Source organism: Pseudomonas sp. YL2, from assembly GCF_023063025.1.
Classification (GTDB): Bacteria; Pseudomonadota; Gammaproteobacteria; order Pseudomonadales; family Pseudomonadaceae; genus Aquipseudomonas; species Aquipseudomonas putida_A.
In genome coordinates this window covers 207,905-265,575 of sequence record NZ_JAJSLU010000003.1, presented here as the reverse complement: position 1 = coordinate 265,575, position 57,671 = coordinate 207,905, and the positions used below count along the sequence as shown (strand labels likewise).

General features: G+C 60.7%; 41 protein-coding genes and 1 pseudogene. 20 read left to right on the top strand and 22 right to left on the bottom strand.

Going from position 1 to position 57,671, the window contains the following annotated elements; all coding sequences use genetic code 11:
* Positions 1-99: 99 nt before the first annotated feature.
* From LVD08_RS06490 to speB, 3 genes are read right to left on the bottom strand one after another with little or no spacing between them, the layout of a single operon-like run.
* Positions 100-1,602 carry a purine-cytosine permease family protein gene (locus tag LVD08_RS06490; RefSeq protein WP_247267752.1) on the bottom strand — a complete coding sequence of 501 codons (1,503 nt, stop codon included), beginning with the start codon at positions 1,600-1,602 and terminating at the stop codon, positions 100-102.
* Between the two features lie 56 nt (positions 1,603-1,658).
* Entirely contained in the window at positions 1,659-2,081 is a 423-nt protein-coding gene (locus tag LVD08_RS06485) for a YybH family protein (protein WP_247267751.1), read from the bottom strand.
* Positions 2,082-2,091: 10 nt separating this feature from the next.
* Positions 2,092-3,042, bottom strand: a complete 951-nt coding sequence (gene speB / locus LVD08_RS06480; RefSeq protein ID WP_003222717.1) for an agmatinase — start codon at positions 3,040-3,042, stop codon at positions 2,092-2,094.
* 340 nt (positions 3,043-3,382) lie between these two features.
* Here speB and LVD08_RS06475 point away from each other — a divergent pair, with 340 nt between their 5' ends.
* Together LVD08_RS06475 and LVD08_RS06470 are read left to right on the top strand one after the other, a co-directional pair.
* Positions 3,383-4,276 carry a LysR family transcriptional regulator gene (locus tag LVD08_RS06475; protein WP_007956593.1) on the top strand — a complete coding sequence of 298 codons (894 nt, stop codon included), beginning with the start codon at positions 3,383-3,385 and terminating at the stop codon, positions 4,274-4,276.
* 5 nt (positions 4,277-4,281) lie between these two features.
* A complete protein-coding gene (locus LVD08_RS06470) occupies positions 4,282-4,878 on the top strand; it encodes a tRNA-uridine aminocarboxypropyltransferase (RefSeq protein WP_247267750.1) in 597 nt (198 codons plus the stop codon).
* Positions 4,879-4,998: 120 nt separating this feature from the next.
* On the opposite strand, the gene LVD08_RS06465 is transcribed toward LVD08_RS06470, so the two are convergent.
* The 3 genes from LVD08_RS06465 to LVD08_RS06455 all read right to left on the bottom strand — a co-directional run bounded on the left by LVD08_RS06465 (position 4,999) and on the right by LVD08_RS06455 (position 10,209).
* Entirely contained in the window at positions 4,999-6,357 is a 1,359-nt protein-coding gene (locus LVD08_RS06465; RefSeq protein ID WP_139056004.1) for an HlyD family type I secretion periplasmic adaptor subunit, read from the bottom strand.
* A gap of 173 nt (positions 6,358-6,530) precedes the next feature.
* Entirely contained in the window at positions 6,531-8,693 is a 2,163-nt protein-coding gene (locus LVD08_RS06460) for a type I secretion system permease/ATPase (protein ID WP_247267749.1), read from the bottom strand.
* A gap of 157 nt (positions 8,694-8,850) precedes the next feature.
* On the bottom strand, positions 8,851-10,209 hold the full coding sequence (locus LVD08_RS06455) for a TolC family outer membrane protein (protein WP_027614579.1): 1,359 nt from the start codon (positions 10,207-10,209) through the stop codon (positions 8,851-8,853).
* Between the two features lie 531 nt (positions 10,210-10,740).
* Here LVD08_RS06455 and LVD08_RS06450 point away from each other — a divergent pair.
* The 3 genes from LVD08_RS06450 to LVD08_RS06440 all read left to right on the top strand — a co-directional run bounded on the left by LVD08_RS06450 (position 10,741) and on the right by LVD08_RS06440 (position 21,682).
* Positions 10,741-19,347, top strand: coding sequence for a retention module-containing protein (locus LVD08_RS06450; RefSeq protein ID WP_247267748.1), 8,607 nt, complete (start codon positions 10,741-10,743; stop codon positions 19,345-19,347).
* A gap of 1,462 nt (positions 19,348-20,809) precedes the next feature.
* A complete protein-coding gene (locus LVD08_RS06445) occupies positions 20,810-21,181 on the top strand; it encodes a DUF6124 family protein (RefSeq protein WP_247267747.1) in 372 nt (123 codons plus the stop codon).
* 141 nt (positions 21,182-21,322) lie between these two features.
* Positions 21,323-21,682, top strand: a complete 360-nt coding sequence (locus LVD08_RS06440; protein ID WP_247267746.1) for a DUF6124 family protein — start codon at positions 21,323-21,325, stop codon at positions 21,680-21,682.
* A 184-nt stretch (positions 21,683-21,866) separates the two neighbouring features.
* Here LVD08_RS06440 and LVD08_RS06435 read toward each other — a convergent pair whose 3' ends face one another.
* Complete coding sequence (locus LVD08_RS06435) at positions 21,867-25,007, bottom strand: hypothetical protein (RefSeq protein WP_247267745.1); 3,141 nt, start codon at positions 25,005-25,007, stop codon at positions 21,867-21,869.
* Positions 25,008-25,596: 589 nt separating this feature from the next.
* Here LVD08_RS06435 and LVD08_RS06430 point away from each other — a divergent pair.
* From LVD08_RS06430 to LVD08_RS06415, 4 genes are all read left to right on the top strand, one after another.
* On the top strand, positions 25,597-27,546 hold the full coding sequence (locus LVD08_RS06430; RefSeq protein ID WP_247267744.1) for a hypothetical protein: 1,950 nt from the start codon (positions 25,597-25,599) through the stop codon (positions 27,544-27,546).
* Positions 27,547-27,703: 157 nt separating this feature from the next.
* A complete protein-coding gene (locus tag LVD08_RS06425) occupies positions 27,704-28,405 on the top strand; it encodes a hypothetical protein (RefSeq protein WP_247267743.1) in 702 nt (233 codons plus the stop codon).
* A 108-nt stretch (positions 28,406-28,513) separates the two neighbouring features.
* Positions 28,514-29,656: a hypothetical protein gene (locus tag LVD08_RS06420; RefSeq protein ID WP_247267742.1), complete on the top strand. Its 1,143-nt coding sequence runs from the start codon at positions 28,514-28,516 to the stop codon at positions 29,654-29,656.
* Between the two features lie 285 nt (positions 29,657-29,941).
* Positions 29,942-32,188, top strand: coding sequence for an autotransporter outer membrane beta-barrel domain-containing protein (locus LVD08_RS06415; protein WP_247267741.1), 2,247 nt, complete (start codon positions 29,942-29,944; stop codon positions 32,186-32,188).
* Positions 32,189-32,303: 115 nt separating this feature from the next.
* Here LVD08_RS06415 and LVD08_RS06410 read toward each other — a convergent pair whose 3' ends face one another.
* From LVD08_RS06410 to LVD08_RS06400, 3 genes are all read right to left on the bottom strand, one after another.
* Positions 32,304-33,797 (bottom strand): hypothetical protein, encoded by a 1,494-nt coding sequence (locus tag LVD08_RS06410; protein ID WP_247267740.1) that lies wholly within the window; start codon positions 33,795-33,797, stop codon positions 32,304-32,306.
* Between the two features lie 223 nt (positions 33,798-34,020).
* A complete protein-coding gene (locus LVD08_RS06405) occupies positions 34,021-34,416 on the bottom strand; it encodes a YbaN family protein (RefSeq protein WP_098967773.1) in 396 nt (131 codons plus the stop codon).
* 10 nt (positions 34,417-34,426) lie between these two features.
* Positions 34,427-35,014: a UPF0149 family protein gene (locus LVD08_RS06400; protein ID WP_007962155.1), complete on the bottom strand. Its 588-nt coding sequence runs from the start codon at positions 35,012-35,014 to the stop codon at positions 34,427-34,429.
* Between the two features lie 395 nt (positions 35,015-35,409).
* Here LVD08_RS06400 and recQ point away from each other — a divergent pair, with 395 nt between their 5' ends.
* The 3 genes from recQ (at position 35,410) to LVD08_RS06385 (ending at position 40,005) form a co-directional block, all read left to right on the top strand.
* Positions 35,410-37,539 carry a DNA helicase RecQ gene (gene recQ, locus LVD08_RS06395; RefSeq protein WP_247267739.1) on the top strand — a complete coding sequence of 710 codons (2,130 nt, stop codon included), beginning with the start codon at positions 35,410-35,412 and terminating at the stop codon, positions 37,537-37,539.
* Positions 37,540-37,672: 133 nt separating this feature from the next.
* A complete protein-coding gene (locus tag LVD08_RS06390; RefSeq protein ID WP_027613988.1) occupies positions 37,673-38,107 on the top strand; it encodes a MarR family transcriptional regulator in 435 nt (144 codons plus the stop codon).
* Between the two features lie 128 nt (positions 38,108-38,235).
* Positions 38,236-40,005 (top strand): FimV/HubP family polar landmark protein, encoded by a 1,770-nt coding sequence (locus tag LVD08_RS06385; RefSeq protein ID WP_247267738.1) that lies wholly within the window; start codon positions 38,236-38,238, stop codon positions 40,003-40,005.
* A 73-nt stretch (positions 40,006-40,078) separates the two neighbouring features.
* Here LVD08_RS06385 and LVD08_RS06380 read toward each other — a convergent pair.
* A pseudogene (locus LVD08_RS06380) lies at positions 40,079-42,118 on the bottom strand (patatin-like phospholipase family protein); the annotation flags it as partial.
* A 71-nt stretch (positions 42,119-42,189) separates the two neighbouring features.
* Between LVD08_RS06380 and LVD08_RS06375 the strand changes: the two are divergent.
* On the top strand, positions 42,190-42,477 hold the full coding sequence (locus tag LVD08_RS06375; RefSeq protein WP_027613985.1) for a SelT/SelW/SelH family protein: 288 nt from the start codon (positions 42,190-42,192) through the stop codon (positions 42,475-42,477).
* Here the strand turns inward: LVD08_RS06375 and LVD08_RS06370 are convergent.
* Positions 42,471-43,364 carry a DMT family transporter gene (locus LVD08_RS06370; protein WP_183781791.1) on the bottom strand — a complete coding sequence of 298 codons (894 nt, stop codon included), beginning with the start codon at positions 43,362-43,364 and terminating at the stop codon, positions 42,471-42,473. The two genes, LVD08_RS06375 and LVD08_RS06370, sit on opposite strands and share 7 nt — an antisense overlap.
* Before the next feature lie 74 nt (positions 43,365-43,438).
* Positions 43,439-44,203, bottom strand: a complete 765-nt coding sequence (locus tag LVD08_RS06365; RefSeq protein WP_027613983.1) for an AraC family transcriptional regulator — start codon at positions 44,201-44,203, stop codon at positions 43,439-43,441.
* A gap of 136 nt (positions 44,204-44,339) precedes the next feature.
* On the opposite strand from LVD08_RS06365, the gene LVD08_RS06360 reads away from it, so the two are divergent.
* The gene (locus LVD08_RS06360) at positions 44,340-45,155 is read left to right on the top strand and encodes a UDP-2,3-diacylglucosamine diphosphatase (protein ID WP_007966031.1); all 816 of its coding nucleotides are present in this window, start codon (positions 44,340-44,342) and stop codon (positions 45,153-45,155) included.
* 120 nt (positions 45,156-45,275) lie between these two features.
* Here the strand turns inward: LVD08_RS06360 and LVD08_RS06355 are convergent, their stop codons facing one another.
* Positions 45,276-45,866 (bottom strand): HD domain-containing protein, encoded by a 591-nt coding sequence (locus LVD08_RS06355; RefSeq protein ID WP_097090176.1) that lies wholly within the window; start codon positions 45,864-45,866, stop codon positions 45,276-45,278.
* 26 nt (positions 45,867-45,892) lie between these two features.
* Complete coding sequence (locus LVD08_RS06350) at positions 45,893-46,204, bottom strand: DUF962 domain-containing protein (RefSeq protein ID WP_003222750.1); 312 nt, start codon at positions 46,202-46,204, stop codon at positions 45,893-45,895.
* A 164-nt stretch (positions 46,205-46,368) separates the two neighbouring features.
* Between LVD08_RS06350 and LVD08_RS06345 the strand changes: the two genes are divergently transcribed.
* A complete protein-coding gene (locus tag LVD08_RS06345) occupies positions 46,369-47,424 on the top strand; it encodes an AraC family transcriptional regulator (protein WP_247267737.1) in 1,056 nt (351 codons plus the stop codon).
* Here the strand turns inward: LVD08_RS06345 and LVD08_RS06340 are convergent.
* Positions 47,381-48,835, bottom strand: coding sequence for a TrkH family potassium uptake protein (locus tag LVD08_RS06340; protein WP_135295191.1), 1,455 nt, complete (start codon positions 48,833-48,835; stop codon positions 47,381-47,383). The genes LVD08_RS06345 and LVD08_RS06340 overlap by 44 nt on opposite strands.
* A 121-nt stretch (positions 48,836-48,956) precedes the next feature.
* On the opposite strand from LVD08_RS06340, the gene LVD08_RS06335 reads away from it, so the two are divergent.
* Positions 48,957-49,523 carry a nitroreductase family protein gene (locus tag LVD08_RS06335; RefSeq protein ID WP_247267736.1) on the top strand — a complete coding sequence of 189 codons (567 nt, stop codon included), beginning with the start codon at positions 48,957-48,959 and terminating at the stop codon, positions 49,521-49,523.
* A gap of 110 nt (positions 49,524-49,633) precedes the next feature.
* On the opposite strand, the gene LVD08_RS06330 is transcribed toward LVD08_RS06335, so the two are convergent.
* From LVD08_RS06330 to LVD08_RS06305, 6 genes are all read right to left on the bottom strand, one after another.
* On the bottom strand, positions 49,634-50,974 hold the full coding sequence (locus tag LVD08_RS06330) for a sensor histidine kinase (RefSeq protein ID WP_247267735.1): 1,341 nt from the start codon (positions 50,972-50,974) through the stop codon (positions 49,634-49,636).
* 181 nt (positions 50,975-51,155) lie between these two features.
* Positions 51,156-51,605, bottom strand: coding sequence for a Spy/CpxP family protein refolding chaperone (locus tag LVD08_RS06325; protein WP_027613977.1), 450 nt, complete (start codon positions 51,603-51,605; stop codon positions 51,156-51,158).
* 263 nt (positions 51,606-51,868) lie between these two features.
* Complete coding sequence (locus tag LVD08_RS06320) at positions 51,869-52,546, bottom strand: response regulator transcription factor (RefSeq protein ID WP_097090171.1); 678 nt, start codon at positions 52,544-52,546, stop codon at positions 51,869-51,871.
* A 7-nt stretch (positions 52,547-52,553) separates the two neighbouring features.
* Positions 52,554-52,964 (bottom strand): translation initiation factor 2, encoded by a 411-nt coding sequence (locus LVD08_RS06315; protein WP_247267734.1) that lies wholly within the window; start codon positions 52,962-52,964, stop codon positions 52,554-52,556.
* A 297-nt stretch (positions 52,965-53,261) separates the two neighbouring features.
* Entirely contained in the window at positions 53,262-53,561 is a 300-nt protein-coding gene (locus tag LVD08_RS06310; RefSeq protein ID WP_247267733.1) for a YciI family protein, read from the bottom strand.
* A gap of 1 nt (position 53,562) precedes the next feature.
* Complete coding sequence (locus tag LVD08_RS06305) at positions 53,563-54,159, bottom strand: septation protein A (RefSeq protein ID WP_027613975.1); 597 nt, start codon at positions 54,157-54,159, stop codon at positions 53,563-53,565.
* 87 nt (positions 54,160-54,246) lie between these two features.
* Between LVD08_RS06305 and LVD08_RS06300 the strand changes: the two genes are divergently transcribed.
* The 4 genes from LVD08_RS06300 to scpB all read left to right on the top strand — a co-directional run bounded on the left by LVD08_RS06300 (position 54,247) and on the right by scpB (position 57,564).
* Positions 54,247-55,110, top strand: a complete 864-nt coding sequence (locus tag LVD08_RS06300; RefSeq protein ID WP_027613974.1) for a PHP domain-containing protein — start codon at positions 54,247-54,249, stop codon at positions 55,108-55,110.
* Between the two features lie 13 nt (positions 55,111-55,123).
* The gene (locus LVD08_RS06295; RefSeq protein WP_007966016.1) at positions 55,124-55,753 is read left to right on the top strand and encodes an L-threonylcarbamoyladenylate synthase; all 630 of its coding nucleotides are present in this window, start codon (positions 55,124-55,126) and stop codon (positions 55,751-55,753) included.
* Positions 55,754-55,876: 123 nt separating this feature from the next.
* A complete protein-coding gene (locus LVD08_RS06290) occupies positions 55,877-56,575 on the top strand; it encodes a segregation and condensation protein A (RefSeq protein ID WP_171061841.1) in 699 nt (232 codons plus the stop codon).
* Between the two features lie 11 nt (positions 56,576-56,586).
* A complete protein-coding gene (gene scpB / locus LVD08_RS06285) occupies positions 56,587-57,564 on the top strand; it encodes an SMC-Scp complex subunit ScpB (RefSeq protein ID WP_150367967.1) in 978 nt (325 codons plus the stop codon).
* Positions 57,565-57,671 lie beyond the last annotated feature (107 nt).

The following is a 57,671-nucleotide window of genomic DNA, read 5'->3' as shown; positions in this document are numbered from 1 at the left end:
GGGGGAGCGGGCTTGCCGGCGAATGCTTGGGGCCAGTCCCATTTGTGTGGGTTGTGCCGCCGTCTCCGCGAGCAAGCCCGCTCCCACAGGGGATTTGCGTCAGACGGCCTGGCGCAGTTCAGGTGTTTCTGCGGCTTTGCGGCGTGCATCCGTGGGCCCGAACACCTCCCGCGGTTCCGGGAACAGGCTCAGCAGCGTCAGGTACACCACCGAGGCCAGGCCCAGAGTCACCGGCAGGCTGATGTCGATGCCGCCGGCCAGCTCACCCAGCGGGCCGACGAATTGTCCCGGCAGGTTGACGAAGCACAGGCCGACCGCCGCGCTCGGGATCCATGCGCCCAGACCACGCCAGTTCCAGCCGTGATTGAACCAGTAGCGTCCGCCTTGCTCACCGCGAGTGAACACTTGCAGGTCGTCCGGGCAGTAGAAGCCGCGACGCACCAGCAGGCCGATGATCATGATCACCATCCAAGGGGTGGTGCAGGTGATGATCAGCACGGCGAAGGTCGACACGCTTTGCACCAGGTTCGCCGCGAAGCGCCCGATGAAGATGAAGGCAATCGACAGCACGCCGATCAGCAACGTTGCCTTGACCCGCGACAGCACCCGTGGGAACACGCTGGACATGTCCAGCCCGGTGCCATACAGCGAGGTGGTGCCGGTGGACATGCCGCCTATCACCGCAATCAGGCACACCGGCAGGAAGAACCAGCTCGGCGATACCGCCAGCAGGCCGCCCACATAGTTGTTCGCCGCGATGTAGTCCGGCGCCTTGATCGCGACGATGGTCGCGGTGCTCAGGCCGAACAGGAACGGGATGAACGTGGCGATCTGCGACAGCACCACAGCGGCCATGATCCGCTGCTTGGAGGTGTCACGCGGGATGTAGCGCGACCAGTCGCCGAGGAACGCACCGAAGGAAATCGGGTTGCTCATGGCTACCAGCGCGGCGCCGATGAACGCGGCCCAGAAGCCCGGCTGACCGAGGCTCACCGTACCGGCGTAGTTGACGTCGAAAGGACCGGCGAAGGCGAAGATGCCCAGCAGGAACAACAGGCTGGCGCTCCATACCGCGATCTTGTTCACCCACAGCAGAAAGCGGAAGCCGTAGATGCACACGGTCAGCACCAGAATCGCGAACAAGCCGTAGGCCAGGCCCAGGGTCAAGTCGGTTTCCGGCAGACCGATCAGGCGTTTCGCCCCACCGATCAACGCATCCCCCGAACTCCACACCGAGAGCGAGAAAAACGCGATGGCGGTCAACAGCGACAGGAACGAACCGACGATCCGCCCGTGCACGCCGAAGTGCGCACCTGACGACACGGCGTTGTTGGTGCCATTGATCGGGCCGAACAGGCCCATGGGCGCAAGGATTAGCGAACCCAGCAGCACGCCCAGCACAATCGCCCAGACACCGGCCTGAAACGACAGACCGAACAGCACCGGGAAACTGCCGAGCACGGCGGTGGCAAAGGTATTGGAACCACCGAAGATCATCCGGAACAAGTCCGTCGGGCCTGCGGTGCGTTCGTGATCCGGGATCTGTTCGACCCCGTGGGTTTCAATTTGCGTAAGGCTTTGGTCGTTGTTGTTGTTATTCATGATCTGCTCCGATCATAAAGGCGCGCCTCATCGTGTGTGAGGCGTCACCTGTTTGGCTAAGGGGATGGCAGCCCTTCCGGCATTGCGGACAAATGTTCGTGGCAGGCCAGCCAATGGCCTTGTTGTTCTAGGCTCGACGCTTGTTTCTTGAAAACAATCGTCTCGCGCTCCTGGCTGAAATGTTGCTCCCCTTGCATGCGCAGCTCGGTGGCCACGTCATGGATAAACACCGCCACGTCACCTTGCAGGCTGACGAAGGCGTTGCTCGAAGTGCACGACAGCACTTCAAAGCCATCCTCGGCGCGCCAGCTGTCCCACAAGGCCTGGTAGGCATCGCGCGACAGCAGCGGCTGTTCGAGGGTGTAAAACACGAAACTTGCATCGGCGCTGAACGCGCCGAAATAAGCCTCGCGATCGTTACGAGCGAAGGCGGACACCAGATCGGCAGCCGCTTGCGACACCTGATCACGTTCGTTCATGGCCGAACCCTCAGCGGTGGACCACGCCTGGCAGTACGCAGAGCATTTCGTACAGCAGGTTGGCGGCCAGCAGCGAGGTGTTGCCGGTGGTGTCGTAGGCCGGCGAGACTTCTACCAGATCGCAGCCGATCAGGTCGAGGCCCTGGCAGCCGCGAACGATTTCAATCGCCTGAATGGTCGTCAGACCACCGATTTCCGGGGTGCCGGTGCCTGGCGCCCAGGCCGGATCGATGCCGTCGATGTCGAAGCTCAGGTACACCGGGCCGCCACCGACTTTCTCGCGCACTTCGGCCATCAGCGGGGCCAGTGACTTGTGCCAGCACTCTTCGGCCTGCACCACGCGGAAACCCTGATCGCGGCTCCAGTTGAAATCGTCAGCGGTATAGCCCTGCGCGCGCAGACCAATTTGCACGACGCGGTCGCAGTCCAGCAGACCTTCTTCGACAGCACGACGGAAGGTCGTGCCGTGGGCGATCTTCTCGCCGAACATGTGATCGTTGACGTCAGCGTGGGCGTCGATGTGCACCAGACCGACCTTGCCGTGCTTCTTGTGAATCGCCCGCAGGATCGGCAGGGTGATGGTGTGGTCGCCACCCAGGGTCATCGGGATCACGTTGTGCTCGAGGATGTTGTCGTAGGCTTCTTCGATGATGCGCACGGCGTCGAGCAGGTTGAAGGTGTTGATCGCCACGTCACCGATGTCGGCAACCGACAGCGAGTCGAACGGCGCGGCGCCGGTGGCCATGTTGTACGGGCGGATCATCACCGATTCGGTGCGGATGTCGCGCGGCCCGAAGCGGGTGCCGGGGCGCAACGAAGTACCGATGTCCAGTGGCACGCCAACGAAGGCAGCGTCCAGGCCGGCAGCGGTCGGTACATGGGGGAGTCGGAGCATGGTGGCGATGCCGCCGAAGCGCGGCATTTCGTTGCCGCCCAGTGGTTGGTGAAGAATCTTGTCCACGGGTAGGGCCTCATCGTCTTTGTTTTATTTATGTCGGCGCACCGTTGAGCACAGGTTCGGACGCCGCTGTGGGGCCGATTCTGCGAAATGTAGTGGCGGGGAAGAATCGCTACGGGCAAAAACTTAGTTCAGATTTTTCTAAACTAATGTTGAGGCTGGAGATAGACTCGTCGCTGTTCGCCGGGGTGAACATGACGCCTGTGTGGGAGCGGGCTTGCTCGCGGATGCGGTGGGGTCGGAACATGGATGCCAACTGATACGACGCCTTCGCGAGCAAGCCCGCTCCCACAGGAACTGTGTTTCTTCGGACGCACCGAATGCTTGTTGTGATGGAGTAGACATGGCCAACGCTTTACCCGACCTGAAACTATTGCGCATCTTCGTCAGCGTGGTCCGGCATCAGGGCTTTGCCAATGCGCAGCAGGAACTCAACCTGTCGACCTCGGCGATCAGCACTTACATGAGCCAGCTCGAAGCGGCGCTCGGTCTGGTGCTGTGCCATCGCGGGCGCGGTGGGTTCAGCCTGACCAGCAAGGGCGAGCTGTTCCATCAGGAAACCCTGCGCCTGCTCGCCGAACTCGAAGGTTTCGAGCAATACGCCGCGGCGCTCAAGGGCGAACTGCGCGGCACGCTCAACCTCGGGGTGATCGACTCCACCGTCAGCGACAAGGCCTTGCCGTTCGCCGAGGCCATTGGCGCCTACAGTCAGGAACACCCGGCGGTGCATTTGCATCTGTCGGTGATGAGCCCGTACGAACTGCAACTCGGCGTGCAGGACAATCGACTCGATCTGGCCATCGGTGCGTTTTCCACGCGCATGAGCGGTCTGGTGTACATGCCGCTGTACCGCGAGCAGCACTGGTTGTATTGCAGCAGCCGCCATCCGTTATTCAACGAACGGCGGATTCCTGAGCAGGTCATCACCCAGCAGCGCATGGTCGGCCGTGGTTACTGGAGCCAGGCAGAGCTGGCCCGCCACGGTTTCAAACACAGCGCGGCGACTGTGGAAAGTATGGAGGCGCAGCTGATTCTGGTGCTCTCCGGCGCCTACATCGGTTACTTGCCAGAACACTACGCCCAGGCCTGGGCCGACAAGGGCGATTTGCGCGTGTTGCTGCCGGCGACCTTCGGTTATCAGGCGCCATTCTCGATGATCATGCGCCGTGGCCGCAGCCGCGAGCCGCTGATCCAGACCTTCCGTGATTTGCTCAAAGCACAGCTCAATCAGGCATAAGAACCATGTCCAGACCCCAATGCCCGCGCTGCCTGCGCCCACAAACCCACTGCCTGTGCCCGCTGATCCCGAGCCTCGACAGCCGCACCCGGGTGTTGCTGTTGCAGCATCCGAGCGAGGTCAATCACGCGCTCAACACCGCGCGACTGGCAGCTCTGGGTTTGACCAATGCCGAGTTGATTGTCGGTGAGGTGTTCGAGGATTTACCCGCGCTGCTCAACCGGCCGGGGTATCAGGCGCGGTTGTTGTTTCCCGCTGACGATGCGCAGCCGATGCAGGCTTACCGCGAATCCGATCAACCGTTGTTGCTGGTGGTGCCGGACGGCACCTGGCGCAAGGCGCGCAAAATGCTTCATCTCAATCCGTTGTTGGCGGCGTTGCCGCGGGTGACGCTGGCGCAGGACGGGGTGTCGCGCTACCGGTTGCGCAAGCCACCAGGGCCGGGGGCGTTGTCGACCATTGAGGCGATTGTGCATGCGCTGGAAACTCTGGAAGCGCCGACGACGTTTGCGCCGTTGCTCAAGCCGTTCGAGGCGCTGATCGAGGGGCAGATTGCGGCGATGGGGGAGGAGGTTTTTCAGCGTAATCATGGCGACAGATAGTCGTCGTCTAAGCTGGCCTCTTCGTGAGCAAGCCCGCTCCCACAGGGGAATGCATTCCAAATGTGGGAGCGGGCTTGCTCGCGAAGGCGCCGGATCAATCACCGCAAATCTCAACAATACCTACCGCTCGCGCATCGCCTCGGTCCGGGCTTTGAGCACTGGTTTAAGCAGATAATCCAGCACACTTTTCTCCCCGGTAATAATGTCCACCGTCGCCACCATCCCCGGGATGATCAGCAGCGGTTTCACATCCCCGCCCAAATGGTTTTTATCGGTGCGTACCTGAATCAGGTAGAAGCTGTTGCCCTTGTCATCGGTGATGGTGTCGGCGCCGATCAGTTCCAGTTTTGCGCTCAGCCCGCCGTAGATCGTGTAGTCATAGGCACTGAACTTGACCATGGCTTTCTGGCCCGGATGGAGGAACGCGACGTCTTGCGGACGGACCTTGGCTTCGATCAGCAGGTTGTCCTCCAGCGGCACGATTTCCACCATGTCGCTGCCCGGCTGCACCACGCCGCCGATGGTGTTGACCTTGAGTTGCTTGATCACTCCGTGCACCGGCGAAGTCACGGTGGTACGGCTGACCCGGTCGTCGATGGCGATGCTCGACGCGGTGATTTTCGACAGGTCGGTTCGCTTCTGATTGAGGTCCTTGGCGGCGTCGGAGCGGAAGGTCTGTTCCGATTCGTCGATCTTGCTCTTGATCTCGTTGATTGCCGATTCCGCCCTTGGGATGGCGAGGGTCGTCGCGTTCAGCGAGCCGCGAATTTCCACCGCGCTGCGCTTGAGTCGCAGGATCTCCACCGGTGACACCGCACCGGTGCCGACCAGTGGCGCCGACATGTTCATCTCTTGCTGCAGCAGCGCCAGGCTGGAGCTGTACTGGCCTTGCTTGGAGCGGAATTCCGCCAGCTCCTGAGTCTTCTGCCGCAGCTGTTCGGTGAGGGTGCGTTGTTCGCTGGCCAGACGCCGTTGGCGCTGGTCGTACAGCGCGCGCTCGTCTTCGGCGACCTGTGGCGCCTTGGCGATCACCTCGTCAGACAGTTTGAACGGACGGCCCTCGGCTTCGGCGGAAAGGCGTTCGACTTGCGCGGTCAGGGCGTATCGATCGGCCTCGCTCTCACCCTTGTTCGAGAGGAAGCGTGTGTCATCCAGTCGCAGCAGCTTGTCGCCCTTGTTCACCATTTGTCCTTCACGGACAAAGATCTCGGTGACGATCCCGCCTTCCAGGTTCTGGATGACCTGGACCTTGCTCGAAGGAATCGCCTTGCCTTCGCCCATGGTCACTTCTTCCAGCACGGCGAACTTGGCCCAGACCAGCGCACTGATCAACAGCGCTGCCGCCAGCCACACGGTGATCCGCGACCAGCGCGGCGAATCCTGCAACGAAGCGCCGGCGGTTTCCGGCATGAACTCGGCCTCGGCGCTTTTGCCGAAACTGTCGAAGTAGCCGCGCTCTTTCGAAGATGAAGCTGACATGCGGCGATACCCCTCACTCAAGAGAAACAGGTCAAAACATTCCTTGTGGCGAGGGAGCTTGCTCCCGCTTGGGTGCGCAGCGCCCACAAGATCTTTGGGGCTGCTTCGCAACCCAGCGGGAGCAAGCTCCCTCGCCACAGACAGCAGGTGACCACAGGTTTGTGTTGCATCGACTAAACCGCCGCCGAGCCGACGCGGCCCTTGCGCAGTGCATCGATGACCGCTTCTTTCGGGCCGTCGGCGACAACCCGGCCGTTGTCCAGTACCAGCAACCGGTCCACCAGACTCAGCATCGAGGTGCGGTGGGTGACCAGCAGCAGGGTCTTGCCTTGCACCCAACCGTGGAGCTTCTGGCGCAGCAGGTCTTCGCTGCTGTTGTCCATGGCGCTGGTGGGTTCGTCGAGCAGCATGATCGGCGGGTCGAGCAGCAACGCCCGGGCCAGCAATACGGCCTGGCGTTGACCACCGGAAAGCAGTTGCCCGCGTTCGCCCACTGGCCGGTCGAACCCTTGCGGATGCTGGCGGGCCAGTTCAGTGACGCCGGTCAGCTCGGCAACTTCGAGCATGCGTGAATCGCTGATGTAGCGGGCGCCGAGGGTCAGGTTGTCGCGCAGGCTGCCGGCCAGCAGCGGCAGGTCGTGCGCGACATAACCGATCTGCTGGCGCAGGTCGGCGACATCCAGTTGCCGCAGGTCGAGACCGTCGAGCAGCAACTGGCCTTCCTCAGGTTCATAGAAGCCCATCACCAGTCGCGCCAGGGTGCTCTTGCCCGAGCCGCTACGGCCGATGATGCCGATCCGCTCGCCGGGTTTCATGCTGAAGCTGACGTTGCTCAGCGCCGGCGCGTTCTGGCCGTTGTAGTGAAAGGTCACGCCGCTGACGTCCAGCGCACCTTGCAGCTGCGTGCGTTCCAGGGGCCGCTGCTTGCCGTCGCGCTCCTGCGGCAGGCCCATCAGCGCATCGGTGCTTTTCATGGTCAGTTGCGCTTGCTGGTAGCGGGTGATCAGCCCGGCGATCTGCCCCAGCGGCGCGAGTACGCGGCTGCCGAGCATGTAGCTGGCCACCAGCGCACCGACGCTGAGGTTGCCGGCGATGATGCTGTAGACCCCGGCGACAATCGTCGCCATCCCCGAGAACTGCTGGATGAACAGTGTGCCGTTGGTCGCCAGCGCCGAAAGATTGCGCGCATGGCTGTCGAGGCGGGTGAGGGCGCCGTGGGTGCTTTCCCATTTGTGCTGGCGCTCGCTTTCGGCGCTGCAGGCCTTGAGAGTTTCCAGGCCGCCGAGGGTTTCGATCAGCAGCGCCTGTCGTTCGGCACCGAGGCTCAGGCTTTTCTGCACGGTGTCACGCAGGCGCACTTGGATCGCCAGGGCAAACATGATCGTGATTGGAAACGCCAGCAGCGGAATCACCACCAGCCAGCCGCCAAGCAGGCCGATCACCACCAGCATCAACACCACAAAGGGCAGGTCGATCAGGCTGGTCAGGGTCACGGCGGTGAGGAATTCGCGCAGGCCCTGAAAGTCATGAATGCTCTGGGCGAAACCGCCGATGGTTGCCGGCCGCGCCTTCATCGCCATACCGGTGATGCGCTCAAATAAAGTCGCGGAAAGGATCACATCGGTTTTCTTCCCGGCGGTGTCCAGCAGGTGCGCGCGCACCACCCGCAGCACCAGTTCGAAACCGGTGCCGATCAGCAGGCCGATCGCCAACACCCACAGGGTCGACGTGGCCTGATTCGGCACCACGCGGTCGTAGGTCTGCATGACGAACAGCGGCACCATCAGGCCCAGCAGGTTGATCAGGAAACTGGCGAGGATCGCGTCGCTGTACAGCCATTTCGACAGCTTCAGGGTGTCGCGAAACCAGGCATGGACCCGCGGCACCAGCGGTGAACGCAAGTCTTCAAGTTCGTGGCGTGGACGGGCGAACAACGCCTGGCCGCTGTAGTGTTCGGCGAGTTCTTCGCGCTCGACCCATTGCTCGCCGCCATCGGCTTCGCTGGGCAGGATCAGCGCCTTGCCGTCATCGGCAAAACGCCGCAGGACGGCGGTGCGCCCATCCTTGAGCAGCAACAGGATCGGCAGATTCAGCGCAGAAATATCCTTCAGTTCGCGGCGCAGCAAGCGCGCCTGCAAACCGGCCCGCGCCGCTGCACGGGGCAGCAGATCCAGGCTCAGACGTTGCTTGTTCAGGGGCAGCCCGGCACTCAGGCTGGCACGACTGACCGTCGCGCCGTGGAGTTTGCAGAGGATCAGCAGACCGTCGAGTAACGGGTCATCGAAGCTCAGCCGCGGATCAATCCCGGAGTGTCCGCCTTCGGCCATGCTGGTCATATTGATCGCCCCTGTAATGACTGGTCCAACCTGTGGCGAGGGGATTTATCCCCGATGGCTGCGCAGCAGCCCCATGGAACTCATTGCTGCTCAAATCTTTGGGGTCACTGCGCAACCCAGCGGGAGCAAGCTCCCTCGCCACAAAGGGTCGTGGGACTTACTTCAGCTCAGGCAGGCGTGCTTCGTTTTTGACTTCGGTCGCCGCAATGGCATCCGCCGGCAGCACCACCCGTTGCTTGCTCAGCAACTGGCCCATGTTCGCCAGCACGCGGTACATCGAATATTCCTCGGTGTAGCGAATTTCGGTGTAGCGACGGTTGGCGTTGTAGAGCTCGTTTTCACTGTCGAGCAAGTCGAGCAGGGTGCGTTGGCCGAGGCCGAACTGATCCTGATACGCCGCGCGCACACGCTTGGTGGTCTCGGCGTATTCGCGGGCGGTCGGGGTCTGTTTGTTCGCGTTGACCATGGCGTTCCAGGCCAGGTGAATGTTCTCGTTCAACTGACGCAAGGCGTTGTTGCGGATGTCCATCGCCTGATTGATCTGGTGCGCATCGGAGGCCAGACGAGCCTTGTCGCTGCCGCCACGGAACAGGTTGTAATTCATGATCACGCCGACGCGCCATTCGTTGTCGTGGCCTTCATCACCTTGCACGTTGTTGTTCGCACCCACTGCGGCCTCGGCATCGAAACGTGGGTAGAACGGCGACTTGGCGACTTCATACTGGCTCTCGGCCGACTGCACGTCCGCCTGCGCGGATTTCAGATACGGGTTGTTCTCGACCATGCTCTGCTGGGCTTCCGGCAGGCTGGCAGGAACCTCGCCGCGGGTCGACGGTGGCGCTTCCAGTTCATCGGGCATGCGCCCGACCACAGCGTAGAAGTTCGATTCGGCGTCGGCCAGATCGACTTCGGCGGTGTCGAGGTTGTTCTGCGCCAGCGCCTTACGGGCGACCGACTGATCGGAGTCGGCGGTGCTGCCGATGCCGCGCTGGGTGCGCAGGCCGATCTGATCGTTGACGCGCAAGTGCGCTTGCAGGTTGTTCCGGGCCAGGGTCACCAGTTCACGGCGCTTGAGCACTTCGAGGTAGACCTCGATGGTACGCAACGCCAGATCCTGAGCGGTGCCTTGCGCGTAATAGGCGCGCGAGTTGGAAACGCCCTTGGTGCGCTCGACCTCGTTGGCGGTGTTGAAGCCGTCGAAGATCATCTGCCGCAGGCGCAGTTCCGACTGGGTGTAATTGAGGATTTCGGTGTGGTGATTACCGAAAGCCCGGGTATTGGTGTTGTCGCTGTAGCCGCGCCCGTAGGCGGCATTCAAATCGACGGACGGATAGAAGCCACCCTTGGCCACTTTCACCTGTTCATCGGCGGACAGTTTGGCGTCCACGCGCGAGGCGAGATCCGGGTGAGTGGCGATGGTGCTTTGAATCGCTTCGGTCAGATTCATGGCCTGGGCTTGGGAAGTGCAAGCCATGGCCAGCAAAACCGCGCTGCAGAGGGGGGTTAAAACGCGCATGGGGTGCATCTCCCTGGTCCTGATGGTGCGTTACTGTCGCCAAATATTTGACGATAATTTGAGGTGTAAGCGTTTCACTCTTGTAACAACAGAGCTAAGAACATCCTGAAGCGTAGCTAAGAAAAAATTTTCATAAGGCTTATGCCGAAAAAAACTTATGCGCTTGGCGAAAACCAGCACATTGTTCAGATCGAAAGCCTTTGTTTCATGCGCTTTAGGGAGCACAAAAAGGCTTGAGGAAAGTTCCATTCACTTTGCGACATACGGCGAAGTACTGCTGAAGGGGAGGGACGCGTAGCGGCAGATGAGCGACAGATTTTTGTCACTCGGGTGATTCACCACCGTTACGTAGCGTTAGTGGGTTCGCTGCATTGATCAGGATTCTGAAGTGCTTGAAAGCACTGAAGTTTCCTCGTTTGCGCAACCTGCGAAACGAACTGTCGAGGTGCGAGCGTCGCCCCGACAACCCGATTGAGCCATGGGCTGCTTCGCGAACCAGTGCCGACGGTGGTCGGCAGCGGAGGAATTCACATGGCAACGCTCATCGGGACAGTCACTAAAGTCATTGGTCAGGTTTTTGCGCAGGGCACCGACGGCACGCGCCGCGCCCTGGTCGAGGGCGACCGCTTGTTTGCCGGCGATCAAGTGATCACCGGCGCAGAAGGTGCCGTCGCCATTCATCTGCAAAATGGCCACGAGTTGACCCTGGGCCGCGACAGCAGCATGACCATGTCCGGGCAGCTGCTGGCCAATCAGGCGGTGCACATTGATTCCCCTGAAGCGCTGACGCCGAGCGAAGCGCAACTGACCGATGTCGAGCAGATTCAGAAAGCCATCGCTGCCGGTGAAGACCCGACCAAAGCGGCAGAGGCCACCGCCGCCGGCCCGAATGCACCGGGCGGCGCGCCAGGTGAGTTGGGTGGCGGCCACAGTTTTGTCCTGCTGACGGAAGTCGGTGGGCGCGTGGATCCGGTGATCGGCTTCCCGACCGCTGGTTTCAACGGTATTCCCGAGTTTCCCGAAGAGCGACATAACGCAGTCATCGACAATGGCGACAACACGCCGATCGTGCCGCCACCGGTCAACAACCTGGTGACCCTCAGTGGCCTCGCCGTGCCTGGCGGTGAGCTGACTTTCAATGAAGCCAACCTGTCTGCCGGCTCCTCGGCCAACCCCGGCGCGCTGACCCAGAGCGGTAGCTTCACGGTGTCGGCGCCGGACGGTCTGAGCAGCCTGAACATCGGCGGTATAAACGTGATCAGCGCTGGTGTGGCGGCCGGTTTCCCGCAGTCGATCACCACGCAACTGGGCAACACCCTGACCATCACCGGGTATAACGCCAGCACCGGCGTGGTCAGCTACAGCTACACCCTCAACGGCAACGATGCCCATCCGGCCGGTGACGGCGCCAACAGCCTCAGTGAACATTTCACGGTGACCGCAAGCGACAGCAATGGCGACAGCGCCACCGGCTCGCTCGACGTCAACATCATTGATGACGTGCCCAAAGCGGCGAATGACAGCAACGCCAACACCGCCTCGGAAACCCAGTTGACCTTGACCGGCAACGTCCTGACCAACGACGTGCAAGGCGCTGACCGCGTGCCCACCGGCCCGGTCACTGCCGGTACCTTTACCGGCACTTTCGGCACCCTCGTATTGAATGCCAATGGCACGTACACCTACACGCTGAATACCAGCGACGCAGACTTCAAAGCGCTGCACGGTGGCGGCAATGGCACCGAGACTTTCACCTACACCCTCACCGATTCGGACGGCGATACCAGCACTGCGAATCTGGTTCTGCAGATTCACAACAACGACGATCCGGTGCTGATCAACGGCTTGAGCGTCGAGGGTGGCGAGCTGACGGTTTATGAAAAAAACCTCGGCACCGGCAGCGAGCCGGATTCCGCTGCGCTGACCCAGAGCGGCACGTTTACTATCACTGCGCTGGACGGCGTCACCACGCTGACGGTGGGCGGCATTGCCGTGGTCACCAACGGCGTTGCTGCAGACTTCCCGCAATCGGTTACCACGCCGTTGGGCAGCACGCTGACTATCACCGGTTTCAATGCGACCACCGGGGTGGTGAGTTACAGCTACACCCTCGATCACAACGATGCGCATCCGACCGGCAACGGTGCCAATACCTTGCCTGAGCAATTTGCTGTCACCGTGGTGGACGACAACGGCACGACTGCCAATGCGACCCTTGACGTTAATGTGGTCGACGACCTGCCTAAAGCGGTGAACGACAGCAACGCCAACACCGCGTCGGAAACCAATCTGACTCTGACCGGCAACGTGCTGACCAACGACGTGCAAGGCGCCGACCGCGTACCCACCGGCCCAGTGACTGCCGGTACTTTCACCGGCACCTACGGCACTCTGGAACTGCACACCGACGGCACCTACACCTACACGCTCAACCCGGCCGACGCAGGCTTCAAAAACCTGCACGGCGGCGGCAATGGCACCGAGAATTTCACTTACACCATCACCGATTCTGACGGCGATACCAGCACCGCCAACCTCGTCCTGCAAATCCACAACAACGACGACCCAGTGGTCATCAGCGGCCTGGACGTAAACGGCGGCGAGCTGACCGTTTACGAAAAAAACCTCAGCACCGGCAGCGCGCCGGATGCCAACGCGCTGACCCAGAGTGGCACGTTCACCATCACTGCACTGGACGGCGTCACCACGCTGACCGTCGGTGGTATCGCCGTGGTCACCAACGGCGTGGCCGCAGGCTTCCCGCAATCGGTGACTACACCGCTGGGCAGCACGCTGACCATCACCGGTTTCAACGCCACTACGGGTGTTGTGAGTTACAGCTACACGTTGATCGACAACGAGGCACACCCAACCGCCAACGGCGCAAACAACCTGCCCGAGCAGTTCGCCGTAACGGTAGTGGATGACAATGGCACCACCGCCAACGCGACCCTCGATGTGAATATCATCGATGACCTGCCCAAAGCCGCGAACGACAGCAACGCCAATACCGCGTCAGAAACCAATCTGACCCTCACCGGCAATGTCCTGACCAACGACATACAAGGCGCCGACCGCGTACCGACCGGCCCAGTGACTGCCGGGACTTTCACCGGCACCTACGGCACCCTGGAACTGCACACCGACGGCACCTACACCTACACGCTGAATACCAGCGACGCCGACTTCAAAAACCTGCACGGTGGCGGCAATGGCACCGAAACCTTCACCTACACCATCACCGATTCCGACGGCGATACCAGCACCGCCAACCTCGTCCTGCAGATCCACAACAACGACGATCCGGTGATCATCAACGGGCTCGACGTCAATGGCGGTGAACTCACCGTCTACGAGAAAAATCTCACTGACGGCAGCGCACCGGATTCCACTGCGTTGACCCAAAGCGGCACGTTCACCATCACTGCGCTGGACGGTGTCACCACGCTGACCGTCGGTGGCATCGCCGTGGTCACCAACGGTGTAGCCGCAGGCTTCCCGCAATCGGTCACCACACCGCTGGGCAGCACGTTGACCATCACCGGATTCAACGCGACTACGGGTGTCGTCAGCTACAGCTACACCCTGGTCGACAACGAAGCACACCCAACCGCCAACGGCGCCAACAATCTGCCTGAACAGTTCGCCGTCACCGTGGTGGACGACAACGGCACCACCGCTAACGCAACCCTCGATGTGAACATCATCGACGACCTGCCAAAAGCGCTGAACGATTCCAACGCCAACACCGCGTCGGAAAGCCAGTTGACCCTGACCGGCAACGTCCTCACCAACGACGTGCAAGGCGCCGACCGCGTACCCACCGGCCCGGTCACCGCCGGTACGTTCACTGGCACCTATGGCACGCTGGAACTGCACACCGACGGCACCTACACCTACACGCTGAACACCAACGACGCCGACTTCAAAAACCTGCACAGCGGCGGCAACGGCACCGAAAATTTCACCTACACCCTCACTGATTCCGACGGCGATACCAGCACTGCCAACCTCGTCCTGCAGATCCACAACAACGACGATCCGGTGACCCTCAACGGTCTCGACGTGAATGGCGGCGAACTCACCGTCTACGAAAAAAACCTCAGCGACGGCACCAGTCCCGATACGCCGGCGCTGACCCAGAGCGGTACCTTCACCGTGACCGCGCTCGACGGTCTGCAAACACTGACCGTAGGCGGCATCAACGTCGTCACCGGTGGTGTGGCCGCAGGCTTCCCGCAATCGGTCGTCACGCCGCTGGGCAGCACGCTGACCATCACCGGCTACAACCCGGCGACCGGCGTGGTCAGCTACAGCTACACCCTGGTCGATAACGAAACCCATCCGAACGGCAATGGCGCCAACAGCATCACCGAGAACTTCAACGTGGTGGCGACTGACACTGACGGCAGCACCGCCAGCGGCCAGATCAACGTCAACATCATCGATGACCTGCCGAGCGCGCATGCCGATGCCGCGTCGGTGGCGGAGGGCGGCACCGTCAGCGGCAACGTGCTCGACAATGACATCGGCGGCGCCGACGGCCCGGCGGTGACCGGCGCGGTGGTCGGTGTGCGCGCCGGCTCCGACACCTCGACCTCGGCCATCGGCGGCCTCAACAGCAACATCAATGGCACCTACGGTTACCTGACCCTCGATGCCAACGGCAACGCGGTCTATCACAGCAACCCCAATACCGTGAGCGGCCCCGGTGCGGTGGATGTGTTCACCTACACCGTGCGCGATTCCGATGGCGATGAAAGCACCACCACCATCACCATCGATGTCGCCAACAGCAAGCTGTATGCGACCAGCGATACCGACGTCACCGTCTACGAAAAAGCCCTCGACCTGACCAAGGACGGCGCCGATCTGGCCCCGGGTACGGTCATCGGCAGCGATCCGACCAACACTGGCGAAACCGCCTCCGGCACACTGGTCGGTTCGGTCACCGGTGCGGTCGGCGCCATCAGCTATGCGCTGGTCGGCAGTGCCACCGGAAATTACGGGCAGATCGTGCTCAATCCCAACGGCACTTACACCTACACCCTGACCTCGCCGGCAACCACCACACCGCATGCCGACGACGGGGCCAATACCCTGACTGAAACCTTCACCTATCAGGCCACCGATTCGCTGGGCAATGTGGTCACCAGCACCATCGTCGTCAGCATCGTCGATGACGTGCCCAAAGCCCTCAACGACAGCAACGCCACCAGTGCCTCGGAAACCCAGCTGACCCTGACCGGCAACGTGCTGAGCAACGACGTGCAGGGCGCGGACGTGGTCGCCACCGGACCGAATGCCGGGCCGATCACCGCCGGTACGTTCACCGGGACTTACGGCACGCTGGTGCTCAATGCCAACGGCACTTACACCTACACGCTCAACCCGGCTGACGCCGACTTCAAAGCGCTGCACGGCGGTGGAAACGGCACCGAGACATTCACCTACACCCTCACCGATGCTGACGGCGATACCAGCACCGCGAACCTGGTGCTGAACATCCACAACAACGACGATCCGGTGGTGCTCAACGGCCTCGACGTCAATGGCGGCGAACTCACCGTCTACGAGAAGAACCTCAGTGACGGCACCAGCCCTGACACCCCGGCACTGACCCAGAGCGGTACCTTCACCGTCACGGCCCTGGATGGACTGCAAACCCTCACCGTCGGTGGCATTGCCGTCGTGACCAACGGGGTCGCCGCAGGCTTCCCGCAATCGGTGGTGTCGCCGCTGGGCAGCACGTTCACTATCACCGGTTACAACCCGGCGACCGGCGTGGTCAGCTACAGCTACACCCTGGTGGACAACGAAAACCACCCGACCGGTAATGGCGCCAACAGCCTCACCGAAAACTTCAACGTGGTCGCGACGGACACCGATGGCAGCACCGCCAGCGGCCAGATCAACGTCAACATCATCGATGACCTGCCGACCGCCAAGGCCGACACCGGCTCGGTGGCGGAGGGCGGCACGGTCAATATCAGCGTGCTCGGCAACGACGTCACCGGTGCCGATGGCGCAGCGGCAGGCGGGGCCGTGGTCGGCGTGCGCGCCGGCAGCAACACCGCGACCTCGGCCATCGGCGGCCTCAACAGCAACATCAACGGCGCCTACGGCTACCTGACTCTGGACGCGGCGGGCAACGCCATTTACCACAGCAACCCGAACTCGGTGAGCCCACCGGGCGCCACCGATACATTCACCTATACCATCCGCGACGGTGACGGCGACGAAAGCACCACCACCATCACCATCAATGTCGCCGACAGCAAACTGATTGCTTCGGTCGATCAGGACGTGACGGTCTACGAAAAAGCCCTCGACCTGACCAAGGACGGCCAGGACCTGGCCCCCGGCACGGTCACCGGCAGCGACCCGACCAACACCGGCGAAACCGCCACCGGCACCCTGGTCGGTGCGGTCACCGGCGGCAGCGGGGCGCTCACCTACACCCTGGTCGGCAGCGCCACCGGCACTTACGGGCAGATCCAGCTCAACGCCGACGGCACCTACACTTACACCCTGACCTCGGCGCCGAAAACCACACCGAACGCCAACGACGGCGCCAACACCCTGAGCGAGAGTTTTACCTACAAAGCCACCGATGCGCTGGGCAACAGCACCACCAGCACGATTGTGGTCAACATCGTCGACGACGTGCCAAAAGCCGTGGCATCTGATCGTTCGGTGGCGGCGGTGGAAATCGATTCCAACCTGCTGATCGTCCTCGACATCTCCGGCAGTATGGCCGACGCCTCCGGTGTGCCGGGCCTATCACGTCTGGCGCTGGCCAAGCAGGCCATCAGTGCCTTGCTCGACAAGTACGATGATCTCGGCGATGTGAAGGTGCAGCTCGTCACCTTCAGCAGTAATGCCACTGACCGGACTTCGGTGTGGGTCGATGTGGCGACGGCCAAGTCCATACTCGCTGGCCTCACCGCCGGTGGCGGTACCAACTACGACGCTGCCGTGGCGGTGATGCAGACCGCGTTCAACACCTCGGGCAAACTCACCGGGGCGCAGAACGTCGGCTACTTCTTCTCCGACGGCAAACCCAACGAAGGCGACATCAACGCTGCCGACGAAGCCGCGCTGAAAAACTTCCTCGATGCCAACAACATCAAGAACTACGCCATCGGTCTGGGCAGCGGCGTGAGCAACGCCAACCTCGATCCGCTGGCCTATGACGGCATCAGCCACACCAACACCAACGCGGTGGTGGTCACCGATCTCAATCAGCTCAACTCGGTGCTCTCGGGCACCGTCGAAGGCGCGCCGGTCACCGGTTCGCTGCTGGGCGAGGGCGGTACCTTCGGCGCCGATGGCGGTTTCATCAAATCCATCGTGGTCGACGGCACCACCTACACCTATGACCCGCGCGCCAACAGCGGCCAGGGTTCGCTGACCGCATCCGGCGGCACCAACCACGGCACGTTCAACACCGTGAACAACACGATCAGCATTGCCACCAACAACAGCGGCACGCTGGTGATCAACCTGGACACCGGCGACTACAGCTACACCTCGCAGAAAACCACAACCACGGTGATCACCGAGAACATCGGTTTCACCCTCAGCGACAACGACGGCGACCTCGCCAGCTCGACGCTGACCGTGAAAGTGATCCCCAACTCGCCACCGGTGGCGACGGACGACCACGTCATCACCAACGTGCTGTCGAGCAACATCACCGTGCCGGGCGAATTGTTGCTGGCCAACGACACCGACCCGGACGGCGACACGCTCAACGCCTCGCCGACCAGCTTCAACACCGGTTGGGTGGCCAAGGGCGCGGACTTCACCGGTACCGGTGCGATCAACTTCGCCGGCACCGGCAACACCGCGGCCAACCAGGCCCTGGCCGACGTGCGCAACGCGTTCGCCGCCAACACCGCCGCGATGACCGCAGTGCTGGTGGTCAGCGGTTACCTCGGTGCGGTGACCAATGCCAATGCCAACGATGAGGACCTGATCACCGTCAAACTGAAACAGGGCGAGACGCTGAACCTGGATCACAACCTCGCGGCCGGCCACGTCACGATGGAGTACTCGGTCAACGGCGGCGCGTTCGTCAGCATCGCCGATGGCGGCACCATCACCGCCAGCGCCGATGGCACCTACCAGATTCACGTGACCAACATCAGCAACACCAGTGGCAGCAATCCGACGGCAGCGGAAAACTATCAATTGACCATGACGGTCAACTACGCCGGCGCCCATGACGTGACGCCGGACTTCAACGGCACCTACACCGCCAATGACAACCATGGCGGCAGCGACACGGCCAACGTCAGCATCACCTATCAGGATGGCCACATCCTCACCGGCACTGCCGGGGATGACATTCTGGTGGCGGGCACCGGCACCAACATCCTCAATGGCGGCGACGGCAACGATGTACTGACTGCCGGTTCCGGCAACAACGAGATGCACGGCGGTGCGGGCAACGACTTGCTCTACAGCGGCCCGGGCAATGACATTCTCGACGGCGGCACCGGCATCGACACGGTCAGCTATGCCCATGCTACCGCCGGGGTCACGGTCAACCTCGGTCTGCTCGGTGCGCAAAACACCCTCGGCGCCGGCACCGACACGATCAGCAACATCGAAAATCTGGTCGGCTCGAACTTCAACGACACCCTGACCGGCGACAACAATAACAACGTGATCAACGGCGGCCTGGGCAACGACATCCTCAACGGTGGTGGCGGTGATGACCTGCTGATCGGCGGCATGGGCAACAACACCCTGACTGGCGGGGCAGGCGCGGACACCTTCCAGTACCTCAAGGGCAACAGTGGCCACGACACCATCACCGATTTCACCCCCGGCACCGACAAGCTCGACCTGTCGCAACTGCTGCAAGGTGAAAACGGCACCACCGCGTCGCTCGACGATTACCTGCACTTCACCGTCACCGGCAGCGGCGCCTCGGTGCTCACCAGCATCGACGTCAGCTCCCTGGCCGGCGCCACCCCGAACCAGACCATCGACCTCGCCGGCGTCAACCTCGCCAGCCACTACGGCGTGACCCCGGGGGCGGGCGGCGTAGTGGCCGGCGGGCACGACACGGCGACGATCATCAGCGGCATGCTCAATGATCATTCGCTGAAAGTGGACACGGTGTGATCAAGGCCTGAAACGACAAAACCCGCCGTTCCGGTTGATCGGGGCGGCGGGTTTTTTCTGTCTGGAGAGATGGGTTGCCAGTGCGTCAGCCTTCGCGAGCAAGCTCGCTCCCACATTGGATTTAGGGTGCTCACCATTGTGTGAACAACAAGGCTCCCCTGTGGGAGCGGGCTTGCTCGCGAAAGCGGCCTCCCAGCCGACCAATCCCCAACTGAATACACTCGGTCAAATGGTGGGAGCTGGCTTGCCAGCGATGGCGGCCTACCCGCCGACCAACCTCCCACCTGAATGCACGCATTCCAACTGTGGGAGCGAGCTTGCTCGCGAAAGCGGCCTCACAGTCGACCAATCCCCAACTGAATACACTCGGTCAAATGGTGGGAGCTGGCTTGCCAGCGATGGCGGCCTCCCAGCCGACCAACCTCCCACCTGAATGCACGCATTCCAACTGTGGGAGCGAGCCTGCTCGCGAAAGCGGCCTCACAATCGACCAATCCCCAACTGAATACACTCGGTCAAATGGTGGGAGCTGGCTTGCCAGCGATGGCGGCCAACCAGCCGACCAACCTCCCATCTGAATGCACGCAATCCAACTGTGGGAGCGAGCCTGCTCGCGAAAGCGGCCTCACAATCGACCAATCCCCAACTGAATACACTCGGTCAAATGGTGGGAGCTGGCTTGCCAGCGATGGCGGCCAACCAGCCGACCAACCTCCCATCTGAATGCACGCAATCCAACTGTGGGAGCGAGCCTGCTCGCGAAAGCGGCCTCACAATCGACCAATCCCCAACTGAATACACTCGGTCAAATGGTGGGAGCTGGCTTGCCAGCGATGGCGGCCTACCAGCCGACCAACCTCCCAACTGAATGCACTCATTCCAACTGTGGGAGCGGGCTTGCTCGCGAAAGCGGCCTCCCAGCCGACCAATCCCCAACTGAATACACTCGGTCAAATGGTGGGAGCTGGCTTGCCAGCGATGGCGGCCTCCCAGCCGACCAACCTCCCGCCTGAATGCACGCATTCCAACTGTGGGAGCGAGCCTGCTCGCGAAAGCGGCTTGCCAGACAAAATCAAAACAACAGAGCAAACCCCGCACATAAACATAACCCCGCAACCACGTTTAAAGTACACGAACCGTTACGCCATGCCGGCTACAACGCCTTGCGCCGTTACCTACGCGTACGCCAGAATCCGCCGGCTTACACGGCTATGGGGCGGGCTATATCGTTTCCCTGTCACTGAAAATCAGTGATCGGGTTTGGTAGCCCGTTTCATTACAGTCGTGCGCCACATTACAGGTCCGTTTTTGGGGCTCTGCTTTTATGGTGGCCATGCGTGGGGCTCCTTCGGGAGCGCCGGGTTTACTGTTTTGACCGGTCTACCAACCCACAAATGGCCGCCACCCTTCGTTTGGTAGCGAGAGTGATGGCTCCTCACTTATTCAAAACAGCGAGTCACCTATGTTCAAAGCCACACCCAACCCCCCGGACACCTCGATCCCGTACGACCCAGCCCTCGACCCGCAGAAGATAAAAGCGGCAACCGACCGCGCCATCAATTTCTACCTCAACCCCGGCGCCCTGAAGATCTCGATCCCTTCAACACCCTCAAGCAAATCCAACAGAATCTTCCTCATCGACCCCGAGGTGGATGAAGAAACCTTGCTCGTCGAAGCCTGCGAGTCATTAGCCGCCGCCAGTGACATGGCCCGCGACATCGGCGACACCGTCGACCACCCACAGCGCCGGGCCATGCTGATGCTGCATCAGGTGATCATGCTCAGTGAACTGATGGTCAACCGGGTACTGGACGGCCGCCGCGTGCCGAACTAGTAGCCCGGTCCTCCTGTAGGAGCTGCCGCAGGCTGCGATCTTTTGATGTTGCTTTTAAAAAACAAGATCAAAAGATCGCAGCCTTCGGCAGCTCCTACAGGGAGTCATTCTTTCAAAGTACTTTGATCAGAGTTCCTGCTGATGTCCGAAACCAAGCCCAATCCGCCAATCACAGACCCGCTATCACCCTACGAATCCCTCAACTCCAGAAAACTCCACGAAGCCGCCGAACGCGCTCTCGACCACTACCTCACACCCGCGCGCATCATGGCAACGCCGTACACCCCCAGCAGCATGTTCATGGTCAACCCGCAAACCGACACCGAATCCCTGCTGGCCAACGCCTGCGAATCCCTGGCCTCGGCCACGGTCATGCTCGGCGATTTCGCCGGCACGCTGGAGGGGCCGAGTCGTAATACGGTGTTGGGCATTGCGCAGGTGGTGATGCTGGGGGAGTTGGCGGTGAATCAGGCGCTGGATAATGTTGTGCCCAAGGAATAGGCGCTGACAGTTCTGGCCTCTTCGCGAGCAAGCCCGCTCCCACAGTGGATCTGCGTTGGTCACAGGTTTTGTGCCCGACAAAGATCTCTTGCAGGCGTGAGCCTGCTCGCGATTGGCATTAAATAAATCTGTCCCCTTATTACTTCTCAGCAACTAGGGTTTAAGGCGAGCAAACCCTTTCGTATCAATTGAATGTGACGGTGAAGGGCGGAGTTATCTGCTTTCCTGTGGGGCCGAAGAAGTTCAGCGTATATATTCCCGGCCCTTTGAGCGTGATACCCCATAATCCGATTTGACGGGAACCAGGAGATTTAATGTCTAAAGTCCTGCTTTGAAGCTCACCCATGGGGCTACTTAGCGTTACTACATGATTTCCTATGGCGAAGGATACGACCTGAAAACCCAAGCTCAAGCCCGCGTAATTCGAAAATAACAATACGCTACCGTTTTGTGGAAGATACCCGGCGCCTCCTGACGGCAATTGCATCCAAAAACTGAGTATATCTTTTGCATCTATGACAACGATGAGGTACGGGGTAGAAGTCTGATCACTACCATCCATAACCTTCGCAGTGAAGATGTGGGTCAACGCGCCAAGCCCCATCAAGGTGTACGACCATTCTCCGTTTTGCGAGTCTGCCAAGACCTCGCCTATGGCTATCAGGTTATCTAGAATTTCGACTCTTTGGCCCCTGCTTGCGACCCCGGTCAGAATGATCGTTCTGTCAGCAGTATCCCCGCCAGACAGAATCATCTCCCCCACAGAGTCTCTTGCTGAAATGATGGAGGGCCGCACATCCTCAAACGCTCTGATCGTGTAAGTGCGCACAGGAAAAACCACTGCCTCACTCTCCACCGTGCTCTTGCCGAACGCGGCTTTGAACTCCATGGTCAGCGCGCTGCCATCCTTGAGGTTTCTCAGGCCTGCAAAGGCGATGCTCCGCTCGTAATAACCTTGATTGATCCACGTATTATTGACCTGTGAGGCGGGTGGCGTATGGATCGGAAGGTTGTAGTCGCTGCCATCCGCGTTCGTCCCTCTCAGACGCAGCCAGACATATTGGCCTGTGGCAATCAACGGCCAGACGCCCATGCGATAGGTGGCATTGCTGGTCAGATTCCCTACGTTGAACTCCTGGCCCTCGCCATCATCGTCGGCGTCCATGATCACCGGCAGGATCAAGCTTGAATCCGGCAGAGTGCCCACATTCAACAACAGCGGCAACGAGGTCCGGGGCGCACCGTTGCGGGTGACGGTGTACTCCACGGTGACGGTTTTGCCCAGGTTGAATGCCAGCACGGTGACCGGCAGTTCGATTGTCAGTGTGGTTTCACTGATGGGTCTGGCCGGGGTGGTGTGCGAGCCGCCGGCGGCAGTGCCGGGTGCGCCGGTCCAGGTCACGCTGAGCAGATCGCTGAATAGCAAGTCTTGCGCATCGATGTTGACAGTCAGGGCTTCCACGGCCTTGATCGGCTGCAAGGTAGTGCCATCGGCCTCGGCCTGCTGAACCTTTGGCCGGGTCAGCAGCACCGCTTCGCCGACAGTGAAACTCAACGTCCGCGAGTAGCTGATACGTTCCGGCGTGGCGCCTGCCGCCACCCTGAGGATTTCATACATCGCGTCCACAGTGCCGCCGCGATTGGGTTCGATGTGGGTCTGGACGAAGGTCGGGTTCAGGGTGAAATCGATGGCTTTGCCGGCATTGAGCGAATTGATCGGCACCGAGTCGCTGGTCTTGCCGGTTTTCGAGCCGCGCCAGGTATAGGTGACCTTGTCACCCGCTTTGGTGGGTTCGGCGGCAGCCGGGGCGGTCAGTTTGCTCGAGCCGCCGGGCAGGTCGTCGGGTTCGAGTGTTCCGCCGGCCTCACCGAGGACGATGGGCGCGACCAGTTCCAGCAGCGGCTCACCCACCCGCAGCAGAGCATGGTGCAGTGACTCGCGCTGAATGATGCCTCCATCGTTGCCCTCGGCCATCAGCACGTAGAACAAATCCAGCGTACCGCCCTCGATGGCTTTGAGGTGTTTGCCCTCGACGATGATCGGGATCGGTTCTTTGTCGTCGATATCGCCCTTGCTAAGGGTGTGCCAGTCCAGTTCCGGGTCGTAGACGCCGAAATCCTGGCGGGTGCCGACCCAGCGCAGAACGATGACCATGCCCACCTGCATCATCGGATCAAAGGGGATGACGGCGGTGGTGTACACCCGATCAGGGTCGAGTGCCCCTTGTTGCGCATCCACGGCAATCGGCGCGAGCAGGCGTCGGGTTGCTCCGATGATACTGACGAAGCGCCCCTTGGAGGCGCGATCATCAGACCCGCTGCGTTCCACGCGATAACTGAACACGGCCTGGGTTTTGGTCAGCAAACGTATGTCGGCGCTTGGCAGGGGCAATTCGTAGATGTTGCCCACGCTGATGAGCGGCTCGCCGCGGACTTCAACGCTGATCGGTTCGCCGTCCAGCGTGGTGCCCTTGCCCAGGCCGATGATCACATCACCGATCCGGAAGTCGGGTGCGTCGACCAATACCTGCAAGGTCAGCGGCGCATCCCCCAGTTTGTCCATGTCCACAACGCTATTGAAGGCCTCTTTGACCATGGGAGGCGACAGGCGCGTGTTGCCGGTATCGACGGCAATCTCCACTGCGGCGCACCAGTCTTCGGAGCGATTGTCGACAATGTCGTGTACTTCAAAGGCTACGGCCAGGCTATCGGTATCGCCGGCGTCGAGGATGGTGGCCTTGTCGACATGGATGATCAGTGGATGGCCTTGCGGGTCATCGATGTGATCCTGGGTCACCCGTGGCGAATACACAAACCAGCCACCCCAGGTCAATTTGCAGCGGTCACCCACGGCCATGTTGGGGTAGGGCAACGGGCTGCTGCTGCCGGGTTTGGCCTTGATGATGATGTCGAGGCCGGTTTCGGCGGTTTCCTTGTCCACGCCATCGTTGATGATCCGCGGATCGATGTACATGTTCAGCTCGGAATGCCCCGGGGCACTGCCGTTTTCATCCTTGCCGCCGGGCCGGTCGAGTTTGACGAAGATATTCACCGGAGGCAGCGAAGTTTCCGGAGTCTGGTTGAGTACCTTGACCCGATACTGCAGCGTATAGGTCCCGGTCACGAAGCGCTGGGGCGGGACATACAGGGTGACACGCTCGCCGACATCCTCTGGCTTGACGAGGGTGGTCTGGTCGACCTGAACACCGTCGAGCAGCAGCTCGATGTGGTCACCTAAACCCATACGGTCCCAGGGTGGACAATAGACTTTCAGCCCCTTGTCGGGCGCCAGCAACTGCGCGGCAGCAATATTGATCCCCCACACCCCCCCCTCCAGGGCCGGCTGCGTACGGTCGGGTATTTCCAGCTGCCGCAGAGACTTTGGGGCCGGGAGGCGAGGGGGCTGAATAAGCATGCTGAAGACTCCAGGGCGTGGGAAGCAAAGGCTCCGGGTTATTTAGGGGCAGGTGGCGAGCGTTGGCTACTGTCAGAAATTACAGGTAAGGAGGTATTTGCGATGAACGGTCGGGGGGCGGGTTTTGCATGCCTGAAACTGCTTCCCAGTAGGCGCTGCCGCAGAGAAGTCGACTCTGCGATGAACCCCAACCCATGGCGAGGGAGTCTGCTCCCGCTGGGTCGCGCGGCGACTCCACCCCCCATTCAGCTCAACAAAAATGCAGCCTCACGCTGAGCTGACTGTTTGGGCATTTTCCATCGAATTCCCGACAAACGGTAAGAAAACCTAGTATTTCTGACAGTAGTCAGCTTTTTCCGGCAGGCATCTAATTGGGTCACAAACGTTCCACGCCATCGTCAGTCAACGGCCCGTTTTATCTTCAAGACTGCCCTGCGCGAGAACACTGCCCGCTCAATTGCCGTGGAGTTTCGCAATGGTGCCCCCAGAAGAGTCGTCGATGGATCCGCAACACGCGCGCGGCGATGTCGAAACAAGTCTTGTGGTTATTCCAGAACCGATTGTTCCGGATATCCTGAAAGACGAAGAGGGTAATGAGAGCCCGGACGGGCTATTACCTCGCGATGTATTGAATCGCGATTTGAAAATCACGATTCCGGCGTGGGATTTCTCGACAGAGCCGGAATTCGTAAAAGACGTCGTGTTGGTGGGCTTCAGGCGACGGGGGCTTCCCTTTGATGACGACACGGCGGGGGTGTTCCCGTTCGATATTCCCATTGATCCGGGTGACAAGATTGTTTCGGTGCCTCAAGGGGACCTGGCACCTGGCGTTTACGACCTGTCGTACAAGCTCGTGATTGGTGGCAACGACGCGGAATCGCTGAAAAAAACCATCACTGTCGATAGAGTGCCGCCGGATGACGGCCAGGAACCGGCGATGCTGGAGCTGCTGGATCTTGAGGGCGACATCACCGATGACTATTTGGACGAGCACGGTCAGGTTCGTTTCAAAGTACGCCTCTATCTGGACGTAAAGGCTCGTGACCGGGCGATTTATTACTGGACGGACACCAACACGCCACCGGACTTCGAAACCGAAATCCGCGAGCAGGCGTTCAGTCAGTTTGATATCGATAACGATCAACTCATCATCACCGTCTACGCAGACGAAATTCGCCTGCGCGGTCATGGACAGCGATACATCTATTATCGCTTGCGCGACTGGGCCGGAAACCGGGGGCCGCGCTCGCGGCCGCTGCCTGTGTTCGTCGATCTGAGCCCGGGGGTGCCCGTTCACAAACCTCCGCGCATCCCCCTGTCGGACAGAGGCTTGATCGATCGGCAGCACGCCCGGGAGGGAGCGGTCAACCAAGGGGCGGTGACGGTCGAAATCGATGCCTATGACAATCCGTTGAGCGGCGATCAGATACTGCTGGACTGGGATGGCACTGTTCTGCCGCCGCAGGATGTCGACCCGGCCAACTTTCCTTGCGTGATCCCTGTGCCGTGGAGTGCGCTCACAGCCAAGGGGCTGGGGCCGGTGAATGCTCGTGTCACTTACCGCGTGCGTTCAGGGGGCGTCGATAGCAAACCATCAATGGAAACCCTGGTATCGGTGAACCTGACGGTGGCAGGCCAGGATCACGCCGATGCGCCGGCGTTGTTGAACCCCAAGCTTGCCTTGCTGGAGATCTACGGCGCCAACTCCAAGGTGCTGAACACATTGCTTACCGAAGATTTCGGCGAGGACGCCGACGGCTTCCTGACCTTGTTCGACGCACCTGAACGAGGACACACGATCGAAGTTTATTGGGGGAGCATCAGTACGCCCGTGGCGCAATACATCGTCCAGAGCGGTGACGTTGCCGGCAAGAGAGTGCCGTTCAATATTCCATGGGCGGTCATTGACCAGGACCGGCTGAACCCGGCGTTGCCGGTCCATTACACCACCAGCAATGGCATCAACCAGCAGTTGGCTCCATTCACGCCCGTCAAGGTGTCGATCATCATTATCGAAGGTCTCGAAGAGCCTTCGTTCCCTGACGCTGGCATCAGAGGAACGCTTGACTGCTGTGCGAAACCGCGTCTCTGGGAGCGGGTGCGCGTGAGGATTGAAGGCAACCCGGCGTTTGACGAGAAGGACATCGTGACGTTGTTCTGGCAGGGATGTGCGGGACCGAATGGCACCATGCCCATTCCCGGGGCCGCGGAACCGTTCTTCACCACTTTGAGTGCGGATCAGGCAAGAAACGGTTTTGAAGTGCATGTGACCGATTACGAAAAATTGATAGCGCCGATGGAAAACCAAGGTTCGGCGTTATGTCATTACACCTTGAAAAAGTTTACGGGTGGGCAGGGTGTTTCAAAAAAAGAGTTCGTGATTATCAATAGAACCATGCCCAGTGGTGCAGTGTGCTCACCCACTAATGAAACCTGCACGGAACCGTAACGGGTGTTTGATTAATTAAAGTGCATTAGCCGTTTTTAGTCGGGACAGTCACGAGTATTTATTCGTGGCTGACAGAGAGTGTTGTGCCCGCGTTTTGGGCGTTAGTTGATTGACAAAATTCCGGGCAGATAAAGCCCGTTTCTGAAGGAGTTGAAAAATGGCAAGTCCGAAACCATTGACGCCCGCTGAACAAAGTCGGGTCGATTATATGAAAGTTCGCCATGCTGTTACAAAAGTTGATGCGCCCGTGATCAAAGTGCATCCAGACAACCCATTTCTAGACGATACGGCGGATGATGAAACCAACCAGATTCCGCTAAGCCTGCAGGGAAAGCCTTTCAAATGTCTGGTTCCGAGGCCTGCGGAGGCTGACGACCCGGAGGTGATACCGGGCTTCATTGATCTGACGTTTGACGGAAGTCGGATACCCTCTACTCGATACCGTTATACGACGCCGCTGGACCCCGATATTCTTGAAATCGACATGACGTTTCCTGTCGGATACACCGATAGGCCGGGGACACATGAGTTGGGATACTTTATCGATCAAGGCGGTAATGAGAGCAACTCTGTTCCGTTGAAGTGCAATGTTGACAGAACTCCTCCGCACCCGTTTTTTCCGGTTGGACTTCCGGATGAAATAATAAATGACGGTATTACCAAAAAATATCTGGACGATAATGGTTTTGTAGCCATTAAGATTTCTAATTATGGAGATATGAAGATTGGCGATTTTATAGAGTTGTTATATGGGGACTCGACAGTGTTGGCAGAGGTTGTCGATTCGGTCACCCGGACTGATACCACCACTGATATCGTGCTTAGACTTACCGCTGAACAAGTATTCAAGCAAGATTAAGGGACTCACGCGCTTTTTTTCAGAGTCACCGACCGTAAGGGAAACCCAAGTACTTTTTCTCCACCAGTCCACGTTACGGTCGTTCTGACGGACCCACCCGAGGGGCTGTTGCCCCTTAGTATTCCGCTGTATGACGGTGTCGGTGACGGTCTGGTCGATCTGGCGGATGCGCAACACCCTTTGGGCGTGGGAATCTATGACGAATACACCCACTACTTGCCGGGAGATGAGTTGGTGGTGACCTACGACGGCATTCTGCAGATGGCGAAGACCATCAGCGGGTTCCCGTTTTACGTCGATATTTCGTTTAAAGACGTGTTCAACGGCGACCCTGGTGAAAAAACTGTAGAGGTCGAGTACCAAATCAAACGCGGCAGCACTTATTACCCGCCAACTCCGATTTCCAAAGAAGTTAAAGTTGATTTGCGAAAGCCCGGTCTGCCGATTGATCCGGAAAATCCAGACCCGACCAATCCGAATCTGGCGTTGGTGACGGTTCAGGGAGGTTCCGGGGGCCCTGTCAATACGTTGCGAGAAGCCGACAAAGATCAGGTTGTTACTGTCACGGTCGATACCTATACCGACGCCAAGGAAAATGACACCGTTCAACTTGTATATGCGGGCCAGCTTGTTTCTGAGGAGGATGGCGGCCTCGTTACGATTCCAGACCCTGTTCCCACAACTCTGAAGTGGGAAGTCGAGTGGAGCGTTTTTGCGGCGGCAGGTAACGGTGATCCAACGCACCCGATGCCTTACGTCATCGGTCATTCGCTGAACGACAACGTAGATATTTCAGAACCTCAGGAGGTGGATGTGGAGATTCAAGAGGACACTGTCCCTGATCCGGCATTTTTACACCTTGATCCTAACTATACTGACTGGCTGAACTGCAAAGCCTTGCGCCTGGATCCCATCGAGGGTGTGGTGGTCGAGGTGCACGTCCCGGGCGGGGAATTGGCACTGGCGAATCAAGAGCTGACATTCACCTATCAGGGTTATACCGACGACGGCGGTGCAAACCCCAAACCCGGGACAGACAAGGAGGTGTTCTACACACCGACAGATCAGGAGGCCGCGTCCGGCTTCATTGTGAAGATCCCATACGCGCCCTTGCTCGCGACTCTGAATGCGTGGGGTGGAGTCGGTTATACGGCTGTTATTAACGGGCGCGAGGTTCCCTCCAAAGAGCATTTGGTCAGGGTGTACCTGGTCAATCCGGGTGATGGCGGAAGTTGCCCGTTGCCTACCTGATTCAATGCGTTTCAAAGGAAACACGGGAGGCCGCTACGCCTCCCGTGTCCTCGCTGAAACGGTTGCTGAAACAGGCGGATCATTCCTCGAGCGGGAAAGGACTTTTCCGTCCGGAGCTAGGACTTCTCCTACATTTTTGCTTGACCCGGATAGGTATTGTTCGCGCCTCTTACAGTCTTTTGGCGTTTCTTCTGAAAGATGTGAGGTGATGAACATTCAGGAAGCCACGTCATGAACAAAAACCATGTTTCGCTGCAAAAAAATGCTGCGGCAGGACTCTTTAAAATGCTGGTCGTGCTGCCAGCATTTTTTTTTACCGGCGGGCATTCTTTTGCCGCCGTTATTGTCGATAACGGCAATACGCTGGATATCGATGCAAGCACACCGCAGAGCGATTATCTGGTACGCAACGCAAGTGTGCTGAACATCGCGGGGGCCACCACCCAGAGTCTGTCTGTCACGTCCGGATCAACGTTGAATATCAACGGCGCAACGGTCAATGCCGACATTGGGCTGGAGGGTATCCGCATAACCGGCAGCACGGGTGATCTCACTCGCGCCATCGTGACCAGCGACTTTATGGGGCTAGCGGTCAATCGGTCTATCGGCTCGACCCTGGGCTCCACGGTCACTGCAACCGACAGTCAATTCAAGGGTGGGGAAATCGGTGCTCAGGTCACCGGCTTGAGCACGCTCACGCTCATCAACAGTCAGGTGACCGGAACTGGGGCTGACAGTACCGGCCTGAACATATTGGGGGGGGATGTACGCGCCTCCGCAAACACGGTTATCAGCGGCGACAAGACCGGGGTGACTATGGGCAGGGATCCCTCGGGCCTGGGCAACAATTCACTGCGGCTCGACAACGCCAGTGTGGAAGGCCGCACCGGTGATGCGATTCTTGTGGACAAGGGCATCAATGCCACCCTTGAGGTGTTGAACCAGTCCTCCCTGACGGGGGGCAACGGCAACGTGCTGACGGTGCAGGGCGCTTCCACCGCGGGCATGTTTGTCCGCGACAGCACGCTGCAAGGCAACGTCAACGTCGCCGGCAACAGTACCGCCAATCTCACCTTCGATCAGGGCAGCATGAAGGGCGATGTGCTGGTCGAAAACGGTTCGACTGCCAACGTCACCCTGCAGAACAACTCGCAACTGACCGGCCGTCTCGACAAGGTCAACGGTGTGACCGTCAACAGCGGTTCGAGCTGGACCCTCACAGGCGCTGACACTGTAGGAACACTCGCCATGAATGGCGGGACGGTGCGCTTTGGTGCGCAGGATGTGCCAGATACCTTCTACCAGTTGAACGTCGGCACGCTGGCCGGCTCGCCGGATGGTTCCAGTACGGTCGAAATGAAGGGCAATTTCGCTACCGGTCTGCACGACTTCCTCAATGTCACGGGCGTTGCCAGCGGACAATTCGGATTGCTGGTGGCCGCTTCCGGTCTGGACGCGCTGAACCCGCAACAGTTGACCCTGGTGCACACCGCCGCCGGCGACGCGCAATTTGCCCTGAGAGGCGGGCATGTCGATCTGGGTACCTGGTCGTATGACCTCGCTCGGCGAGAAGTGGGGGAGGGCGGTACGGAATGGTTTCTCGACCCGACCACCAAGACCATCAGCCCCGGGGCGAAATCGGTACTGGCGCTGTTCAACGCTCCGGTGACGCTGTTGTATGCCGAGGCGGCAACTTTGCGCAGCCGCATGGGCGAGTTGCGTTTCAATGGGGGGGACACCGGTCTGTGGATGCGCACCTACGGCAACAAATACAACATCAGCGCCGCTTCCGGAGTGGGTTATCAGCAGACCCAGCAAGGGCTTTCTCTGGGGGCGGATACGCACCTGGGCGACAGTCTGTGGGTGGCCGGGATCATGGGTGGCCACAGCCATACCAACCTGGACGTCGCACAGGGGACTTCGGGTACGGTCGACAGCTACTATCTGGGCCCTTACGTGACCTGGATGAACAAGCAGAGCGGTTACTACTTTGATGCGCTGCTCAAGTTCAACCGCTTTCAGAGCGATACGAAAGTCGGCATGAGCGATGGCACCCGCGCCAAGGGCAGTTATGACAGCTCCGGTGTCAGCGCTTCGGCGGAGTTCGGTCGCCAGATCAAACTGGAGGATGGCTACTTCATCGAGCCGTACGGCAAACTGTCGACAGCGGTGGTTCAGGGGCGCAACTTTGATCTGGACAATGGCATGGAGGCCGACGGTGATCGCAGCCGCTCGGTGCTGGGTGAAGCGGGAACCACTGTAGGCCGCAATTTCAACATGGGCAATGGCATGGTCGCCCAGCCTTATGTGCGCGTTGCGGTGCAGCACGAGTTCATCAATAACAACCGCGTGACGGTCAACGCTGATAATCAGTTCAACAACGACTTGTCTGGCACCCGTGGTGTGCTGGGCGCAGGCGTTGCAGTGGCATTGACCAAGGACCTGCAAGTGTATGCCGGTTACGACTACAGCCATGGCAAGTCCATCGAGAAACCGTATGACTTGAGTTTCGGAGCGCGCTGGACCTGGTAAGCAGCGTCATGATGTGAATACCTGAAAAACGCCTCGCACCTGCCGGGCGTTTTTTTGTGCTGGACTGCCGGTCAACCCGCTGTCCGGGCCGGCGGGTTGACCTGACGCCTGCGACTCAGGTGAATCGCAACACGTTGATTTCCTGATGTCCGGACTCATGCGCGCCCCGCCAGTGCGGCCCGTCACGGGACACCCGGTAGAACAGATTCAGCGCACCGTTCTCCAGCACCCGCAGATGTTTTCCCGGCACGTACAAGGTCACGAGATGATTTTCCACGTCCTGCGGGCTGACGATGTGCCGAGCCTCATACAAGTAGGGAATGCCATTGGCCTTGGTGCCCAGCCAGGCCATGTTGACGATATCGTCCTCGGTCATGCCCGGGTACTGAATGTTCACGGTGGCCGATGTGATATCGGCGCTCACCGTATTGCCCGCGGCTTCGCTCAAGACCGGCGCTGGGATCCGGCCTTCCACCCTGGCGAGTTCGTGCCTGGAGGGGAGCGCAGAGCCATCGTCCTTTTTGTAGCGCACATACGATACGTCTGCGGTTCCCTTGGCAATCGCCCGGACCTGCGCATTCGGAATCTGAAACATGAGGATGCTGGGGAAGCTTTCCACCCTCTGGGATTGTTGGTTGGGCAGCGGAGCACCGGTGGGTGGTGTGCCTACCCAGGTCATGGTGACGGTGTCACCCACCTGGAAATCGCTGGTGGAGGCGCGAACATGCACGTTGACATCGCGATTGTTCAATTTGTCGAGATCAATGATGCCGTTGACTGACTCCTGGATAATCGGCTTATCCAGCTGCCGGATTCCGGACATGACTTTGACTGTGGTCCTCAGCGACCACTTCTCGGAGTGGTTGAATACCTCGTCATGGATCCCGTAATGCACCACCTGCGCGTTGCCGTCGCCACCGGCCACAATATCGTCCTGGTGTGCGGTGATCTCGATAGGTGCCGTGCCGGCTGCCTCATCGGCGCTGACGGTATGAGGTGACAAGAAGGCGTTGCCCCATTGCACCTGGATAACGTCGCGCACGGCGATGTTCGGGTAGGGAGGAATAACCATCGGCACACCCTTGGCTGCCCAAACCGCATCCACGCCGTTAACGATGACGTCGCGCGGCAGCTGCACGATGTGCAATTTTGCATGTCCGGGCAAATGGGGTTCATCGTCTTTGCCGCCTGGCAGATCCAGCTTCACCAATATTCGCAAGGGCGTGGCGGGCTCCTCGGGGCTGGTGCTGCCCGCGCGGGTCAGTACGTAGTAGACCTCGTCGACCCAGCCGGGAAGGATGTTCGTCACAGGCAGGAAGAAAAACACCGGTTGGTTGCTGCCGTCTTCGTCGTCCTGCAGAACCCGGGTAAAGATCTTGTGATCCTTGCCCCAATAAATATCGAGCGTGTCACCTTTGCGCATGGGTTCGGCGTAGGCATCGACGGCGCAGAACAAACCGTCGGGAAACTGGTAGTAGGTTTTGCAGTTGATACCGCCGTCCCCATTGACGATCGGCTCTATCATGGCCGAAATCCGCAAGGGACGCAGTTTCAGCCCCGGAACTTCAGTCTGCAAGCGTGGAAACAGGAAGGAGTGAAAGTGCGTCATGACGAAAAACCTCGGCGAAGGACAGGTGGCTCTGCGAGGAAGGCGTTGATTGATTGGGCCTGATATGGCGAGTGCTGCCTACTGTCAGAAATAACAGGTAGGAGGTTTTGTCCGACGAGCGGTCAGTGCCAGGGCACTTGGATAACTGGCTCGAAACACACGAAATAGACGGCCTGAGGCGCTGTATCGGGGATAAATGCAGATGTAGCGGGGGCGGCGGTATTCAGGATTTATCCAAAGTCTTTTGCCGAAGGATGTACACCGTCACCAACACCGCGCTGGTCAACATGAACCCCCGTGCCCACGGCAGCGGCACCAGGTAGCACGAGAACAGAATGCTCGCCCACATCAGCCCGATCGCATAGACCTTGCCCTTGAGCGGAATGCCGTTGCCGTCGAGGTAGTCGCGGATCCATGGCCCGAGCTTCGGGTGCTCGACCAGCCATTGATAGAAACGCGGAGAGCTGCGGGCGAAACAGGCGGCCGCCAGCAAAAGGAAAGGGGTGGTGGGCAGAACCGGCAGGAAAATCCCGATCACCCCCAATGCCACGCTGAGCCAGCCGACGGCCAGCAGGAAGTAGCGCAACATCAGGGAGCGGTTGCCTATGGGGTTGTCCATAGGCCGGATCTTAGTGGTGACGTGGCTTGAGGATCGCCGGTTTTTCGTCTGGCGCCTGGCACAGCAGGTACAGCGCGGTCAGGGCTTCCGGGATCTGCACGATCATGTCGTCCATCAGGTTGGCGTCCTTGGCGATGTCTTCGAACTCTGGCTGCTCGTCGAACAAGCCCGAACCGACCATGATCGGCAGGAGCATTTCGCTGACTTCTTCTTCAGCGGTTTCGAACCAGGCCGCTTCACGCAGGAATACGCCTTCCATGAAGCCGATGCACCAGCCGCGCAGTTCAGAGTCGTCCGGCTCGTCGCCCAGGTCCAGGTCGCACGGCAGTTCGAATTCTTCGTCGGACGCCAGTTGACGGGCGATGTGCGCCTTTAGACCGATCAGCGTGGCTTCGATTTCTTCGCGCTGGGCCTCGCTGCTGTAATGCGGCTCTTCGGCGAACAGGGCGTCGATCCACTCACGCTCCGGTACGTCTTCTGCACAGATCGACAGGGCGGTCAGGTAACCGTGGGCGGCCACGTAATCCAGCGCCTCTTCGTGCAGCTCGTCGGCGTCGAGAAAGACTTGCAGGCGGGTTAGTTGCTCAGCGAAGGACATTACGGGGCTACCTTGGGGGAATAAACAATGCGGGAATTCTAGGCCTTCTTGAGCGCTCAAGCCAGCCGCACGGCAGATTTGCCGCAATTACAGGCAACACGAATATCCCTGTGGGAGCGGGCTTGCTCGCGAATACGGCGTATCAGACACTTTTGCATCGACTGGCACGCCGTCTTCGCGAGCAAGCCCGCTCCCACAGGGTTTTCGTGTTGGCGGCTAGCGGAGTCTTATCAGCGGCACCCTGTGCCGGGGAACGCTCGGGTATACTGCCGCGTTTTGCGCTCCCTGCTCGTATTGCGGTGGTCTGGCAATGCGTTCTTACGTTTTGTTTAAGCAGCTGTGGCTGTCCTGAACCAGCCTGTGCAGGGATGTTTCGGTAGATTTTTGGAGTTTTTATGCTCGAACAGGCTCAACGCGTCCTCAAGGACATCTTCGGCTACGACAGTTTCCGTGGCCGTCAGGGTGCAATCATTGAGCGCGTGGCCAGCGGCGGTGATGCGCTGGTGCTGATGCCTACCGGTGGCGGCAAGTCCCTGTGCTTCCAGGTGCCGGCGCTGTTGCGCGAAGGCCTGGCGGTGGTGGTGTCGCCGCTGATCGCCTTGATGGACGATCAGGTCGCCACCCTCGAAGAGCTGGGCGTGGCCGCCGCTGCGCTGAATTCCACGTTGAGCGCCGAACAGCAGCGTGACCTCGCCAACCGGATCAAGCGTGGCGAAGTGAAAATGCTCTATCTGGCGCCGGAGCGTCTGGTGCAGCCGCGCATGCTGTCGTTCCTGCAAGGCTTGAACATCGCCCTGTTCGCCATCGACGAAGCGCATTGCGTGTCGCAATGGGGCCATGATTTCCGCCCGGAATACCTGCAACTGGGCCAGTTGGCGGAAATGTTCCCCGACGTACCGCGCATCGCCCTGACTGCCACCGCCGACAAGCGTACCCGCGAAGAAATCGTCACCCGCCTGCACCTGCAGAACGCCGAGCGTTTCCTGTCGAGCTTCGACCGCCCGAACATCTTCTACCGCATCGTGCCCAAGGAACAGCCGCGCAAGCAGTTGCTCGCGTTTCTCGCTGAACGGCGCAGCGATGCCGGCATCGTCTATTGCCTGTCGCGCAAGAAGGTTGAAGAAGTCGCCGCGTTTCTCAGCGAGCAGGGCTTCCCGGCGCTGCCGTATCACGCCGGTTTGCCCAACGATTTGCGCGCCTATCACCAGAAGCGCTTCCTCAACGAGGAAGGCCTGATCATGGTCGCCACCGTGGCGTTCGGTATGGGCATCGACAAGCCCAACGTGCGTTTCGTCGCGCACCTCGATCTGCCGAAATCCCTCGAGGCCTACTATCAGGAAACCGGGCGCGGCGGCCGTGATGGCCTGCCGGCGGATGCGTGGATGGCCTACGGTCTGCAAGACGTGGTGATGCTCAAGCAGATGCTGCAGAACTCCGAAGGCGATGAGCGCCACAAGCGTCTGGAGCAGCACAAACTCGATGCGATGCTCTCGCTCTGTGAAGAAACCCGCTGCCGCCGGCAGACCCTGCTGGCGTATTTCGACGAAGACATGCCCGAGCCGTGCGGCCACTGCGACAACTGCGTCGACGGCGTGCAGACCTGGGACGCCACCGAGCCGGCGCGCCAGGCACTGTCGGCGATCTATCGCACTGGCCAGCGCTATGGCGTCGGCCATCTGGTGGACGTGTTGCTGGGCAAGGACAACGAAAAGGTCCGCAGCTTTGGCCATCAGCACCTGTCGGTGTACGGCGTCGGCAAGGCGCTGAGCGAGAGCGAATGGCGCTCGTTGTTCCGGCAACTGGTGGCGCGTGGTCTGGCCGACGTCGATCATGAAGGCTACGGTGGCCTGCGCCTGAGCGATACCTGCCGGCCATTGCTCAAGGGCGAAGTGAGCCTGGAGCTGCGCCGCGACCTCAAGCCGCAAGTCACCGCCAAGACCGCCAGCAAGAGTCCGGCCAGTCAGCTGGTGCGTGGCGAAGAGCGCGAACAGTGGGAAGCCTTGCGTGCACTGCGGCGCAAACTCGCCGAAGAGCATGGCGTGCCACCGTACGTCATCTTCCCCGATTCGACCCTGCTGGAAATGCTCCGCAGCCAGCCGACCTCGCTGGCCGACATGGCGCGGGTCAGCGGTGTTGGTGCGCGCAAGCTGGAACGTTACGGCGAAGCCTTCCTCGAAGTGCTCGGCGGCGAGGCCGAGGCGCCGAAAGTGGTGGCCGATGTGCGTCACGAACTGATCACCCTGGCCCGCGCCGGCATGACCCCGATGCAGATCGCCGGGCAGTTGCAATGCTCGGAAAAGAACGTCTACACCATGCTCGCCGAGGCCATCGGTAAGCAACAGTTGTCGCTGGAGCAGGCGCTCGACTTGCCTGAAGAACTGATGGGCGAAGTGCAGGACGCGTTCCTCGACGGCGAGGGCGAGTTGCCGTCGGTCGCCGAAGTGGCCGAGCTGTTCGCCGGTCGGGTTCCGGAGGGTGTTCTTTACTGCGTAAGGGCTGCGCTGCAATCGGAATTCGAAATGTAAGAGGGCGATTGCGCCAACCGTCAGGCAGTTGTAACGATTCAGTACAGGTCGGCTCTTGCCTATAGCCAAATGTCATGCTTAGCTGACTAATAATTAGTTTTTCTCTATTTGTCAGTCTACTCATGAGTGTTTTATGCCGTTAACCGATCAACACCGCTTTGGCATGCAATTGGCCCAGATGTCTCGTGGCTGGCGTGCCGAACTGGATCGCCGGCTGGCCGGTCTGGGCTTGTCCCAGGCGCGCTGGCTGGTGCTGCTGCATCTGGCGCGTTTCGAAGACGCGCCGACCCAACGCGAGCTGGCGCAAAGCGTGGGTGTCGAAGGGCCGACCCTCGCGCGCTTGCTCGACAGCCTGGAAAGCCAGGGCCTGGTACAACGTCAGTCGGTGATGGAAGACCGCCGGGCGAAAAAAATCGTGCTCTGCGCCCCGGCACTGCCGCTGATCGAACAAATCGAAACCATCGCTACACAGTTGCGCCACGAATTGTTCGAAGGCGTCGACGAGGCGGATCTTAAGGTGTGCATGCGCGTTCACGGGCACATTCTGGGCAACCTGGAAAAATCTTGAGGCATAAACCGCGCGCCGGTTTTTTGAGGGATCGCGCAGAGCAGACTATAAGAACTACTGGGCAATATCGTGTTCGTACCGGATGTGCGAACGCATAGAAACCGGTTTTGCTTATTTAAGGGATGCTCATGCTCGCAAGTCGGCACGTTGTACTGCGCGGTGGCGCCAGATGGCTGCTGGTCGCTGGTGTATTCAGCTATTCGACCTGGTCGATGGCACTGGGGTTGGGCGACATCACCGTCCACTCAGCCCTCAATCAGCCGCTCAAGGCCGACATCGCGCTGGTGGATGCCGCTGGCCTCAGTGCCAGCGACCTCTCGGCCAGCCTGGCCACCGCGGATGAATTCGCCCGGGCCGGGGTCGAGCGGGTGTTCTTCCTCAATGACCTCAAGTTCACCCCGATCCTGCATGGCAATCGCCAGATGATCCGGGTGACCTCGCGCAAACCGGTCAATGAACCCTTCCTGAATTTTCTGGTGCAGCTCAATCAGCCCAATGGCCGCCTGCTGCGCGAGTACACGCTGCTGATCGATCCACCCGGATCGCCGAGTATCGTGCCGGCCACCGACGAGCCCGATCCACGTGCGCAATCCTCTGAATTTCCCACCGTCGAACCTGCCACGGCGGCGCCTCAGGCTGCTCAGGGCAAGCGCGACGCCGCCCCTTCAGCGCCACCTGCTCCGGCGGCGCCAGCCAACGATGCCGTGGCCGAGCAATTGGCGGCCAGCGTGTTGCTCAATCAGCAGTTGCAGAAGACCGTGGACGAACTCAACGCCAGACTGCAGGCGCAAGATGTGCAGATTGCCGACGGTAAAAAGCAGGTCAGTGATCTACAAACGCGTTTGAGCGAACTGCAACAGCCACCGGCACCAGCCATCACGCCGCCAACTCCCGCGCCAGTCATCACCGCGCCTGAAGCTGCCGACGATGGACTCAACTGGCCGCTGCTCGGTGGCTTGTTGATGCTGCTGGGATTATTGGGTGCCGGGCTGTTCGTACGGCGTCGGCGGCAGCTGGTGGAGGGCACCGCACCACTGGCAGCTCTCCCGGCAGCTCGACAAACAGATCCTGAAGAGCCGCCAGCCCCCCAATCGGCAAGCATCCGCGCAGCCACCGAACACCGTGAAGAACCGGCGGCCGGCGATGTGCTGGAGGCGGTGGGGATCTATCTGGCCTATGGGCGTTTGAGTGAGGCGGTCGGGCTGTTGCGCAATGCCATGGACAAGGAGCCCGAGCGCACCGAGTTGGGTGTGCAATTGCTCGAAGTGTTGGGGCGGCAAGGGGACAGCGCAGCTTATGAACAACAGGAAAGTCGCTTGCGTGATGCAGGAGTTGATCCGCAGCAACTGGCCGCGATCCGTGAGCGGCATCCAAAGTTGACCGGCGCTGCGCCGATTACCCCGGTATTGCCGATCGTCGCTGCTGCGGCAGTGGCTGCTCCTGCGTCACCGGCGCCCGAGGATGATTTCGAGTTGAATCTGGGTGAGCTGTCGATGGCGTCCAGTTGGGATCTTGAAGACAGTCGTTTGACACCTGAGCAGCCCGTAGAGCGGACTGCATCGAACTCCGATCTCGAGATCCTGCCGCCGGACTTCGAGCTGCCCGAAACAGCGGCCAGCGAAGAGGCGGAGCTGGAGTGGATCCCCGAACCGGACGCGCAGCCGCTGGACGATGACTTTCTCAACGAGTTCGGCGAACCGGAGCAATCGCTGGTGCTGGAACCGCTGGAGCTTGGGGGCACTGAGCCGGAATACGGTTCTGAGAAGCTCGAACAGGCGCAGACCTGCATTGATGACGGGGATATCGACAGCGCGATTGCCTTGCTCAATGAGTTGCTCAAGGAAGGGGATGAACCCCTCAGGCAAACGGCGCGGACGTTATTGGCGGGGATTCGCTGAAGGTTCAGTCAGCGGAATTGTTCGCTGACTGAACTATCGCCTTCGCGAGCAAGCCCGCTCCCACAGTTGGAATGCGTTTCAGCGAAGCCCCGGCATACAGCGGGAAATCAAGCGGCAAATAAGAGCGTGGCGTCAACCGGCGGTAGTACACCGCGCGCATCAGGCTGACGTTCTGCCCGGAAATCGAATCCTCGCGAAAGCCCGATAACTGTCGCGCACCGCCGAGCAGGAAACTCGACGTCACCACATTGGCATCGTCCAGCGTTCGGCCATAACGGCCGCCGAGAATCAGTGTATCCGGGCCATGGCTCATGGCTTTATCGAGCTTGAATTCCCACTGCCGGTAGCGCGTGTCCGAGCCGAAGCCCGGTTCGAATTGCATCAGGGTCAGGCTGACGTCCTTGCCCTCGTGGGGAAAGTAGACGTTGTCCAGCGAGTCGAACGAGTACTTCAGCGAGTAGAACCCTTCAGTGAAGTTTTCTCTCGGCAGGTCCTGATCGCCGATGCGCACATCCGCTTTGCCCCAGGCCTCGCCGACCCCGAAGCGGATTTCACCGTTGTTGCCGATCTGCCGGCCGAAATTGAGGCCGAAACCGTAGCGTTCGACGCGGTATTGGGCGATCGGGTCGTTGTCGAGCACAGCATCGACGTTCTGCGCTTCAAACGCAGCATACGGGGCAACGAAGTAGCGCGAGCCGACGTCCAGCGGCTGATAGAACTCGGTATACAGTTCCTGCTTGTCGCCGATTTGTGCGCGGGTCAGCCATTCCGCGCCGAGGCGGTTGATGCCGTTGATGCGGTAGCTGGCGCCGAGATTGAAGGCGCTGTCACCGCGCATATCGTCTGACAGGTTCAGGCCGACCCGCAGGTAATCGGTGCCGCTGCGTTTGCCCCGGGCGCTGATCACCAGCGTGTGATCCTGGCCCTTGTGCACTACGCGGTACTGCACCTGTTCGAAGTAATCCAGGCCGTACAGCGTGCCCATGTCCGAGTGCAGTCGGCCCAGATCCAGCGGCTCGCCGATCGGCTGACGGATGTAATAGCGAATCACCTCATCGCCGACTTTCGAATCGTTCTCGACCCTGATCGCGGTGATGATCGGCGTGCGCTGGCCCGGGGCCCGGGCTGCATTCAGTTCGGCGTCTTGAGATTCGTGAGGTTTGAGCTGAGCGAGGCGGGCGTCGAGAATCCGCGTGGCGCGGTAACCGGCGTCAATCATCTCCTGGGCCTTGCCGAAATCGGTGACGCCGAATGCCGCCAGCGCCGGTTGGATCAGCACGTCGGTGGGTTTGAGGGCGGCCAGTTGCTCTTCGGAGTTACGCCGGGTCATCAGGGTGATCGACTGGTTCAGCACATCGACCACGGTCGTCAGTTGTTTGCGGTTGCGCAGCGGCGTACCGATGTCGACCACGATTGCCACGTCGACACCCATCTCCCGCGCGACGTCGAGCGGGATGTTGTCAGTCATGCCACCGTCCACCAGCAGCCGCCCGTCCAGTTCGACCGGGGCAAACACCGCCGGAATCGACATGCTGGCGCGGATCACCTGCGGCAGGTGGCCTTTGCGGAACACCACTTTTTCGCCGTTGGCGATGTCGGTGGCGACGGCGCGGAACGGGATCGGCAGTTTGTCGAAGTCGCGGGTGTCACTGGTGTGCGCCAACAGGCTCTCCAGCATCAGCGCCAGGTTCTGGCCCTGAATCACCCCCAGCGGCAGGCCGAGGCTACCGTCATCGCGAAAACTCAGTTGCTGTTTCACCAGAAAATCGCGGTCGTCCTGCTTGCGGCGAAACGGCACGTCTTCCCGGGGCGGCGCGTCGGACAGCGCCTGCTGCCAGTCGATGTTCAGCGCGAGTTTTTCCAGTTCGTCGATCTTGTAGCCCGAGGCATACAGGCCACCGACCACTGCGCCCATGCTGGTGCCGGCAATCGCATCGATCTTGATGCCTTGCTCCTCAAGCGCCTTGAGCACGCCGATGTGCGCCAGGCCACGGGCGGCGCCACCGGACAGCACCAGGCCGACTTTCGGGCGGGGCGCTTCGGCGGCATGCACGGTGACATTAGCAAAGAGGGGCAGGAAGCCAAGCAGCAGGCAGAACAGCAAACGGCGCATGGTGAGTCTCGGGGCAAGCGATAAAGCCGGCTATTATAGCGGCGCCCTCTGTCTCAGGAGTTTCAGCGAACATGTCTGCTGCAAAACCGGAAATCGTCATCACTTATTGCACCCAATGCCAGTGGCTGCTGCGCGCCGCGTGGCTGGCGCAGGAGCTGCTCAGCACCTTCGGCGATGACCTCGGCAAGGTCTCACTGGTGCCCGGCACCGGCGGGGTGTTTCACATCAGCTGCGACGACGTGCAGATCTGGGAGCGCAAGGCCGACGGTGGTTTTCCCGAGGCCAAGGTGCTCAAGCAGCGGGTGCGCGATCAGATCGACCCTGAGCGCGACCTTGGCCATAACGATCGCACTCAGTGAGACGCGGCTTCGGCAGCCACGGTTTTCTTGTCGGCGCTGCCTGACATCCGCGCCGAGACCACGATGGCAACGATGATCAGCGCGCCACCGATCAGCATGCGCACGGTCGGGTTTTCATCGAACAGCAACCAAGCGACGGTGATTCCGTAGACCGGCTCCATGGCGAACACCACGGCGGCGGTGCGCGCCTTGATCACCGCGAGGCTGGCGACAAACAGGCTGTGGGCGACACCGGTGCAAAACACCCCGAGCAGACCGATCCACAGCCAGTCCAGCGCGCGCACTTCGCTCAGTTGCGGCGCAGCCACCGGCAGCAGACACAGCGCCACCACCACGTTCTGGCACAGCGCGGCCTGCACCGCCGGGATGCGTCCGGAGCTGGCGCGGTTGGTCAGCGACAGCAGGGCGAACAGCAAGCCCGACAGCACCGCCCAGAGCAACCCGGTAGTGGCGCCGCTGGCCAGATCGAACGCCGGGGTCACCAGCACCAGACCGACGCTGACCAGCACCACCAGCACGATTTCATTGGCGCGGATGCGTTCGCGGAAAATCAGCCCTTCGAGAATCACCGTGAACGCCGGGAAACTGGTAAAGCCCAGGGTCGCGATGGCCACGCCGGCGACCTTCACCGCGATGAAAAAACTCACCCAGTGCCCGGCCAGCAACACGCCGCTGAGCGCCAGGCGCCGCCAGTCGACCGCCTGCAGTGTCCGCCAGCCGTGCTGACTGGCGAAGCGGGCGAAAAAGGCCAGGGCGAGCACGGCAAACGCTGCACGTCCGAAGACGATCACCGCCGGCGAGGCGGCCGCGAGTTTGCCGAACACACCGGTCAGGCCGAACATCAGAGCGCCAATGTGCAGGGCGCCGAGGGCGGTACGCGGAGTCATTGCAATCCTTAATCCGAACACGGTTTCAATGTTGCCCATTGAAACGCGTTGCGGCGCAGAAGTCTGTCGGCGAACTAGCGTTTTTTGTCGCAGGAGTCGCGGCGCAACTGCCCCGGCGAAGCGCCGAACTCGCGCAACACCGCCGCCGCGAACGCGCTTTGCGAACTGTAGCCGACCCGACTGGCGATCTCGCCGATGGGTAGCGCCGTGTCGCGCAGCAGGCAGACTGCCTTGTGCAGGCGCCGGCTGCGAATGTAGTCCATCGGTGTCTGCCCGCATTCAGCCATGAAGCGCGCATGCAGGCGGGCGCTGGACAGCCCGGCGATCTGCGCCAGATCGGCCACCTGCAGCGGGTAGGCGGCGTATTGTTCGATGTGCGCATCCAGCGCTGCGTAGGGCAGGCGCCGCGCCGAATGTTCGGCAGGTCTGGCGTGATTCAGGCTGGCCAGCAGCAACACTGCGCCTTGCTGGGCGATCAGCGGATCGCTGACCGGGCTGTGCGCCAGCCAGTGGACCAATTGGCTTTGCCCGGCATCAAGCGACAATCGCGCAGGCTGGTCGAGCAAGCGCTGACTGGCGTCGGCGTGCTCGCCCAGCGAATCGTTCAGCCATGGCCCGTCCGGCACGTCCAGCACCAGACAACGACTGCCATCGGGGCTGCCGCAGGCGTGATGCGCGCCGCCTGGAACCACCACGAAACTCTGCTGACGCACCTGGCTGCCCTGACCCTCGACTTCGAAATCCAGCGCGCCGGACAGCCCGAAAACCAGTTGCGCGTGGTCGTGGCTGTGGACGATCAGGTCGTGGGTGTATTGGCGCAGGGTGAGGATCGGGCGCATGGAAGAAGTCTCCGAAGTGAGCGCCAGTCTACACCGGGGCGACGGGCTTGCGCGCTGTCACACGACTGACGCCTGTCTGTCATGGTCGATTCACCCGGCACGTGCACAGTGGCGAAAACATCGCAGAGGGTTGCCCATGACCAGCGCCGAGCTCGCCAAACCCAGCCGCAAACAACGGGTGCGTACCTTGTGGATTTCCGACGTGCACCTGGGCACGCGGGATTGCCAGGCAGAGCACTTGTCGCAATTTCTCAAGGGCTACCACGCCGACAAGATCTATCTGGTCGGTGACATCATCGACGGCTGGAAGCTGCGCGGTGGCATGTACTGGCCGCAGGCGCACACCAACGTGATCCGTCGCCTGCTGACCATGAGCAAGCGCGGCACCGAGGTGATCTACGTCACCGGCAACCACGATGAATTCCTGCGCCGTTATTCGAAGCTGATTCTCGGCAACATCCAGTTGGTCGACGAGGCGGTGCATGTCACGGCGGATGGCCGGCACCTGCTGGTGATCCATGGCGACCAGTTCGACGTGATCACCCGCTACCACCGCTGGCTGGCCTTCCTCGGCGACTCGGCCTACGAATTCACCTTGACCCTCAACCGCTGGCTCAATCACTGGCGAGCGCGTTATGGCTACGGCTACTGGTCGTTGTCGGCGTACCTGAAACACAAGGTGAAGACGGCAGTGAGCTTCATCAGCGACTTCGAAGAAGCCATCGCCCACGAATGCGTGAAACGCGAATTGCACGGCGTGGTCTGCGGGCACATTCACCATGCCGAGATCCGCAAGGTCGGCGAGGTGGATTACCTCAATTGCGGCGATTGGGTGGAGTCGTGCACGGCGTTGATCGAGCACTGGGACGGCACGATCGAGCTGTATCGCCTGGCGGATGCACAGGCGCGTGAGGCACAGCTCAAGGCGGCCAAGGTTGCCGAGATTGCCTAGACCCCAGATATCTCCTGTGGGAGGGGGCTTGCTCCCGAATGCGGTGTATCAGTAAGTACATGTTTATCTGACACACCGCCTTCGGGAGCAAGCCCCCTCCCACATTGATCTGTGGTGTTCTCAGGCCGGGCTGTGTTCTTCCATCGCCGCCTTGTAGATCGAGTGCTTCGGCTGGGCAAACAGCCGCTCCATCATCGGCTCGAAGAAGCTCAGTGGCAGGGTTTCATAGGCCGGGTCGAACGCCGCCGCATCGTACCTGGCGCAAAATTCCGCCGTGGCCTGATACTGCGGATGCGCGGCGAATTGCTCGCGCAGATGCCGATCCATGCCCAGGTGATGGAAGAAGTAATAACCCTGAAAGATCCCGTGCTTCTCGACCATCCACAGATTCTCGGCACTGACGAACGGTTTGAGAATCGCCGCCGCGATGTCCGGGTGGTTGTAGGAGCCGAGGGTGTCGCCAATATCATGCAGCAGCGCACAGACCACGTATTCCTCGTCACGACCATCGCGATAGGCGCGGGTCGCGGTTTGCAGCGAATGGGTCAGGCGATCCACCGGGAAGCCGCCGAAATCACCTTCCAGCAACTTCAGGTGCGCGATGATCCGCGACGGCAATTGCCGAGCGTAGGCGCTGAAGTCCGCGGCGATGATCGCCCAGTCTTCCTGCGTGCCGTCCTGCATGTGAGTGAAGCGGGCATTGGCGTTCATCGGCAAGCCTCCTGGTGGGTCGGGTTTCAGAACGCCACGCGGCCGAGGATCATGTCGCGGTACATGACGAAATCGCCGAGCAGACTGTACAGCGGATGCTGGAAAGTCGCCGGACGGTTCTTTTCAAAGAAGAAGTGGCCGACCCAGGCAAAGCTGTAACCGGCCAGCGGCAGGGCCAACAACAGCAGCCAAGCGCCTTTGGCGATGGTCATGGCCAGAATGAAAATCACCAGCGTGGTGCCGATGAAATGCAATCGTCGGCAGGTACTGTTGGCGTGTTCGCTGAGGTAATACGGGTAGAACTCGGCGAAAGTGTTGAATTGCTTGATGTTTTCCACGACTGCGATCTCTGTGGTTATTGTTCTGACGGCAAGTTGTTCGGCGGGTAGCTTATTTGAGTCTAGAGTGAACACTGGCATCAGCCAGTGACAATGGGCGCCACTTTAGTATCCTTCGCAAATCGGGTCGTCACATGCGATCCATCATGTAAAAGAATAACGCCATGAGCGAACGAACGACTTCTGCAAGCTGGGCGATGGGGATTGTCAAAGCATTGGAGATGGACGGCCTGGATTGCCGGGTACTGTTCAAGCAACTGGGGCTCGATTACGCCGCCCTGAATGATCCGGATGCGCGCTTCCCGCAAGATTCCATGACCCGCCTCTGGCAACGGGCGGTCGAGCTGTCCGGCAACCCGGCGATCGGCCTGAACATGGGCAAGGTGGTACGCCCGGCGTCGTTCCACGTTGCCGGCTATGCCTTGATGTCGAGCAACACGCTGGCCGAAGGCTTTCAACGCCTGGTGCGTTATCAGCGGATCATCGCCGAGAGCGCCGACCTGAGTTTTCGTCTGCTCGAAGAAGGCTATGCGCTGATTCTGACGGTGCATGGCGATCACCTGCCGCCAACCCGGCAGAGCGCCGAAGCCTCGCTGGCCTGTGCGCTTGGCCTGTGCGGCTGGTTGACCGGACGCACCCTGCACCCGGTCAAAGTGCTGTTTCAGGGTGACGAACCCGCAGACCTGCAACCCTACCGACAAGCCTTCCACGCGCCGCTGATGTTCAACGCGCCGTACGATGCGCTGATTTTCGAACGGGCCGACATGGAAGCGCCGCTGCCCACCGCCAACGAAGCCATGGCGCTGCTGCACGACCGGTTTGCCGGGGAATACCTGGCGCGTTTTTCCGAAAGTCGCGTGACCCACAAGGCGCGCCAGGTGTTGTGCCGATTACTGCCACAGGGCGAACCCAAGCGCGATACCGTGGCGCAGACCCTGCATCTGTCGCAGCGCACCTTGCAGCGCCGTTTGCAGGAGGAGGGCACCAGTTTTCAGCAGTTGCTCGACGATACCCGCCGCGAACTGGCCGAGCAGTATCTGGCACAGCCGAACATGACCTTGCTGGAGATTGCCTATCTGCTGGGGTTTGCCGATCCGAGCAACTTCTTCCGTGCGTTCCGCCGCTGGTTCGACACCACGCCCGGCGATTACCGGGCGCGGCTGTTGCAGACACCGATCAGTGACGCCAAAAGGCCGGAATACACAGCACAAACACCGTAATGATCTCCAGTCGGCCGAGCAGCATGCCGAACGACAGAATCCACTTCGCGGCATCCGGCAAGGTGGCAAAGTTGCCCGCCGGGCCGATGGTCTCGCCCAGGCCCGGGCCGACGCCGGACACGGTGCTGGCAGCGCCGGTCAACGCGGTCATCCAGTCGACGCCGAGCAGCGACAGCAGCAGGGCGATCACGCAGATGGTGATGGCGAAGAAGAACGAAAAGGTCAGGATCGAACGCACGATCTCTTCGTCGAGACGGTGACCGTTGTACTTCTGCTTGATCACCGCGCGCGGATGAATCAGCTGGTTAAGGTTGGCCTTGAGCAGGATGTAGGCGACCTGGAAACGGAAGATCTTGATCCCGCCCGCCGTCGAGCCGGAGCAGCCGCCGACAAAGCCCAGATAGAAAAACAGCATCAGCGAGAAATTGCCCCACAGGCTGTAGTCGCCGAGGGCAAAACCGGTGGTGGTGACCACCGACGTCACGTTCAGCGCCACGTGCCGCAGCGCTTCCAGCCAGTGCAGCTTGGTGGTCCACCAATACCAGGTGCCGAGCACCAGCCAGGTCACCAGCAACATGCCGAGCAAACCCTGCACTTGCTGATCCTTGATCAGTGCACGACGGTTGCCGCGCATGGTCGCCACGTACAGCGTGAACGGCAGGCTGCCGAGAATCATCACGACCACCGCGACCCAGTGCACCGCCGGTTGCGTCCACTTCGCCAGGGACTGGTCGGAGGTCGAGAAACCGCCGGTGGAAATCGCCGACATCGCGTGGTTGATCGCATCGAACGGGCTCATCCCGGCCCACCAGAACGCCAGGCTGCCGAGGATGGTGATACCGACGTAGGCCGCCACAATCAGGCGCGCCACCATATGCGAGCGCGGCATGACCTTTTCCGAGCGGTCGGACGATTCGGTCTGGAACAGGCGCATGCCGCCGATGCGCAGCAACGGCAGAATCGCCACCGCCATGCCGATGAAGCCGATGCCGCCGAGCCAGTGCAGCAGCGAGCGCCACATCAGGATGCCGGGCGACATGGTGTCGAGCCCGCTGAGCACGGTCGAGCCGGTGGCGGTGATGCCGGACATGCTTTCGAAGAACGAGTCGGTGTAGCTGATGTGCTGGGTCAGCAAAAAAGGCAGCGCGGCGAAAATACACACCACCAGCCAGCTGCTGACGGTCAGCAGATACATGTCGCGCGGGCGCAGGTGGATGTGTTCGGGGCGGCCGGGGATTACCAGTGCAAGGCCGGCGACGAAGGTAATCATGCTCGCCCAGAGAAACGACGGCAGATCGCCGGTGCGCTCGAAAATCACCAGGGTGGCCATGGGCACAACCATGGCGATGGCCAGGGTGATCAGGAAGATGCCGATGATGAAACCAATGATCCGTAAGGTCGGCAACGCCATGAAGTCCGCTCGGGCTGATGTAGGAAGGGCGCCATTCTACCCGTGGGGCAGGGCATGTAAACCGGCACCCTGTTGCCGGATACCGCTAGAATAGCCGCACATTTTTCTCAGGAGGTGGCCGATGCAGGCTCTCGACGCTTTGCTCAACCGTGTTTCCGTTCCACGCCTGGTCGAACCGGCCCCTACCGCCGAGCAGCGCGAAGCCCTGTTTGGCGCAGCCCTGCGCGCACCGGATCACGGCCACTTGCAGCCGTACCGTTTCCTCACCGTCGAAGGCGCGGCACGTGAGCAAATGGGCGAGTTGCTGGCCGAAGCGGCGCAGATGCAGGAAGGCGAAGTCACTGAAGCGATGATCGACAAGGCGCGCAACGGCCCGCTGCGGGCGCCGCTGGTGGTCGTGGTGATCGCGAAACTGCAGGATCACGTCAAGTATCCGAAGGCCGAGCAGTTGCTGGCGGCGGGGTGTGCGGCTCACGGGATTCTGCTGGCGGCGTACGCGCAGGGGATTGGTGCGGTGTGGCGTACCGGTGATCTGGCGTATTCGGCGCACGTGGCCAAGGGGCTGGGCCTGGCTGATGACGAGCAGGTGATTGCCTTCCTGTACCTCGGCACGCCGCAGAAAGAACCGCGTGTGGCGGAGAAGGTTGATCTGACCGAGTTCGTCAGCGCCTGGCCCGGCAAGGCCTGACACCACCGATCAAATGTAGGAGTGAGCCTGCTCGCGATAGCGGTGGATCAGTCAATGAATTTTTGTCTGATCCACCGCTATCGCGAGCAGGCTCACTCCTACAGGTTTGATCAGGGTTGCACGACAGCGCCCGGCACCAACGGCAATTCCAGGCTGGCGACAAACCCGCCCTCAGGATGATTGGCCAGCAGCAGACTCCCGCCATGCCGCTCCGCCGCGCGCTTGGCAATCGCCAGGCCCAGACCATGCCCGGCCGCCGTCTGCCCCGGCGCCCGGTAGAACGGCTCGCCCAACTGGCTCAGATGCTCGGCCTGCACACCCGGCCCGTGGTCGCGCACACTCACCACAATTCGTTCGCCCTGACGCGTGGCCTGCATCTCGATTGCCTGATCCACCGGGTTGAAGCGTTGGGCGTTGCGCAAAAGGTTATCGACGGCGCGCTCGATCATGGTCGGCCAGCCGGTCAGCGTCAGGTGTGGTTCGGCATCCAGGCGCACGGTCTGCTCCGGCGAGCCAAGTTGCGCGTCTTTCTGCAGGGTGCCGAGCAGCGCATTCAGGTCTACTTCTTCAGCACTGGCGTTGTCGGCATCGACTCGCGCCAGCACCAGAATCTCGCTGATCAGCGCTTCCAGCCGATCACATTCGCGGGTCAGGCGTGGCCAGAGCTTTTCCCGTTCTTCCGGGTTGGCCCGTTCCGCCAGCGCCAAGGCGATGCGCAGCCGCGCCAAGGGTGAGCGCAGTTCGTGGGACACATCGCGCAGTAACTGGCGCTGACTGCCGATCAGGCTTTGCAGGCGCGCGCCCATGCGGTTGAAGTCGTTGGCCAGCACGCCGAATTCATCGCGGCGGTTGGCCAGTTTCGCCAGGCTGTTCTGCTGATAGGTGGTCTGCCCCAGATCATGCACCGCACCGCGTAAACGACTGAGCGGGCGGGTGATGGAGAAGGTCACCAGCAGGCTGAACAGGGTCAGCACCACCAGCGCAATGCCCAGCGCACTGAGCGGCCAGAGCAGGCTTTCGCGGTGCCAGGCGTCGAGCTCCGGGTGCGGGATGCGGAAGATGAACAGGTAGGTGTCGCCGGTTTTTTCGCTGGTGAATTCGTCGGTCAGGCGCCGCCAGGGCAGGCGTCGGTCATCGTTGTTCTGCCGGGCTTCGAAGGCGGCGGCGCGACGCGGGAAGGTGCCACGCACCACCGGGTCGCCGCTTTCGTTCAGCACCTGGACATCGATGTGATATTGGCGCTTGCGTTGTTCGAGGATGTCCTGCGCGGCATCCTCGCCCTGGGCTTCGTAGGTTTGCGTCCATTCGGCGGCCAGGGTGTTGAGGCCGGGATGGCGGCTGAGGATCCACGCGTCCTGGTTGAGCATGTGCCCGAGCAGAATCGACAGCCCCGCCACCAGAGCAATGGCCAGCCAGAAGCTTGCGAGAATACGCCAGAACAATGAACGCACAGAAAATCCTCAATCAAACAAAAAACTCAACAATGTGGGAACGGGCTTGCTCGCGAATGCGGTGTGTCAGTCAACATTACTTTGTCTGATACACCGTATTCGCGAGCAAGCCCGCTCCCACATTTGGATTGAGTGGCAACAGAACCGACGGCGCTTAGCCGTCGGATCCGAGGTTATCGCATTATTGCGCTTTTTGCGGTTGTTGCGCTTTCCACGCTTTGAACTCGGCCCATTCGGCGCGGCGTTCAGCCTGTTTCTTCTGGATCTCGTCGAATTTCTTCTGTTGATCCGGTTTCAGCAGGTTGCGTACGTCAGCTTCGGCTTTCTTGTGGTTGGCGGCCATCTCGTCTTTCATGGCTTTCTGGTCAGCCGGCGAGAGTTTTTCCAGGTACTTCTCGACTACCTGGCGACGCTCATGCATCTGCTCGCCCATGATCTTGCGGATCTGATCACGTTGTTCACGGGACAGGTCGAGTTGGCTGTACGGGCCTTTGCCGTGCTCGCCGTGCATCTGACCGCCGTGGCGTGGGCCGTCGAGCGGGCCACCCATCGGGCCGCCATCCTGTGGCACAGCCATGGCGACGGTTGGCAGAGCGGCAGCGAACATCAGAGCGATAAGAGTCTTGCGCATGGTGTATCTCCTTGTCTCGTTCCCGGTACGTTCCGGATGAGTTCAGATTACGGAGATCAAGGTCAGCGGCGGTCAGCGCTGCGTAAAGCTTGGGTAAAGACGCTTCGATCCCGACCTGACAAATATCTCTGGCAATCCGCCTGTGGCGAGGGAGCTTGCTCCCGCTGGGCAGCGAAGCGGCCCCTCGCTTTTCAAATCAAAAACGAGGGACTGCTGCGCAGTCCAGCGGGAGCAAGCTCCCTCGCCACAGAGAAGCAAACGGTTTACAGGCTGTAGTAATAACCGCGGCTGCGCAGGGCGACGATTCGCGGGCGACCGTCGGGGTGGGGGCCGATCTTCTTGCGCAGGTTGCTGACGTGCATGTCGAGGCTGCGGTCGTACAGGGTCAGCTTGCGGCCGAGGGCCAATTGCGCCAGTTCCTGTTTGTCCAGCGGTTCGCCGGGCTGCTTGAGCAGGGCTTCGAGCAAACGGCTTTCGGACATGGTGAGGGTCAGTTCTTTCTCGTCGATGCTGACCACGCCGCGCACCGGGCTGAAGCTCAGGTCGCCGAGTTCGAGCTGGGTCGACACGGCAGCCGGGTGACTGCGGCGCAGCACGGCGCGCAGGCGCGCGGTGAGTTCACGCGGATCGCAGGGTTTGGCCAGGTAATCGTCGGCGCCCAGCTCCAGACCGAGGATGCGATCCAGCGGTTCGCCACGGGCCGAGAGCATCAGCACTGGCAAATCGGCGTGTTCGCTGCGCAATTGCTTGAGCAGTTCCAGACCGCTGCCGTCGGGCAGCATCACGTCCAGCACCACAGCGGCAGGCGCCGATTCGGCCAGCGCCTTGCGCGCGCTCTGGCCATCGTGGCAGGCGCGTACCTGGAAGCCTTCCTGGCTCAGCCAGCTACTCAGGAGTTCGCACAACTCCTGGTCATCATCAATCAGTAACAGCTCGCTCATGACTCACTCAATTTAGCCATTGCCGACGTTTTCGGCTTGCTCCACTGGCAAAGATACCGCACAGCAGCGCCAATAGCGCTACCCCGGCGCCGGTGACGAACCATTGTTGCTGTTCGGTCAACAGACGCGGCAATGGACTGGCCTGGGCTTCCTTGAGTTGCAGCTTCAGGCGCTGATTCTCCTGGCGCAACCGGGCAAGCAGGGCGCTTTCGCGGGTGTTGTCGGCATTTTGCAGTTGTTTGCTCAGTTCTTCCCGCTGCTGCTCGCTGGCCTTCAGGCGCTGCTGCAGTTCGGTAATCTGACTGCCGGCACTTAACGACAATGGCGTGGAGCTGCCGCTTTCGGTGGTTTCCTCACCATGGGCGGGCGCCATGATCGACAACGTGACCCACATCAGACACAACGGACCTTTGCGCATTGCGATTCCTGCTTGCAAATGGATATTGGGCAGGTTGTCGGCAGGCAAACGAGAATAATGAGCGATTGAGAGCGGTGAGAAGCGTGAAGGTTCAGTGCTTGGAGTGGGTTGAGTGTGGCGAGAGAGCTGTTGTGGTGAGGGGATTCAGCGAAACGTCGCACCGCCCCGATGGGCTGCGAAGCAGACCTGAAATGGGAGCATGCGGTGTGTCAGGCACACCGCATTGGATGGCTTTGGGTTGCTGCGCAACTATCGGGGATAAATCCCCTCGCCACAGAGCCCCTCCACATTCCTTGGTTACGGCAAAACTTGCTTGAACGGCTTGACGATCACATTGGCGTACACGCCGGCGGCGATGTACGGATCGGCGTCGGCCCAGGCCTGGGCGGTGCTCAGGGAGTCGAATTCGGCGACGATCAGGCTGCCGGTGAAACCCGCAGCGCCCGGATCATTGCTGTCGACCGCCGGGTGCGGGCCGGCCAGTACGATGCGGCCTTCGCCCTTGAGCACTTGCAGGCGTTCGAGGTGGGCCGGGCGCGCGGCGAGGCGGGCTTCGAGCGAGTTGGCGACGTCGGTGGCAATGATTGCGTAAAGCATGTCAGTCCTCGGTTTTTGGCGTTGTGGTATCGGCGTCATGCAGATGGCGGGACAGGTAGATGCCCTGACCGACCAGGAACAGCACGGTCATGCCCAGGCTGCCGAACACCTTGAAGTCGACCCAGATGCTCTGGAAGGTGAACGCCACGAACAGGTTGGCAGCCCCGCAGAACAGGAAAAAGGCGATCCAGGCGATGTTCAGGCGGGTCCAGACCGGATCCGGCAGGGTCAGCGCGTGGCCCATGATGCGTTTGATCAGCAGGCGGTCACCGATGAAGTGGCTGCCGATGAAGGCCAGGGCGAACAGCCAGTTGACCACCGGGGCTTTCCATTTGAGGAAGGTCTCGCTATGGAACGCGAGGGTCAGGCTGCCGAACACCAGGCAGGCGATCAGGGTCAGCCATTGGCTCTTTTCCAGCTTGCGCTGTTTGATGAACAACGCGCCGTAGACCACCAGGGAGCTGATGATCAGCATCGCCGTGGCGCTGTAAATACCGCCTACAGTGACTTCGTGACCGGCGATATCGACAACCCGTGGATCAAGTTTGTAAACGATGAAAAACAGCAGAAGCGGGATGAAATCGATGAATTGTTTCACAGTGAGAGCCAGAAGCTGGATGTGGCGGCATAATAACAAACATATGGGCGCGCGATAGCGCCAGCTGATTTGAGGTTACAACTCCCCGTGAATGTTGATTTGCACTGCCACAGCACGGCCTCCGATGGCGCCCTGGCGCCGGCGGTTCTGGTTGCGCGTGCGTTCGAAAACGGCGTGCGAGTCCTGGCGTTGACCGATCATGACACCCTCGAAGGCCTCGCCGAAGCGCGCAGCGCTGCCGAAGAACTGGGCATGCAACTGGTCAATGGCGTCGAACTTTCCTGCACCTGGGGCGGCGCGACCATCCACGTGCTGGGCTATGGTTTCGACGTCAACGCCGCGCCACTGGTCGAGGCGATCGCCCGATTGCACGATGGCCGCTGGCTGCGGTCGGAAGAAATAAGCCGCAAGCTCGGCCTCAAAGGTATGCCTGGTGCCCTCGACGGCGCCCGGCAGATCCAGCAGGAGCTGGGCGACAGCGGCAACGCCCCGGCCCGCCCGCATTTTGCCGACTGGATGGTGCGTGAAGGTTTTGTAAAGGATCGCGCCGAGGCGTTCCGTAAATGGCTCGGCGCCGGCAAGCTGGGTGACGTCAAGCAACACTGGCCGACGCTGGAAGACACCGTCGGCACCCTGCGCGCCGCCGGAGCGTGGGTCAGCCTGGCGCATCCATGGCACTACGATTTCACCCGCAGCAAGCGCCGAAAGCTGATTGCCGACTATATTCAAGCGGGCGGGCATGCAATCGAAGTGGTCAATGGCCATCAGCCCGCGGAACAGGTCGGCAGCCTGGCAATCCTTGCCCGCGAGTTCGGTCTGCTGGTCAGCGCCGGCAGTGATTTCCATGGCCCTGGAGGCTGGTCCGAGATTGGCCAGTACCGGCCGGTTCCCGAGGACCTTCCACCCCTGTGGTGTCGGTTCAAACATGACACAGATATTGCCGCCGTCTGAACAGGTAGAAAACGTGAGTCAATTTTTCCAGATCCATCCGGAAAACCCGCAAGCGCGCCTGATCAAACAGGCAGTCGAGATCATCCGCAAGGGCGGGGTGGTGATTTATCCCACGGACTCTTCCTACGCCATCGGTTGCCAGATCGGCGACAAGACCGCGATCGAGCGCGTGCGCCGTCTGCGTCAGCTTGACGAGAAGCACAACTTTGCGCTGATCTGCAGCGACCTGTCGCAACTGGGCAACTACGCCAAGATCGACACCGGCACTTTCCGCATTCTCAAGGCGCATCTGCCGGGGCCTTACACCTTTATTCTCAACGCCACCCGCGAAGTGCCGCGCCTGTTGTTGCATCCGAAAAAACGCACCATCGGCCTGCGGGTGCCGAGCCATCCGATTGCCCTGGCGTTGCTGGCCGAACTCGGCGAGCCGCTGATGAGCGTGACCCTGATCATGCCCGGCGACGAAGATCCGCTGAGCGATCCGTACGAAATGCGTCAATTGCTCGAACACCAGGTGGACCTGATCATCGACGGCGGTTTCGGCGGGATCAAGGCGTCTACCGTGATTGACCTGACCGGCGACGACCCGGAAGTGATCCGCGTCGGTTGCGGCGACCCCGCGCCGTTCATGGTCGAGGCCTGAATGTCCGCAGTGGAGACCGTTGTCGATCCCCAGGCCGGCGCCCAGCAGGAACTGCCGTTTGCCATGGTCTATGGCCAGGCGGTCACGGAAATGCCGCTGGACCTGTACATCCCGCCGGATGCGCTGGAAGTGTTTCTCGAAGCCTTCGAAGGCCCGCTCGACTTGCTGCTGTACCTGATCCGCAAACAGAACATCAACATCCTCGACATCCCGGTGGCGGAAATCACCCGCCAGTACATGGGCTATGTCGAATTGATGCAGTCGGTGCGTCTGGAGCTGGCCGCCGAGTATCTGGTGATGGCGGCGATGCTGGCCGAGATCAAGTCGCGGATGCTCCTGCCGCGCGCCGAAACCGTCGAAGACGAAGAGGACGACCCGCGCGCTGAACTGATCCGTCGCCTGCAGGAATACGAGCGCTTCAAGGCTGCCGCCGAAGGCATCGACGGCCTGAGCCGGGTCGGTCGCGATGTGGTCGTGCCCAAGCTCGACGCCCCGGAAGCCCGGGCGCGCAAGCTGTTGCCGGACGTCGCGCTGGAAGAGATTTTGATGTCCATGGCCGAAGTGCTGCGCCGGGGTGACATGTTCGAGAGCCACCAGGTCAGCCGCGAGGCACTGTCGACCCGCGAGCGCATGAGCGATGTGCTGGAACGGCTCAAGGGCGGCGGTTTTGTACCGTTCGTCGAGCTGTTCACCGCCGAGGAAGGTCGCCTCGGCGTGGTGGTGACCTTTATGGCAATCCTTGAACTGGTCAAGGAATCCTTGGTCGAGCTGGTGCAGAATGAGCCGTTCGCCGCGATCCACGTGCGAGCCCGAGCCGAATAACGAGTCGAAACATGAACCTGACTGAACCCCGCGAGCTGGCGCCCCTGCTTGAAGCCTTTCTGTTGGCCTCGGGAAAACCGCAATCGCTTGAACGCCTCTACGAACTGTTCGAAGAAGGCGAACGGCCCGAACCGCCGGTCTTCAAGAAAGCCCTGAGCCTGCTGGCCAAGTCCTGCGAGGGCCGCGCGTTCGAACTCAAGGAAGTCGCCTCCGGCTACCGCCTGCAGATCCGCGAGAAGTTTTCGCCGTGGGTCGGACGTTTGTGGGAAGAACGTCCGCAGCGCTATTCCCGGGCGCTGCTGGAAACCATGGCGCTGATTGCCTATCGCCAGCCGATCACCCGCGGCGAGATCGAAGACGTGCGGGGCGTGGCGGTCAACACCAACATCGTCAAGACGCTGATCGAGCGCGAGTGGATCCGCATCGTCGGTTACCGCGACGTGCCGGGCAAACCGGCGATGTTCGCCACCACCAAGGCCTTTCTCGATCACTTCAACCTGAAGAACCTCGAAGACCTGCCGCCGCTGGCCGAACTGCGCGAGATGGAAACCGAGCCAGTCCTCGATTTCGACGACGCACCAGTGCCGCAGGGCCTGCAGGAACAGGCCGACGCCAGTGCCGAACCGGAAGAGCCGAAGGAGGAAACCAGTTTCCACACCTTGCTGCTGGAGCTGGACAGCATGGAAGAGGGGATCAAGACCGACTTCGACGATCTGTTGCGCGATGCTGCGGATGGTGAAGCGTCGACGACTGAGCCGGAAGCCGAGACCGTCGAGCCGGCGATTGAAGTTGAACTTGAGGCCGAGCCTGAAGCCGAACCGGAAGAGGATGTGCTGGGCGTTGCCGAGGCCCGGGAAAAACTCCTGGCCGCCGTCGCCGCCCTCGAACAACCGGTGCCAGAACCTGAACCCGAGCTGAGCGAAGAAGAAGCCGAAGCCCGTGCGCTGGCGGAAGCCATCGAGGCCGAACGCCGCGAGTTCGAGGACTGACACGGTTTTCAAGATCACTGGTCAACCCCTGTGGGAGCGGGCTTGCTCGCGAATGCGGTGTGTCAGATATGCATGTATTGCCTGATACACCGCATTCGCGAGCAAGC

Excerpts from the sequence above, each read along its gene's own strand:
- LVD08_RS06490 (WP_247267752.1), bottom strand. The coding sequence starts at position 1,602 with ATGAATAACAACAACAACGACCAAAGCCTTACGCAAATTGAAACCCAC.
- LVD08_RS06485 (WP_247267751.1), bottom strand. The coding sequence starts at position 2,081 with ATGAACGAACGTGATCAGGTGTCGCAAGCGGCTGCCGATCTGGTGTCC.
- LVD08_RS06475 (WP_007956593.1), top strand. The coding sequence starts at position 3,383 with ATGGCCAACGCTTTACCCGACCTGAAACTATTGCGCATCTTCGTCAGC.
- LVD08_RS06470 (WP_247267750.1), top strand. The coding sequence starts at position 4,282 with ATGTCCAGACCCCAATGCCCGCGCTGCCTGCGCCCACAAACCCACTGC.
- LVD08_RS06465 (WP_139056004.1), bottom strand. The coding sequence starts at position 6,357 with ATGTCAGCTTCATCTTCGAAAGAGCGCGGCTACTTCGACAGTTTCGGC.
- LVD08_RS06460 (WP_247267749.1), bottom strand. The coding sequence starts at position 8,693 with ATGACCAGCATGGCCGAAGGCGGACACTCCGGGATTGATCCGCGGCTG.
- LVD08_RS06455 (WP_027614579.1), bottom strand. The coding sequence starts at position 10,209 with ATGCGCGTTTTAACCCCCCTCTGCAGCGCGGTTTTGCTGGCCATGGCT.
- LVD08_RS06450 (WP_247267748.1), top strand. The coding sequence starts at position 10,741 with ATGGCAACGCTCATCGGGACAGTCACTAAAGTCATTGGTCAGGTTTTT.
- LVD08_RS06445 (WP_247267747.1), top strand. The coding sequence starts at position 20,810 with ATGTTCAAAGCCACACCCAACCCCCCGGACACCTCGATCCCGTACGAC.
- LVD08_RS06440 (WP_247267746.1), top strand. The coding sequence starts at position 21,323 with ATGTCCGAAACCAAGCCCAATCCGCCAATCACAGACCCGCTATCACCC.
- LVD08_RS06430 (WP_247267744.1), top strand. The coding sequence starts at position 25,597 with ATGGATCCGCAACACGCGCGCGGCGATGTCGAAACAAGTCTTGTGGTT.
- LVD08_RS06425 (WP_247267743.1), top strand. The coding sequence starts at position 27,704 with ATGGCAAGTCCGAAACCATTGACGCCCGCTGAACAAAGTCGGGTCGAT.
- LVD08_RS06415 (WP_247267741.1), top strand. The coding sequence starts at position 29,942 with ATGCTGGTCGTGCTGCCAGCATTTTTTTTTACCGGCGGGCATTCTTTT.
- LVD08_RS06410 (WP_247267740.1), bottom strand. The coding sequence starts at position 33,797 with ATGACGCACTTTCACTCCTTCCTGTTTCCACGCTTGCAGACTGAAGTT.
- LVD08_RS06405 (WP_098967773.1), bottom strand. The coding sequence starts at position 34,416 with ATGGACAACCCCATAGGCAACCGCTCCCTGATGTTGCGCTACTTCCTG.
- LVD08_RS06400 (WP_007962155.1), bottom strand. The coding sequence starts at position 35,014 with ATGTCCTTCGCTGAGCAACTAACCCGCCTGCAAGTCTTTCTCGACGCC.
- recQ (WP_247267739.1), top strand. The coding sequence starts at position 35,410 with ATGCTCGAACAGGCTCAACGCGTCCTCAAGGACATCTTCGGCTACGAC.
- LVD08_RS06390 (WP_027613988.1), top strand. The coding sequence starts at position 37,673 with ATGCCGTTAACCGATCAACACCGCTTTGGCATGCAATTGGCCCAGATG.
- LVD08_RS06385 (WP_247267738.1), top strand. The coding sequence starts at position 38,236 with ATGCTCGCAAGTCGGCACGTTGTACTGCGCGGTGGCGCCAGATGGCTG.
- LVD08_RS06375 (WP_027613985.1), top strand. The coding sequence starts at position 42,190 with ATGTCTGCTGCAAAACCGGAAATCGTCATCACTTATTGCACCCAATGC.
- LVD08_RS06370 (WP_183781791.1), bottom strand. The coding sequence starts at position 43,364 with ATGACTCCGCGTACCGCCCTCGGCGCCCTGCACATTGGCGCTCTGATG.
- LVD08_RS06365 (WP_027613983.1), bottom strand. The coding sequence starts at position 44,203 with ATGCGCCCGATCCTCACCCTGCGCCAATACACCCACGACCTGATCGTC.
- LVD08_RS06360 (WP_007966031.1), top strand. The coding sequence starts at position 44,340 with ATGACCAGCGCCGAGCTCGCCAAACCCAGCCGCAAACAACGGGTGCGT.
- LVD08_RS06355 (WP_097090176.1), bottom strand. The coding sequence starts at position 45,866 with ATGAACGCCAATGCCCGCTTCACTCACATGCAGGACGGCACGCAGGAA.
- LVD08_RS06345 (WP_247267737.1), top strand. The coding sequence starts at position 46,369 with ATGAGCGAACGAACGACTTCTGCAAGCTGGGCGATGGGGATTGTCAAA.
- LVD08_RS06340 (WP_135295191.1), bottom strand. The coding sequence starts at position 48,835 with ATGGCGTTGCCGACCTTACGGATCATTGGTTTCATCATCGGCATCTTC.
- LVD08_RS06335 (WP_247267736.1), top strand. The coding sequence starts at position 48,957 with ATGCAGGCTCTCGACGCTTTGCTCAACCGTGTTTCCGTTCCACGCCTG.
- LVD08_RS06325 (WP_027613977.1), bottom strand. The coding sequence starts at position 51,605 with ATGCGCAAGACTCTTATCGCTCTGATGTTCGCTGCCGCTCTGCCAACC.
- LVD08_RS06320 (WP_097090171.1), bottom strand. The coding sequence starts at position 52,546 with ATGAGCGAGCTGTTACTGATTGATGATGACCAGGAGTTGTGCGAACTC.
- LVD08_RS06315 (WP_247267734.1), bottom strand. The coding sequence starts at position 52,964 with ATGCGCAAAGGTCCGTTGTGTCTGATGTGGGTCACGTTGTCGATCATG.
- LVD08_RS06310 (WP_247267733.1), bottom strand. The coding sequence starts at position 53,561 with ATGCTTTACGCAATCATTGCCACCGACGTCGCCAACTCGCTCGAAGCC.
- scpB (WP_150367967.1), top strand. The coding sequence starts at position 56,587 with ATGAACCTGACTGAACCCCGCGAGCTGGCGCCCCTGCTTGAAGCCTTT.